This is a genomic window from Phycisphaerales bacterium (assembly GCA_035627955.1).
In the GTDB taxonomy this organism is placed as follows: Bacteria; Planctomycetota; Phycisphaerae; order Phycisphaerales; family UBA1924; genus JAEYTB01.
This window is the reverse complement of sequence record DASPKU010000023.1, coordinates 1-57671: the sequence shown is the minus strand read 5'-3', so window position 1 is coordinate 57671 and position 57671 is coordinate 1. Positions and strand designations below refer to the sequence as shown.

Here is a 57671-nt window from a genome sequence, read left to right as displayed (position 1 = left end):
TTGTCAAACGGCATGTCTCACCTCGGAAAACACACGGGGTCAGGTTTGGTCGGCCGGCGGCGTTGCCGGCCTCACGTCATGTGAGGGATCGGGCGATTGGGAGGGCTGATTCAGGCGTAGCGGAGAAAATTGCTGGAGCGGCGGGTTATCGGGAGTTGCCCCCCCGCCCGGGGCGTGCAACACCCGATCGGGCAGCGGTTTCGATCATTCCAGACCGGCTTGTTCCCTAACTTCACACGCACCCGCAACACCGGGCGGCTGGTCCGCGAACCAAGTTGACGCCCTTTGGCGGCCTCCGGTAGAGTGGCGGCCAACCGAGCAGGGTCCTGATCGGCATGGAGATGGCCTCCACGCCGCGGGGCTGTGCTTGCATCGCAGGTTTGAGGAGTCCCTCGTGACCAATCGCAGCGCTGTCGCTACCCCCTGGGGCCGGACCGTCGGCCGCCTGTCCACGATGTCCATCCTGGCCCTTCTCGCGGCCGTGGGCACGACCGCGGTGACCGGTGCGTACGCCCAGGCCGGGACGGGCGAGCCTCGCGAGGGCGCCGCCAGCCGCAAGCGCACCGACGCCGAGCTCGTCGACCTGATCATCCACTATGTGAAGGTGCGCAACTACGACATGGTCGCGAACACCGCGACCGAGCTGATGGAGCGCAACCCCGGCGATGCCGACATCGTGAAGATCGTCGAACGCGACGCGACCACTCGCCGTCAGTTCGAGGACGCGATGCAGGTCGCCCTGCGCAACTCCACCACCCAGCCTTTCGCGGCCAAGCTCACGCAGTCCTACGAGCGCGGCGTGATGGCCCGGGCGCGCAACTCGGATCAGATCGCCCGCAACATCCAGGAACTGGGCGGCAACCTCCAGCAGCAGATGTTCGCGCAGCGGCGCCTGGTCGAGGCCGGCGAGTATGCGATGCCGCAGCTGCTCGAGGCGTTCCTCAAGCCCAACAACGTCGCCGTGCAGCCCAAGATCCAGCAGGTCCTGCGGGCGATGGGCCGCCAGGCGATCATCCCGCTGTGCACCGCGCTGATGAAGGTCGGCCCGGTCGATCAGGAGCGGATTGCCGACCTGCTTGGCCTGCTCGAGTACCCCACCAGCCTCCCGTACCTGAGCGACGTCGCTAACTCCACCAGTTCCGAGGCTGTGCGGGCCGCGTGCCAGCGGGCGATGACCAACCTCTCCAACGGCAACCTGCCCGACACGGCGAGCCTCTACCGCCTGCTGGCCGAGGCGTACTACAACGAGAAGAGCGAGCTGACGAGCTTCCCGGGCGAGGAGCACCAGATCCTGTGGAGCTTCGACGCCCGCGCGGGCGGCCTGATCCCCACGGCGATCCGCACCCCCGTCTACCACGAGGCCATGTGCATGGGCTTGGCCGAGCGCGGCATGGCCCTGGAGTCCCAGGCCGGCGCCCCGCACCCCGAGACCATCGCCCTGTGGGTCTCCTCGAACTTCTCGCGTGAGATCGACACGCCCAAGGACTACCAGAACCCCGCGTATGGCGCTGACCGCCGCCCGGCCGGGTTCTTCGCGGTCGCCTCGGGTGCGGACGTCGCCCAGCGCGTGCTGGCCCGCGGGCTCGATACCCGCGACACGCCCCTCGCCCGGCGCGCCCTCGTCGCCGTGGAGCGCACGGCGGGTGGCAAGAACCTGTACTCCGGCAGCGGGCGCATGCCCCTGCTCGAGGCCCTGGGCTACCCGAACCGTCGCGTGCAGTACGAGGCGGCCCTTGCTCTCGCCACGGCCCAGCCACAGACCGCGTTCGCGGGCTCTGACCGCGTCGTGCCGGTGCTGGCCTCGGCCATCCGCGGCGCGACCTCCCAGTACGCGGTCGTCGTGACTGGCGACGCCGAGACCTACCAGGGCATGCGCCGCATGCTCACTGGGATGGGCTACACCGTGCTGCCCCAGGCGCGGACGCTGAGCGACATCGCCCAGCCCATCGCGGAGGCCCCCGCGGTAGACCTCGTGGTCTCCGTCGGACTCAACGCCGAGCAGGTGCCGGGCCTGATCGGCGAGGTGCGTGCGTCCAACAAGCTCGCGGCCACGCCCATCCTGGCCGTGACCAGCGCGGATGCGTACAGCGTCCTGCGTCACCGCTACGCGACCGACGCGTCGGTGGCCGTGCGGCCGATGGGCACGCGTGAGGAGCAGCTGAACGCGGCCCTGACGGACCTGATGAATGCCTCCACCGGCGGCCCGGTCTCTGAGGAAGAGGCCCGCCAGTACGCCCAGCGCTCGCTGACGGCCCTGCGCGACCTGTCGCTCTCGAACAACCAGGTGCTGAACGTCGCCGACGCCGCGGCCCCGCTGATCACGGCTCTGTCGGATCAGAACTCGCCCGACCGCATGGCGATCGCCGACGTGCTGTCGCGCATCGGCCAGGACCGTGCGCAGCGCGCGGTGATGGACGCGGCCATGGGCGCGAGCGGCGCCGACCGCGTGCGTCTGCTGGGCATGGTGGCCGACTCCGCCAAGCGCTACGGCAACATGCTGGAGATCCGCAGCGTCGCCCAGATCGTGGAGCTCGCCACCAAGGGCTCCAACGACGAGGCCACGGCCGCGGCGGCCCTGATGGGCGCTCTCAACCTGCCCAACAACGAGCTAGTGGGGCTGATCGCTCAGAAGAAGTAAGCCCGACGGTCATCTGAATGCATCCGGCACCCCCGCCCTCTCGCGGGGGTGCTGTGTTTTTGGACGTGCCCCGCTGCCAATAACCCCGTCAAGGCGATGGGTCTAAGCGGTCTGCGCCGTCCGATCCCGCGCAGACCCTCGCTCGCCCGCGCCCCGCACAGCCGCAGCGTCATTCCGCACGAGGGGAACGCCGATCACACTGTTGTCCTCATCGGCATGGGGTGTGCCTGTGCACCGGTGGGGACGACGGCGGGTTGTGCGCCCGCCGCAGTGTGGTGTGTTCCGGGAGAGGACGTCCCTCCCGGAGTGTGTGTCCCGTTTCGGAAGGAGTATCTGCATGCGGAATCGAATCAAGAAGGCCTTCACGCTGGTCGAAATCCTGATCGTGGTGGTGATCCTGGGCATTCTGGCGGCGATCGTCGTCCCCCAGTTCACGAACGCGACGCAGGACGCCCAGCAGGGCAACCTCCGGGCTCAGCTGAAGAGCCTGCAGAACCAGATCGAGCTCTACAAGGCTCGTACCAACTCGTACCCCACGCTCGCTCAGCTCAACGCCAACCCGACCGACCCTGATGACGGGACGAGCGGCTGGGGCATTCTGATCGACGGCGACTACATCAAGAAGGCTCCGAAGAATCCCGCCGCTCCCAGCGCGGTTCAGCACGTCGTCGCCGCTGCCGCTGGCGCTGGCGCCGGCTGGCACTACAACGAGGCCGACGGCACCCTCGGCGCCACCTTCTACGACGAGGCGACCGACACCATCACCCCCAACGCTCCCTGAGTGTGGGCTGATGTGATCTGACTTCATCGGGCCGGGGCTGAAACACGCCCCTGCCCGGTTTCCCGAAACCCCCGGGGACTCTGCAATGCTCCATCAACTCTCGCACAACGTACGCCGCGCCTTCACGCTCGTTGAAATCCTCATCGTGGTGGTGATCCTGGGCATCCTGGCCGCGATCGTGGTGCCGCAGTTCTCGACCGCGACGGAGGATTCGCAGCGGACCGCCGTGGCCGACCAGGTGCGGAAGGTGCGGCAGGCGCTGGCCGTGTATTACGTGCGGAACGGCAACGTGTACCCCAACATCGTGGCGGGCGACGGCACCTGGGGCGAGCTCATCGCGCCGGGAAGCCCGTACATGCGCCAAGCGCCCGCCAACATGTGGGTCGGTGGCGTGAACGCTAAGACGATCGTCATCCGCAACACGCCCGACGCCGCTTTTCAGACCACCCACGGCTGGGTCTGGGACCCCGTCACCGGCACGCTGTGGGCCGGCGGCTGCAACGCCCTCGACGAGCCCCTGCCCAGGCCCTGATAACCGCGAACCCGCACGCACTTTCGGCAAGAACCCTCATCGGCCCCTTCACACCCGCCGATGCTGAAGACCAAAGGAGCGGACCGATGAGCACCACCAACACCAATACGACCGCCGCCGAGCGCAACCAGCGGCGCACGACCAACGCCCTGCTCGCGGCCATCGCGTGCATTCTGGGCTACAACGCCCTCAACCAGGCCGGCGTCAGCACGGTCAGCACGGCGTACGCCCAGCAGGGCGGCGACGAGGGCATGGTCAGCGCTGCCGAGCAGCGCAAGGTCATGATCAGCGAGCTCCGCAACCTCAGTAGCCGCATGGAGCGTCTCGAGAGCACCCTCGCCCGCGGCGTCAACGTGAAGGTCACCGACATGCCGCCCGTGCGCATGGCCGATCCCTCGCAGATGCAGCCCAAGGAATCGCCCCGCAAGGCGTCGAAGTGAGCGTGGTGGAGGAGGACCGCACCATGCGAGCACGTACCCGCCGGGCAGGACGCCTTGGTTACACCCTCATCGAGGTGCTGGTGGTGGTGACGGTGCTGGGCATCGCCGCGGCCATGGTGGTGCCGTCGATCTCCTCTGCAAGCGTGCTGCGTGTCCAGGGCGCCATCCGCACGCTGGTGTCCGACATCGCGATCGCCCAGTCCGACGCTATCGCCTACCAGAAGGGGCGGGCGATCGTGTTCTTCAACGACCCTGACAACCCGCGGTACGTAGTGTGTGAGGTGAACGGCCCGACGCTGGACCTGACCGTGGACACCCTGCGTGAGCAGCGGGTGGGGGGCGAGCAGTTCGGCTTCGCTTCCTTCGACAACATCAATCTGCCCAACAACATGCTGGTGGTCGACGAGCTGGGCGGCCCTGTCATGGCCCCCGGCGACCCGACCCCCGCCCCGGCCGGTTCTATCGACATCGTCGACCCGCAGCAGCGTTTCCGTGTCAATATTGAGGCGTACACGGGCAAGGTCACCGTGACCAGCCTCCCTCGGTAGGAGATCCCGCCATGGCGTGTGGAATGAACGTGTGCGGAAAGTCCGTCAAGTCCTTCGCTTGGGCGCTCCTGCTCGGCGGGTCGGTCGCGCTCCTCATCTGGGCAAAGCTGCGGATGGTGACCACGGTCCCCCGCACGGCTTACGCCGAGCCCGAGACCGTGCAGCAGCCCGTGCAGGTCAGCCCCGATGGGGTCACTCCCAATCCGGCCGGCCCTGTTGAGGGCGGCCGGTCAGGGGAGGATTCCGCAAAGCCGGCCCAGTAAGTGGCAGCGGCGCGGTAACATGGGCCCGTGCGCCGGGCCCGTCCACAACCTCAGCAGCCGCAGATCACCTCGGACCTCAGCCAGGAGTTCGAGGCTCATACGCAGTATCTGCTGCGCACGCGGTTCATCTGGTTCTCGGGCACGATGACCGTGTTCGGCGGCCTGGTGGTGCTGGTGCTGGTCATCTCGGGTGTGATCGGGCTGTTCTCGGGCCCGGATCTGAGTGCGCCGCTGGCCGCGATCGCTGGCCAGCTGAGCCCCACGCTTCGCTCGGTGCTGTCCTGGTTGTTTGCCGTGACGCTCCTGGTGACCTACGCGTCGTGCCTTGTCGGCGCGAAACGCAACGCCTTCCCGCCGCACCGAATGCTGCTGACCAGCTACCTCCTGGTAATGGCCGACGGCCTGCTGCAGGTGAGCATGGACTGGGCGGGCGCCCGCGGCACGGCCGGGCTGTTCGCGGTCATGATCACGCACATCATCGCCTGCTCGTTCCTGCCCTGGACCGCGACGCAGGCGCTCCGACCGATCGTGCCGGTGCTGATCCTGAACGCGGCGCTCGCGGCCGCGCTGTCCGAGGATGGGCTGAGCTGGCTGGCTGTGAAGGCGCCGTTCTCGCTGCTGATCGCGGTGCCGGGGGTGCTTATCTGCGTCATCCGGCACTCGCGCCGGACCGAGGAGTTCAAGCTCGCGTTCTTCCAGAGAAGGTACGGCGAGGTTCGGCGTGAGCTGTTCGACGCCCGCCGCATCCACGAGGCGCTCTTCCCGGCGCCCATCAAGGACGGGCCCGTGCAGTTCTCGTACGTGTACGAGCCCATGCACCAGATCGGCGGGGACTACTTGTACACCTCCTGCGCGGCACCCGGCAAGCCGCTGAGCATCGTGCTCATGGACGTGACGGGCCACGGCATCCCCGCGGCCCTCACCGTCAACCGCCTGCACGGGGAACTCCAGCGTCTCTTTGCCGAGAACCCGGGCATCGGCCCCGGCGAGGTGCTGGCATCGCTTAACCGCTACGTGTACCTCACCCTCGCCAACCACGCGGTGTTTGTGACGGCCCTGTGCCTGCGGGCCGACCCGGAGGCCGACACGCTCGAGTACGCCAGCGGTGGCCACCCATCCGCTTACCTGCGCGGCGTCAACGGTACCGTGCACGACCTGCCCTCCACCAGCCTGCTGCTGGGGGTGAGCCCCGACGCGGAGTTCGCGCCCGACCCTGTGACCCTGCCCTTCCACCCCGGCGACACGCTGATCGCCTACACGGACGGAGCGATCGAGGCCCGCGACCAGCACGGGCGCATGTTCAGCATGACGGGCATGCAGCGGGTGATCGCCGGCATGCCGCGCCTTCGGGTGGGCGAGTGGCCGCAGTCGCTGATCCATGCCGTGGAGCAGCACCGCAGCGGCCCGCCGGCAGACGACACGCTGGTGATCGAGATTTCGCGCCCGGTCGCGCCCGCCCCGCCCACTCCAGAGGTCACCGTGCCCGCTAAGACTTCACGCCCTCAACCCGTGTAGGGTCGGTGTACTTGCTCAGGGCCTTCTCGAGGTCCACGCCCGTGATGTTGGCCAGTGTGGTGACCCAAGCGATCACGTCGGCGAACTCTTCCTCGAGGTTCTTCCGCTGCTCAGGGGTGGGGGACTTGCCGGGCGCGTTGTCCTGCAGCGAGGTCGCGAGTTCGCCGACCTCTTCGATCAGCCACATGAACGTGCCGGGCACGCCGCGGGCGGAGTCGGTCTTGTAGTAGCGGTCGCGGATGAGCTGCTGGAAGGCGGAGACGGTGAGCATGGTGGGAGGATACAAGCGCCTATGGCTCGCCGGCGGCCCTGATCGTATCATTTGGTTATGCAAGGGCCAGAGCAACTGGAATCATTTCGCAAGATGGACCCTTCAGAACGCTGGCGACTCGTCGAGAAGCTCATGGACTTCGCGTGGGACCAGTTGAAGCGATTGCCGCCTGAAGAACTCGAGCGTCGGCTGGCGATCGACCTCAAGCGTCACGATGACTCCGATGCGGAAATGCTCCGGCGTTTGCGGAGGGCGTCTTGACGGACCTCCCGGTTCAGCAGGTTCTTCTCGAAGGCGTTGCCGTCCTTGAACAACTCCGGATTCCGTACGCCATCATGGGCGGGTTCGCATCGAGGTATTGGGGACTGCCCCGCCCGACCTACGACGCTGATATCGCAGTTGCAGTTGATGCCTCAATGTATCAGGCGATGCTTGATGCGTTCGAGGCGGCTGGCTTCGACGTGCCCTCCGAGCACCGGACCGGGTTCCTGGACAACCTGCAGGGACTCCAGAAAGCGAAACTCGGTCGTTTCGCAGAGGGTCATGTCTGGCGCACAGACTTGTTCGTGGCAGGCGAGGGCGACCTCCTTGAGAGCGCCGTTCGTCGTGCGGTCGATGCGAAGATCGATTCCGTCGTGGTGAAGATGATGACCGCCGAGGACATCGTTCTGCTCAAACTGCTGGCAGGCCGTCGCAAGGACCTGGCAGACATCGACGACATCCTGCTGGTGTGCGGCGAACTCGACCGCGGCTACCTCACCCATTGGGCGGCCCGGTTAGGGGTGGCCGAGTCACTGTCCGAGTTCCTGCCCTGATCCCCTCCCAAACCCCAACAAAGGGGTGGGAAGACCCCCGCAACCCACTTGCCCGCCCGGACCATCGCGCTACACTTCCCTCCCGCGCTCCGGACAGGGCGCGGTCTGCTTTGACTTCCCGAGCGAGAGTTTTCCCCCTATGCCGACGATCAACCAGCTGGTCCGCAAGCCCCGCCGCCCCGTTGAGACCAAGTCCAAGGTCAAGGACCTTGCCGAGTCCCCGCAGAAGCGCGGCGTGTGCCTGATCGTCCGCACCACCACCCCCAAGAAGCCTAACTCAGCGCTCCGCAAGATCGCCCGTGTGCGCCTCTCCAACGGCAAGGAAGTGACCGCCTACATCGGTGGCGAGGGTCACAACCTCCAGGAGCACTCGATCGTTCTGGTGCGTGGCGGGCGTGTGCGCGACCTTCCCGGCGTGCGGTACCACATCGTCCGCGGCGCCCTCGACTGCCTCGGCGTCGAAGGCCGCAAGCAGGGCCGGTCCAAGTACGGCGCCAAGAAGGGCAAGTAACTCATCGAATCACAACCAGTGGGCTCGGGATGGTCCCGGGCCCGGCAGTAATCCCGGTAGGTCGGCCCGACCGCCGGGGTGAACAGTGCAGGGACCTTGAACAGGTCCCCCAGCCAAAGGAGTTTCAGGTATGGGCGGCAAGTCTTTCACCGCGGCCGAGAAGCAGCTTCGTCCCGATCCCCGCTACGGCGATCGGACGCTGGCCCGGTTCATTAACTGCATCATGTACGACGGCAAGAAGGCCGTGGCGCAGCGGTGCATCTATGACGCCATGGACATCATCCAGGCAAAGCTCGCGAAGGAGACCGTCCCCGAGGCCCCCAAGGAGGCCATGGAGGTCTTCCAGCGGGCGATCGAGAACGTGAAGCCGTTCGTCGAGGTCCGCAGCAAGCGAATTGGCGGCGCCAACTACCAGGTGCCCATGCAGGTCAACCGCAAGCGCCAGCAGAGCCTCGCGTTCCGCTGGATCATCGAGGCGACCCGCTCCGAGAAGGGCCGCCCCTACGCCCAGCGCCTCGCCGATGAGCTCTACGCCGCGGCCAAGGGTGAGGGCAAGGCGATGCAGACCCGCGATCAGACCCACCGCATGGCCGAGGCCAACCGCGCCTTCGCCCACTTCGCCTGAGTCTGACCGACAGCAGTCAAACCGCAGGGCTCGGCAGCGATGCCGGGCCCTGTTTCTTTTCCTGGGTACCCCGCCGCTCCGCCGCGGCTTCTCTGTTGCGCGTGCCGCTACGCTGGCAGCGTGAGTTCACCGGGCCCAGTCAACCGCTACCACCGCCAGCAACTGCTTCCGCAAGTCGGCGATGTCGGCCAGGAACGCCTCGCGCGGGCACGCGTGCTCGTCGTCGGTGTCGGCGCGCTCGGATGCACAAGCGCCGACCTCCTCGCACGTGCCGGTGTCGGCACACTCCACCTGCTCGACCGCGACCTCGTGGAGTTCACGAACCTCCAGCGGCAGACGCTGTTCGACGAAGCCGACGCGGCATCCGCGACACCCAAGGCCGCGGCCGCGGCGGCGCGGCTCTCGCGCGTGAACTCGCAGATTGGGATCGTGCCTCTCGTGCGCGACCTGACGGCGACCATCGCCGAGCAGACGCTGGCCCAGGTCCAACCCGACATCCTCATCGACGGCACCGACAACTTCGAGACGCGCTACCTGCTCAATGATCTCTCGGTGAAGCACGCGATTCCATACGCCTACGCCGGCGTCGTGGGCACGGCCGGCATGTCCGCCCTCTTCACACCGCCGGGCCCGTGCCTGCGCTGCGTGTTCCCGGAGCCCGCGGCCCCGGGAGCAACACCGACGTGCGATATCGCGGGGGTGCTCGGCCCCGCAGTGGCGGTGGTGGCGGCGTTGCAGGCTGCGGCAGTGATCAGGCTTTTGATTTCGGGCAGCCCGCAGGAGTGGCGCACCACGCTGAACGACGTCGATGCCTGGACCGGCCGCTCGCGATCTCTCGATCTCAGCGAAGCCAAGCGGCCCGATTGCCCCTGCTGCGGTCGACGACAGTTCGAGGTCCTCTCGTCCACCATTTCCGATCACGCGTCGCTCTGCGGCCAGAACGCCGTGCAAGTCACCCCGCCGGCTCCAGCGAGCCTCGACCTTCCGGCGATCGCCTCACGCCTCGCCGCCCACGGCCAGACAACCTCGGGCCGCCTGCACGTTCGCTGCGTCCTCCCTGACGGCCTGGAGTTGACGGTCTTCCCCGATGCCCGCGCCATCATCCGCGGGACCACCCGTCCGGAGGTCGCGCGGTCGCTCTACAGCCGCCTCCTCGGCGGCTAATCACACCCGCAGACCGCGACGCGTTTCCCCCTACACTCACCCACGATGGACGGCCTCTTCGATCAACGCCGCTACCTGATCCCCTTCCGCTCGGGGCTGCTGCCGCAGATCTTCACCGACACGCTGGTGATCGGCGCGGGTGTCGCGGGGCTGCGGGCCGCGGTGTCGGCCTCCGCCCACGGCGAGGTCATCGTGCTCGCCAAGGGCGACCTCAAGTCGACCAATACCGCGTGGGCCCAGGGCGGCATCGCCGGGGTGATGGCCGAGGACGACAGCGTGCAGTCGCACGTTGACGACACGCTCGTCGCGGGCGCCGGCGTGTGCGAGCCGGGCGTTGTCAAGCTCGTCGCCGAGCGCGGCCCGGGGCTCATCGAAGAGCTTATCGGCTGGGGCATGCAGATCGACAGGGACCCCGCGGACGCCGCCCGTCCGGCGCTCGGGCGCGAGGGCGGGCACACCCACCACCGCATCGTCCACGCCCACGGCGATGCGACCGGCGCCGAGCTCCAGCGCGTGCTGCTGGAGAAGGTGCGGTCGATCTCCAACATCCGCGTGTTCCAGAAGTGCTTCGCGCTCGACCTGATCACCCCGCACACCGAGCCCGGCTCGCCGGTGATGGGCGCGATCACGCACCACCCCAAGTACGGACTGCAGATGATCTGGGCCAAGGCGACCATCATCGCCACCGGCGGCGCGGGCGTGCTCTACCGCGAGACCACCAATCCGGCCGTCGCTACCGCCGACGGCCTTGCCATGGCCTACAGAGCCGGCGCCACGCTGGCCGACATGGCCTATGTGCAGTTCCATCCGACGACGCTCTACCTCGCGGGCGCCAGCCGCGCCCTGATCACCGAGGCGATCCGCGGCGCGGGGGCGCACCTGCTGGACGCCGCGGGCCGCCGCTTCATGCGCGACGTGCACCCGCTCGCGGAACTCGCGCCGCGCGACATCGTCAGCCGCGCCATCGTGCGGCAGATCGCCAAGCAGGGCGGCGAGCACGTGCTGCTGGACTGCCGGCACATCGAGCACTTCGACCTCCGCTTCCCCGGCATCACCGCACTGCTCAAGAAGTTCGAGTTGGATCCTCGTCAGGACCTCATCCCGGTGCACCCCGCCGCCCACTACATGGTGGGGGGGATCCGCACCGACCGCGCCGCCCGTACGGATGTGCCGGGGCTGTACGCCGCGGGCGAGTGCACGTGCACGGGCCTGCACGGGGCCAACCGCCTGGCGAGCAACTCGCTGCTCGAGGGGCTGGTGTTCGGCGAGATCGCCGGCCGCACGTGCGCGGAGATGAAGCAGGCCCCCAGCGGCGACGGCCGCCCCGCGGGCTGGGCGGGCTCGCCCGCCCGCTTCGCACCGGTGCCGATCATCAGCGACATACGTCCCAGCGACCGCAGCGAGCTGGACCTCGCCGACGTGCGCAGCTCGCTCCGCTCGGCCATGTGGCGCAACGCGGGCATCGAGCGCACCGACGCCAAGCTGTCGGGCGTGATCGAGATGATCGACTTCTGGGCCCGCTACACGCTGGACAAGATTTTCGACGAGCCGAGCGGGTGGGAAACGCAGAACCTTCTGCTGGTGGGGGCGCTGGTGGCCCGGTCCGCCGCGTGGCGGGAGGAGAGCCGCGGCTGCCACACCCGCACCGACTTCCCCGAGCCGCGCCCGGAGTTTGCGATACACGACTGCTGGCGGCGCGGGCGGGGCCAGGTGGAGACCGTCGAAGTCGCGGGAGTGCCGCAGGCAACGACATGACCGCGCACGCCGCCATCGCGCTCGTCATCATCTGCTCGTGCGTGCTCGGCGCGTGCGAGAAGCGCGTCGTCCGCTACAACCCCTTCCTCGGCGGCCTGCCCAACGCCGAGTCCGGCACGCCCGTGGTCCGCGGCGACATGAACTACCAGGACCCCACCGCCATCCCCGAGGACAAGCTCGTCGTTGAGGACCCGGTCACCAAGAAGAAGACGCTCACCACCCGCAGCGGCCGACACCTCATGGTGCACATCTACAACGCCCTCAAGGACAACGACAAGAAGACCTTCGTCGACCAGATCCTCGCCAGCGAGACCAAGGCCGAGTGCGCTGCCCGCGGCGTCGACCCCGGCGAGACCTTCGACGAGCTCGTCCGTCGGCGCGACGACGTGCTCGCCCTCTTCAACGCCATGCCCAACGCGGAGCTCACCCCGGGCGCGATCTCGCGCAAGCTGGGCCCCAAGACCCAGCGCGTCGAAGTACAGGGCCTGGGCGCGAAGGACCTCACGTGGACCGGCTTCGACATGGTGATGGAGAAGGGCAACTGGAAGCTGCGCTGGTTCTACGGGCCCGACGAGTGATCAGCGTCACCTCAGCGGCGCCCGGTAGCAGACCAGCGTCGTCCCCTCGATGTGCCGCAGCGGCAGCTCCTTCGCGAGCTTGTTCAGCGTCCTGAACACGCCAGGCGCCCGGTTCGGCCCGCGGTAGTCGTGCCAGAAGATCAACCCGCCGGGCTTCACCATCCGCAGCGCCTTGCGGCTGTCGCTCTCGACGTACGAAGCCGCGTGCGAGCCGTCGACGAAAATCATGTCGCACTGCCCCGCGTACTCGCTCTCGTCGAAGGCCTTGCTGTCGCCGAAGAGCTGCGTGATCCGTCCCTCCACCGGGGTGCCCGAGTAGAAGAACTCGGTGAACGCCGACTCCTCCAGCGCTGCCCGGCGGTCGCGCCCCGAGTCGCCGGCCGCGTTGGCGTACGCGGGCGCCTGCTCGGGAGCGAGGGTCAGCGTCACCACCCTCGCATCCGCCGGCGCGTTGCGGGCCAGCAGGTACGTCGTCTTGCCGGTGCAGGTGCCGAACTCGAAGATCAGCTTCGACTTGCTGGCAATCGCGCACAGCACCCACGTCTCGCGGTCGCTGATGCCGCCGAGCACGTTGATCGCCGGCAGGAAGATCGTCTCGGACTCGATCTTCGGTCCCAGCTCGCCCGGCGCGAGCACCTCATCGACCTCGCCCGCGCTCACCTTCTTGATGGGCCAGGGCAGGAACAGCCCACGCCCCTCGTACTTCGCGCGGTACTGCCGCAGCCGGTACACCGCGGCCGCGAAGCCAAGCACGCACAACCCTGCGATCACGTACTCCATCGGCGGCAGCCTAGCGGCTCAGGGACGGGCCGGCGCGGGCCTCCGCTCGCCCGCTCCTGCGAGCGTCACCTCGACTGTCTGCTCCTTGCCCTCGCGACGGAACGTGATCTTGACGACCTGTCCCGGCTCGGCCTTGGTCATGCGCTCCTGAAGGTCCTCGACGCGCCCGAGGGTGTGGTCGTCCCACTTGAGCAGTACGTCGCCCTCCCTGATCCCCGCCTTCGCGGCGGGCGACTCTGGGTCAGTGATACCCGCGACCTCGACGCCCTCGCCCTCGACGCCGTAGTTGCCGGGCATGATGCCCATGCGTACGCGACGCGAGGACCGCGGCTGCGGCGCGGGCGCATCGCCCGCATCAGCGGCAGGAGCCTCGGGTTTTTCGTCTGCGCGTGCCCGCTGGTTCGCCGGATTCCGCGGGTCGTCACGGTTGGGCTCATCCCGCGGCACCACGCGGGGCGGCGACTCTGCCTCGTCATTCTCATCGGCATCGCGACCGCTGCTGAACGGCAGCGGCTCGGTCCGCTGGGCCGCGTCTAGGGCGATGCGGTAGACGAGGTCCGCCACCTGCGCGGCCCCTTCGAAGTTCAGCGTGTCCACCGTGTCCGCGGGCGTGTGGTACTCGCGGTGCAGCCCGGTGAAAAAGAACAGATTGGGGATCTTCTTGACGTGAAAGCTGGCATGGTCGGAGTTGGGCGCTCCGATGCGCGACTGCTTGGTGGCCATGCCGCTGCTCTCAAGGTACGGCTGGATCCAGTCCTCCAGCCCCACGCCAGAGCCCACCCCGCCGATCTCCAGCGGCGGCTTCTTGCGCAGCCGCCCGATCATGTCCATGTTGAGCATCAGGTAGTGCTTCTCAACGGGTGCGATCAGGTGGCGCGTGTAGTACGCGCTGCCCACCAGCCCCGACTCCTCAGCGCTGAAGGCCATGAACAGCACGGAGCGGGCCTCGGCGTTGTCCGGCAGGTTGCGGTACGCCTCCACCAGTTTCTTCGCCACGAGCAGATTGCCCGACGTGCCACTGGCGTTGTCGTCGGCCCCCGCGTGGATCCGCCCGCGCGAGTTGTCCAGGGAACCGAAGTACCCGTAGCCCACGTGGTCGTAGTGCGAGCCGATCACGATGTACTCATCCGCCAGCCGCCCCTTGCCGGGCAGGATCGCCCCCACGTTGTCGGTGGTGATGATCGGCTTCTCGACCTTGGCCTTGATGCTCAGCTTCACGTTATCGCGGAAGGGGACGACTCCGCCCTGCTTGTCCGCCAGCCGCCGCAGCTCCATCAGCGAGCGGCCCTTGGGGTCCGCCTTCTTGACGAACGCCTCCGCGGCGGCCCGCGACATCATGATCACGGGCACCTTCTGCTGCTGCGCCCCGCTGAACTGGATGCCCTCCAGCTTGTCGGCGCGGTCGTCGGCGACGCCCGGCGGGTTGACCAGCACGATGGCCGCGGCGTTGTGGTAGATCGCCTCGCGGAACTTGGGCTCCAGGCGCGTCGCCCGCGTCCACGGCTGGTCCTCATCCTCCGACCACCGGCTCTTGCCCTGCTCGTCCATGGGCTCAAACCGCAGGATCATGGCGATCTTGCCGGTGAGGTCGGTCTTCGGCGGGTACGAGTAGTACTCCTTCTCCTCGTCGTCGAGCGAGTACCCGCAGAACACCACGGCCCCCGTCACCTCGCCGCTGCCGGAGTGGCCGATGACGTTGAAGTCCTCACCGCCGATCAGCTCGGTGCGGTTGCGACGAACCTGGTACGACGCGGCCTGCTCAACGAGCTTGTAGCGGAACTCCGGCCGCTGCGACGCTGGGGCCTTGAACTCCTGGCGGTAGCTCGTGAAGGGCCTCAACGTGACCTCGCCGTCCTTGCCCTTCACCTCGGTCGGGAACGCCGGGCCCAAACCCAGCCGCTCGTAGTTCCACTGGATGTAGTCCGCGGCGATGCGGTTGCCCTTGGTGTCCGGCGCACGCCCCTCCAGGAACGGGTTCGAGAGCGTGGTCACGTGCTGACGCCAGACCTTCGCGTCATCCGCAAGCACCTCAGCGGGGGAAGGCTCCACATTGCCCGAGCCGGTCCCCGAGCCGCCCCGCGGCATCGCCGGCAGGCCGGCGCCAACCCCCGCGAGCGAAACCACCGCCGCGAGCACCACCACCGACGAACGCCATGGCCGCATACGTGCCGCTCCTGATCACACCCCGTGTGTGCCCGAAGGATAGCGGAAAGCGTGCCCCTGGAAGCCGAGTCTGAGTCGTCCTCGGCGAAGGCTCGGATCGAGTCACCGCAAGTCGTCACCCCGCCCGAAATCGCAAAAACCCAACCCGGCGAACCTACAGTCGGAACCCATGCAAACCACCCTCACCAGCGCCCCGGTCAAGGTTGATATTCACCCCGAGAGCCGCCCTCAGCCGGGCCTGCTGAGCGCCAGCGACACCTTTGCCCACCGCCACATCGGCCCCAGCGAGGCCGAGATTGCCGAGATGCTCGGCACGCTCGGCTACTCATCCCTTGACCAGTTCGCCGACGCGGTGGTCCCCGCCAATATCCGCCTCAAGAAGACCATGGAGCTCACCGGCCTCCACGCCGAGCCCCGCGGCGAGTTCGAGGTCCTGGCCGAGCTCAAGGCCATCGCGAGCCAGAACAAAATCGCCCGCTCGTTCATCGGCATGGGCTACTACGACACGATCACGCCGCCGGTGATCCTCCGCAACGTGATGGAGAACCCCGGCTGGTACACGCAGTACACGCCCTACCAGGCCGAGATCGCCCAGGGCCGCCTCGAGGCCCTGCTCAACTTCCAGACGATGGTAAGCGACCTGACCGGGCTTCCCCTGGCCGGGGCGTCGCTGCTGGACGAGGGCACCGCCGCGGCCGAGGCGATGTCGATGTGCCACGCGGTGCTCGAGGGTGAGCGCCCGCTGTTCTACATCGACCGCAGCTGCCACCCACAGACCATCGCCGTGTGCCGCACCCGCGCGAGCTCGCTGGGCATCGAGGTGCGCGACCTGCCGGAGAACGGCGCCGGCATCGACTGGGCGAAGACCAGCGGCGTGCTCGTACAGTACCCAGACACCAACGGCAACGTCGCCGACTTCGCTGACCTCTCCGACGCCGCCCACAAGGCCGGCGCGCTCGTCGTCGCCGCGTGCGACCTGCTCGCCTGCACCCTACTGACCCCGCCCGGCGAGTGGGGGGCGGACATCGCCGTCGGCTCCGCCCAGCGCTTCGGCGTGCCCATGGGCTTCGGCGGCCCGCACGCGGCGTTCATCGCCACCAAGCCCGAGTACGTCCGCAAAATGCCCGGCCGCATCATCGGCGTCAGCAAGGACGCGCAGGGCAACCCCGCCTACCGCATGGCCATCCAGACCCGCGAGCAGCACATCCGGCGCGAGAAGGCCACCAGCAATATCTGCACCGCGCAGGCCCTGCTGGCCAACATGGCCGGCCTCTACGCCTGCTACCACGGCCCCGAGGGGCTCCGCCGCATCGCCCAGCGCGTGCACGCCTACACCAGCGTGCTCGCACTCGGCCTGAAGCGTCTCGGCCACATCGTCCTTACCCCCACGTTCTTCGACACCATCCGCGTGAAGCCCTCGTCCTCGGCTTCGTCGGTCATCGCCGCGGCCCGCGCCAAGGACGCCAACCTCCGCGACTTCGGCGACGGCACCCTCGGCATCTCCCTCGACGAGACCACCACCCGCGCCGACATCGCCATGCTGTTCGAGGCTTTCACGCCGGGAGTAGCGGTGGGCAAGGGCGGCGCGTTCGACGTTGACAAGCTCCTGGTCGAGGCGGACCTCAACTTCCCCGCGAAGTTCACCCGCACCAGCAGCTACCTCACGCACCCGGTGTTCAACACGCACCACAGCGAGCACGAGATGCTCCGCTACATCTTCAAGCTCCAGGGGCGTGACCTCAGCCTGGCGCACAGCATGATCCCGCTGGGCTCGTGCACGATGAAGCTCAACGCCACCAGCGAGATGATCCCGGTGACGTGGCCCGAGTTCGGCCGCCTGCACCCCTTCGCCCCCGCTGACCAGACCAGGGGCTACCAGAAGCTCTTCAAGGACCTCGAGACCTGGCTCGCGGAGATCACCGCGTTCCACGCAGTCTCGCTCCAGCCCAACTCCGGCGCCCAGGGCGAGTACGCCGGCCTCATGGTCATCCGCGCCTATCAGCAGGCAAACGGCCAGGGCCACCGCAACGTCTGCCTCATCCCACAGTCCGCCCACGGCACCAACCCCGCGACGGCCGTGATCGCGGGCATGGAGGTCGTCGTCGTCGCGACCACCAAGTACGGCGACGTCGACATCGACGACCTCCGCAAGAAGGCCGGCGAGCACAAGGACAAGCTCGCCTGCCTCATGATCACCTACCCCTCGACCCACGGCGTGTTCGAAGAGGGCATCCGCGAGATCTGCAACATCGTCCACGAGCACGGCGGGCAGGTCTACATGGACGGCGCCAACATGAACGCCCAGGTCGGCCTCTGCGCCCCCGGCGACATCGGCGCAGACGTCTGCCACCTCAACCTCCACAAGATCTTCTGCATCCCCCACGGCGGCGGCGGCCCCGGCATGGGCCCCATCGGCGTCGCCAAGCACCTCGCCCCCTTCCTCCCCGGCCACCCCGTCGTGAAGCCCGGCACGGCCACCGAGAGCGCCATCGGCCCGATCTCCGCCGGCCCCTGGGGCAGCGCCAGCATCCTCACCATCTCCTGGGTCTACATCGCCCTCATGGGCGCGAGCGGCCTCCGCAAGGCCACGCAGGTGGCCATGCTCAGCGCCAACTACATGGCCAAAGTGCTCGAGCCCCACTACGGCATCGTCTACAACGGCAAGTCCGGGCGCGTCGCCCACGAGTTCATCCTCGAGTGCCGCCCCTTCGAGAAGACCACCGGCATCAAGGTCGACGATATCGCCAAGCGCCTCATGGATTACGGCTTCCACGCCCCGACCATGAGCTTCCCCGTCCCCGGCACGCTCATGATCGAGCCCACCGAAAGCGAGCCCAAGGCCGAGCTCGACCGCTTCTGCCAGGCCATGATCCAGATCCGCGAGGAGATCGCGGCCATCGAGCAGGGCAAAGCCGACAAGGCCGACAACCCGCTCAAGCACGCCCCGCACACCATCGCGATGGTCAGCAGCGACAACTGGACGCACAGGTACCCCCGCCAGCAGGCCGCGTTCCCCGCGAAGTGGCTGCACGACCACAAGTTCTGGCCCACGGTCGCCCGCATCGACAACCCCTACGGCGACCGCAACCTGGTCTGCGTCTGCCCGCCGCTGGACAGCTACCAGTAACCGGCGCGAGCACGGGTCTTGGGTGCCATGGCGACGTCTTCGTCGCTATGGAGTGACGCGGGCGCACCTGTAAGCCACGGAACAGCAGCGGCTTAGCGTGCGATGGCAGCCCCCCGCCGCCTTTTCCTCAATTCCCGCAAGCCCCTACCCCCTCGCCGTGGTAATTTGTTGCCGCCCCCGCACTCGCGGGGTTCTCCGCCCCATGCGCCTCAACAGGCTGACGTGCCCCGCCCGTTCCCGCATCTCTGGTTGTCACCTCCCCCGGAGTGCCCGCGATGTCCAGCCCCGCCCGCCGTGCGTTCACGCTGATTGAGCTGCTCGTGGTGATCGCGATCGTCGCGCTGCTGATCGCAGTGCTGCTGCCCGCGCTCGGCAAGGCCCGCGAGGCCGCACGCTCGGCGCTCGAGCTCTCGAGCATCAGTCAGCTCGCCAAGGTGAACGCGACCTACTCCAACGACTTCAAGGACACGATCATCCCCGGCCGCATCAGCAAGTACTGGATCTGGTGGCAGAACTGCGGCACGGACATGTTCCCCAACGACCCCTTCGACAACCGCTCGCGCATCTCACACGAGTCGATGCGCAACTGGACGTGGCGCCTCGCCGGCTACGCGAACCTCAGCGTCGACCAGGTGCTCGTCATCAACAAGCAGGACAACGCCGACTTCCGCGCCCGCGGCTACAACGGCCGCGCCCTCTACCAGCACAACCGCTACACCTACCCCGACACCTCCTTCGTCGGCGCGGTCGCGACCCACCCCTCCTTCGGCATGAACACCGTGTTCTTCGGCGGCGATTGCAACCACTCCGCCTTCAAGATGCACGGCATGACCCCCTGCGGGTGGGACGGCATCGTCGGTGACCGCAACCCCATGTCGCAGGGCGGCCAGTTCTACCGCACCAAGTCCACCGACGTCCGCTTCCCCTCCAACCTGCTGACCTTCGCCGCGTCGCGCGCCGCCGACGTCTCCGGCACCGGCTACTGGAGCAACGGCCGCAACCCCGCCGACGCGGGCACCACCACGCCCAACATCATCCGCGACGGCTTCTACAAGGTCCTTCCGCCCACCAATATCCCCGTCAGCGACCCCGACCACGGCTTCGGCTACTCCCTCGCCCCCGGCTGGCAGGGCGCCGCCAACCAGCCCTTCACGCCCCGCACCCCGCCCAGCCAGTACGGCTATCTCAACCCCCGCTACTTCAAGACGGTCGCCAACACACGCCTGGACGCCAGCGCCGGCCGCCTCAAGCTGGATGAGCTGCGCGACATGAAGTACTGGGACGACTTCGCCGCCGAGAACACGCACCCCACGACGCGCGTGTACACGTGGCGTCCGCGGTGACTCATCAGCTGAAAGCTCATCGTGCCACCGAGATGTCTTCATCTCGGTGGTAACCGTTCCACCCGGTGCACTGCGCACCGATTCCAGCTGCCAACCCCACTTTCCGCACCCCCTCACGCCGCTCCCACACGGGTGCCCCATGGTTCGCCCATGGACACCAACAACAATCGCAAGGATCGGATCGACAACAACCCTGCCAACCGTGACCCCATCAGCGGCGCCCCGGGTTCCCACCCGGTGGGCACCGGCCTGGGGGCCGCGGGCGGCGGCGCTGCCGGCGCGGCCATTGGCGCGGCAGCCGGCCCCATCGGCTCGGCCGTCGGCGCCGTGATCGGCGCTGTGGCCGGCGGCCTGGGCGGCAAGGCCGCGGGCGAGGCCGTGAACCCCACGGTCGAGGACGCCTACTGGGCGGAGAACTACAAGACCCGCCCCTACGCCCGCAACGCCGATTACACCACCTACCGCCCCGCGTACCGCTATGGCTGGGAGAACGCCTCGCGTTCGCAGGGCCGCCGCTTCGATGAGGTCGAGCCCACGCTCGCCCGCGACTGGGACCGGGTCAACGACCGCGGCTCCCTGACGTGGGACCGCGCGAAGGACGCCGTGCGGGACGCCTGGGACCGCGTCAGTGACGGTCCGCGTCGCCCATGAGTCACATCATGTGAGCACCGGCGACCCCGGCGACGCTCGCCTCATCATCCGACTCCGCGGAACAGGGGGTTCCTGCCCCCACTCCGCGGAGTCGTTGTGTTGACGCGGTACGTGCATCACAAGTAAGTCGTTGAGGCAGTAAGTCGTCGAGGTCGTAGATGACCTCGACGACATAGAAGTCCTATCCCTCACTCACGCTGCGTCCGCACGCACCGCCGTGTACACCCGCGTGCGGTACCGCATCCGCACGACCCCCTCCGCATCAGCGAACGCGGCGTGCGCTTCCCGCAGCTCGCGCACCAGCTTCTCGTGCGCCGGCCCCGCCTTGGGCGTGTACGACGCGCTCAGCGCTCGCCCGATCAGCCCGTCAAGGTCCATCGGCTGCTCGTACGCGAACGCCTGCACTTGCGCACCGCGAAACAGCGGCGACCCAAAGACAGCCTGCCCGCACTCACTGCGGTCCAGCGCCGCCGGGTGGTTCCCGCTGGCCTCCAGGATCGCCCGCCCGTACGCGCCCGTCAGCGGGTCGCTGTTGTCCCGGTCGTTCCACACCAGGCTTAGCACGCCCCTCTCCTTGAGCACGCGGTGGAACTCGGCCAGCGCCTTCGACTCATCGAACCAGTGGAACGCCTGCGCACACAGCACCAGATCGACGCTCTGCGCATCCAGGCCCGTGCGCTCCGCGGATCCATCGATCCACGACACCCGCGCGTGCGGCTCGGCCGAGTCCCGCATCCCCGCGTTGGGCTCAACCGCCATCACCCGCACGCCGCGCTCCGTCAGCAGGCGCGACGAGATCCCCGTTCCCGCGCCGACATCGGCCGCGATGATCTCGCGACCGCCGCCGCCCGCACCACGAACAAGCTCCACCGCCCGCACGACCGCATCGATGGCCGCCGCGGGATAGCTCGGCCGGTACCGCGCGTACTCCCGCCCGCGATCAGAGAACCGTCCGGTGGGGTTGAGCTCGTGCAGCGCCAATCAATCGTCCTCGAACCGCTCGGTGGCCCGCCGCTTGGCCGCGAGCAGCCCTGTTTCGGGCTCCTTCATCGGTTTCGACGGGGGTTGTGAAGTCGCCCCGCCCGCGCCTGTCTCTACTGCTCCGCCAGGAGCTTGCGCCGAAAGCCCCGCCAGCCGCTGCGCCCGCCGCCGGTCCCGCGCCGCCACCGCCAGGTCCCGCGCATCCTGCTCCGACAGCGCGATCGCCGGCGTCGCGCCTGCAGCGCCATCCACACCCACGCGCGACTTCAGCGCCGACACCGTCCGCTCCGCCGCGTGAGCCCGCTCCCGCTCCGCCGCGGCCTCCGCCGACAGCTCCGGCCGGAACCGCCGGCTCAGCCACCGATCCCACGCCACCCGGCGCGTCGCCACGTCCAACAGGAACACGCCGATGCACCAGATCAGCAGCGTCCGCCAGATCGGCGTCACCGCCTCGCGCGGGCGCGTCTGGGCACGGTCGAACAGCTCCGCCCGCTCCGCCGCCGCGAGCTCGATGACGCGCCCGCCGCTCGTCGAGGCGATCGCCGCGAGCAGCGCATCGTTGGACTCCCGCGCCCGGAACTCGCTGCCCTCCTGCACGGTCGACCCCACGATCACCGGCGCCAGCCGCCGCTCCGAGTTGCCCTCGCGGGCGACCGGCTTGATGAGCGCCACATAGCTCCCCGTCTCCGCCGCGGGCACATCCGCCTCGTATGTCCCCGGGCCGGTCTGCACCAGCCGCACCTGGCGCGAAGCGCCCGACGGCGCGTACACCGTCGCGGGCACATCCAGCCGCTCCATCGGCCGGCCCGACTCGTCATTGGCCTCCAGCCGCAGCCGCAGCATCTCGCCATCGGTCCGCGTGGTCGCCTGGAAGTTCCGCGAGCCCTGCGGGCGCGACGTCTGCCGCACCACCTGCGCCCACATCTTCTCGTACCCATCCCACGGCAGCCACGGCTGCGCCCACTTCCACGTGTCAGACGTGAACGCGACTACCTGCCCCAGCCCCACCTGCCAGTGCGCCAGCACCGGCTCGTTCGTCGGTGTCATGATGGCGTTGACGATCGTCGGCTCGGGGCGCGGCTGCGTGAGCGTCAGGCCGTTCAGCGGCGGCGGATCGTCCAGCCCCGCCACCATGGGCGAGCCCGTCGGCAGGATCACCGGCTCGAACGGCGTCTCCCGGATCAGCGGCGTCCGCACCAGCCGCACGGCCTTTAGGAAAATTCGCGGCAGTTGGCTCGCGCTGATCGCGTGGTAGAACACGCCCTCGCCGTGGTCCGCCATCGTCTGCAGCGTGCGGATGTCCGCGTCATCGCCCACCGCGATCGTGGAGACCTTGATCCCCTCGGCCTTCATCTGCTCCGCGAGCGAGATGGCGACCTCATTCCCGCGCGACTTGCCGTCGGTAAGCGCCACCACGTGCTTGACCTTCGCCTGCGAGTTCCGCAGCTGCGCCCGCGCCAGCTCCAGCCCCGGGACCATGTTCGTGCCCCCGCCAGGGGAGATGTCCTCCACGGCCTCGGTCAGCGCCGTCGTGTTGGTGTTCCGCTGCAGCGGCCACAGCAGCTCGGCGTTGGTGTTGAAGGTGATCACGCCCACCAGGTCGCGCCGGTCCAGCGTGCGGATCGCCATCGCCGCCGACTCGTTGGCGATCTGCTGCTGCGACTTGGTCGTCCCCAGCACAGGCTCCCGCATCGACCCCGAGTTGTCCAGCACGAACACGATCGCGATCTCGGGCGTGACCAGCTTGTCGGGGATGTCCAGCGCCACCGGCAGGATCGGCTCGATGGGCGAGCCCTTCCACCCGCCCGCGCCGAACGACGCCGGCCCGCCAATCATGACCAGCCCCCCGCCCAGGTCGCGCACGTACGCCACCAGCGTCTCCTGCGCCTGCACCGGCACCGCCTCCGCCGGCACGTTCTGCAGCAGCACCACGTCGTACGCCTGCAACGACAGCAGGTCCTGCGGCAACGCCTCGGGGCCGCTGACCACCACCTCCAGCCCGCTGTTGCGCAGCGAGGCAGCGAGCGTCGCGCCCGTGCTGTCGCCCCCGGTGGCCGCGCTCCCGTCCACCAGCAGCACCGCGCCCTTGCCCGGCGTGATCGTGAACGCCTCGGCCCGGTTGTTCTCGGTGGTCGTGTCCCCCGCGAGGGCCGTGCCGCCGTTGCCGGTGGCCACCACGTCCGGCTCGTACACCGCACGGAAGCGGTGCACACGCCCCGAATCCAGCAGCACCTGCACGACTTCGACGTTCAGCCCCGGCCGCAGCTCGATCCGCCGCCCGTTGCCCGGCGACTCGCCGTTGAGGTCAACCGCGCTTCCCTCGCGGAGCAACTGCAGCGTGCCCCGCGACGCCGTGGTGGCATTGAGCACCACGCGCACATTCACCATAGCACCCGCCGCGGCGGTGGGGGGGGCGTCCACCGACTCCACCGTGACCTCGTGCTCCAGCTTGTACCGCAGCGGCACCACGTCGATCGGCACCGACGCGCCCAGCGCCGCGAGCGCCGGCGCCGATACCTCAGCGGCCGCCGCGAGCGCATCGCCCGTCGTCTGGTTGCCGTCGGAAATCAGCAGCAGCCGCCCCGACGCGTCCGGGGGGATCAGCGCCCGCCCAAGCCTGATCGCGTCCGCGATGTTCGTGCCCTCGGCGAGGTGCACATCGAGCTCGGGGTCCAGGTCCTTGCCCGTCGTCGGCACCGCCACCGCCGCGGCCCGCCCGTCGAACGCCACCACCCCTACAAGATCATCTGGCCCGCGCCCCTCCGCCGCCCTCTGCAGGAACTCCCGCGCCGCCGCGACAGCCGTGAGCCGTCGCCCCGGCGCACTCTCCATCTCCACGTCACCGGCGTACCGCCGCACCGAGCCCGAAACGTCGACCAGCGCCACCACCGCAAGCCGGTCGGTCTTCCGCACCCACGCCATGCCCGCGAGCATCGCAGCTATGAGCGAGTACAGCACCAGCCGCGCGATGATCGCCGACACACGCCGCGCCGGGCTCATCGACGAGAACCACAGCAACCCCAACGCGGCCGCGGGGATGAGGGCCAGGAGCAGCCAGAACCACACGGGTTGCTCGAAGCGGAGGTTCATCGGCGGCTGGGCACGTCCTGTGCGTCGGGCAGCGGCTGCGGCGTTGAGTTGGCGGGCTGGCCGCCCGTCGAAGGAGTGGGGGTGGTCCGCTCCACGTAACGCCGGAACACGCGCCGCACGAGGTCGCTGTGCTGGTTGGAGATGTTCTGCTGCTCGATCCCGCGCTCCACGCCCGCGGCCGCCTCGCGGAAACCCTCCGACAGCGTCTCGCTGGACGTGCCTGTGCGCCGCGCGTTGTCGCGGCTGAAGTAGTCGGCGATCACGCGCCCGCCGCCCTCAGCCTCCTGGCGCGGCCGCACGTCCACCGGCGTTACCGGCGTGGGCGAGCGCTGCATCGTCACCGGCGGGTTGCGACGCGCCCCGTCGCCGGCCTGAGTGCCGCCGCCCGGCGAGCCGTTGCGGGCGCCGTTAGCTGCGTGCCGGTCGGAGCCGCGGCCGATGCCCTGCGGCGTACCTGTGGGTGCGTCACCTTCATTCGATCGATCGGATGAGCCGGGCTGATCCTGCGAGGCCGGCTGATCCTGGGATCCGGGCTGACCCTGAGAGCCGGGCTGTTCCTGCGAGCCGCTCGACCCGGGGGCGTTCGGCTGGCGCGATGCCTGCCGCTGCTGATCGCTCTCACTGTTCAGTTGCTCCGGACGCTGGCTCTCAGGCCCCTGCGCATCCCGACGCGGCGTATCGCCGCCGCGCTCACCATTCTGCGCCTGCTGCTTCGCCAGCTCATCCGCCAGCTTCCGCAGCTCCTCCCGCTCCTTGGGCGACGCCTTCTGCAGCAGCTCCTGCGCCCGCCGGTTCAGCCGCTCGGCCTGCTCCCGCGTCATCTCCGGCGCCCGCTTGTCCGCGCCCATGTTCTTGAGCTGCTCCGCCACCTTCCGCATCTGCTCGGCCGACGGCAGCCGGTCCGGCAGCGGCGCGTTCTCGCCGCCCTCGCCCTGCGCCGAACTCTGCTCGCCCGCCTGCTGTTGCCGCCCCGGCCCGGGCTGGTGCTCGCCTTGTTCTCGCGATTGCCCCTGCTGCTCCTCGGCCCCAGCACCAGGCTGCTGCGATTGCCGCTCTGTCTGCTGTGTTGTCCGAGGCTCCGAAGCCGTCGATCGCTGCGTCGAGGACGATGACTGCGGCTCGCCTGATGTGGATCGCTGCTGCTGCTTTGTTGTCTGCTGCTGTTGAGACGATGCAGGCTGCTTCGAACTTTGCGGTGCCTGCTGAGTTGAGGTCCCTTGCTCAGCAGCTTGCTGCTGCTGCGAAGAGGGTTGTTGCTGCTGCGCGCCGCTGCCTTCCATGCTTCGCTGAGACTGACGCGCAGCGTTGCTCCCAGTCTGTGGTTCACCGGGTTGCCGCGATCCACTTTCTGCCGGTGACTGCTGCGCCCCCGCAGCCTTGTCCGGCGCCGTCACCTCGCGCTGCACCCCGCCTTGCGGCTGCGACCCCGGAAGCGACCCCGGCTTCTCCTCCGAACCCTGCTGCTGGCTGTTCGACTGATTCTCCTGCCGCGCCCCAGTTTCACGCCCGCTACCGGGCTCACGCTGCTGGCTCGCACCCGCGGAACCTGGCTCGCTCTGCCGCTGTTGTTGACTGCCCTGGTGCTGTGACCCTGACTGCTGTTGCGACCCAGTCTGCTGCTGCGATCCCGACTGTTGCTGTGACCCAGTCTGCTGCGGCGATCCAGTCTGCTGCTGTGACCCAGTCTGCTGCTGTGATCCCGTCTGCTGCGGCGATCCCGACTGTTGCTGTGACCCAGTCTGCTGCTGTAACTCAGTTTGCTGCGGCGATCCAGTCTGCTGCTGTGACCCGGTCTGCTGCTGTGATCCAGACTGCTGCTGTGACTCGGCCTGCTGCTTCGACCCTGGCTGCTGCTGCGATCCAGTCTGCTGCGGCGATCCAGTCTGCTGCTGTGACCCAGTTTGCTGCGGCGATCCATTCTGCTGCTGTGACCCGGTCTGCTGCTGTGATCCAGACTGCTGCTGTGAACCGGGCTGCTGCTGCGATCCAGACTGCTGCTGTGACTCGGCCTGCTGCTTCGACCCTGGCTGCTGCTGCGATCCGGTCTGCTGTTGTGATCCGGTCTGCTGCTGCGACCCGGTCTGCTGCTGCGAGCCAAACTGCCGCTCACTGCCCTGCTGCTGCTGGGACCCCGACGGCTGCTGCGACCCAGGCTGCTGCTGCGACCCTGGCTGCCGCTCACCGCCCTGCTGCTGCTGCTGCTGAGATTCCGACTGCTGCTGCGACCCAGTCTGCTGCTGCTGTGGCGCAGATGGCCGCTGCTGATTCGAACCGTTCTGCTGGCGCGATGCCGCAGCCTGCTCCTGAGACTGCGGTTGCTGCTGTGTTCCCGGCGTCGACTGCTGCTGCGCTCCAGATGGATTCTGCGGCTGAGGGCCCTCCGGCGTCCGCTGCTGACTCCCCGGGGGCTGCTGCTGTTCCCCACCCCTGGACTGCTGCCGCTCCCCCGCCTGCGGCTGCTGCTCCCCACCGCTGTGCTGCTGCTCAGGCGATGACGCGGCCTGCTCGCTACCGTAAGCCTCACTCTCCCGCAATGCCCTCGCCGCGTCCCGCAACGACCGGCTCAACTCCCGCGTCGGCGACTGCCGCGAGCTCTCGCTCGGAAACTCCGGCGGCTCCTGCGCCGAACTATCCGGCCCCCGCTCCCTTGAACTCTCCGCACCCGCAGGAGCCCGCTCGTCCAAAGGCCCCTCACCGCGCGACCGCTCACCACCTTCCCGCTCTCCACCGGCGTTCGGACTCCCCTGAGACTCGCGCACGTCGCTCCGAGAAGTATCCAAACCACCCGCGGGTTCGCGCTCAGCCGTCGGAGCACCTCCGCTCGCCCGCTCACCCGCGCTTGCAGGGCCAGGGTTCTCCGCGCGACTTCCTGCACCAGCGTCCGACCCCGCCTCTGCACCAGCCTCCGACCGCTCCGCACTCCCACCTTCAACGCCACTCCCCGCCCCCTCCGCCCCCGCACCCTCCTCCAGCGCATCCGCCATGGCCGCGAGGTCTTCCGCCACCTGCGCCCGCTCCTCCGGCGACAGATCCTGGAACTGGTCGCTCAGCCGCAGCGCCTCCCCCGCGGCCCCCTCCATATCCCCCGCCGACAACCGCCGCGCCAGCGGCGACGTCGCCGCGTCCTGCGGCACCCGCTTCTGCAGCTTCGACAGCTGCTCCATTACCCGGTCCTGCCGCTCCTGCTGCTCGCGCGACTTCTGCGCCAGCGCCTGTGCCGCCCGCTCCAGGCTCCGCGCCGCACGCGAACGCGCCTCCGGCTCATCCAGCCCGCCGCCCGCGAGCTCCTGCTCAAGCGACGCCAGCTCCGCCAGTTCCCGCGCCGCCTGCGGGTCCTGTGCCGCGGCCTCGCGCGTCTCCTCCACCAGCTTCGCGACCTCCTGCACGGTCTCCGGCCGCACGGGCTCCCGTGCCACGGTCGCCGACCCCTCGAACAGCCCCATGTCCGGCACGAACAGCCCCGCGGCCACCGCCAGCCCGGCCGCGAGCGTCGCCCCCGCCCACGTCCACGGCACCTTCACCGCCACAGCCTTGGCCGGGTCCACCGAGCGCGCGACCTGCTCGGCCTCTTCCAACGCCATCGCTGTGAATACCGGATCGTTATGCGCCTGGCGCCCCGCGCCGTGCTCAAGCCCACCCTCCAGCTCAAGCGCCGAGCTCAACCGATCCCTCAGTCCAAACCGCTGGTCCAGCTCCTGCGCCCCACGCCTTGCCGACCACGGCCGCACCAGCCCCAGCGCCACACCCGTTAGCAGCCCCGCGCCCGCAGGCACCGCAAGCGCTGTCTCCCAGGGCATCGGCGAGCCCGCCGCCTTCACCAGCGCCGCGCCGACCAGCCCCGCCACCGATCCGGCGAAGAACCCCCACCCGCCGCGCCTCAGCACGCGGGCAAGCGTCGCACGCCGGGCCGCGGCCCGAGAAACCCTGAGCGTCGCCAGCGGTGTCATGCTCACGCCCAATGGTACGGTTTGGCACCGCGCCGGGTTGGGCCCCGCCGCACGATCCCGCCTCAAACCCGTCGCAATCGCCTCGAAGCACGCCCCGAGTTACGAAGCCGTGACCGGCGTCTCATACCGGTACTGCGGCTCCCAGTCCGCCACGCCGCCCTTGAGCATGTCGAACAGCGGCCACAGGGCGCAATAGTCATCCCCCGGTCCAAAGCGATCGTGCCCCGTTCGAACGATCTGGCCGCTGGGCAGCCGGTGGAACACGCTCACGCCCGGCCCCGGATCGCCGTCGCTGTCCATGTACCCCATGTCCTTCGCGAACGAAGACCCCTGCGTGCTCAGCATGCGGAACGGCCAGCCGCGCGAGGCCGCGAACTCCGCCTGCACCTGCGGCGAGTCCGGGCTGCTGAGCACGAACGGTGCACGGCTGCTCAGGTGCCCGTACAGGCCCGCGAGCCCATCGGCCCACAGCGTGCACCAGCGGCAGCTCCGCCCCATGTTGTGCACGACAAACAGGTCGGGCCGCTCGTCGAACAGCTCCGAAAGCCGCACCGGCCCGTGCAGCGTCTCAAACGTGTAGTCGCTCACCGGCTCGTGCGGGATCGCGTGGATGATCTCCACTCGCCGCTTCTTGAGCGCCTGGATCTCACGGTCAATAGCAAGCAGGTCTTCGCGGGTGGGCATGGCGGATCTCCTCGCCGCCGATGCTACCACGATCACGCGCGCTTGAGCGTCGATTCCTGCGCCGCGTACCGCGCCACCACCCGCCGGCACGCCTCCAGCACGTTCAGCCGATGCCGCGCCACCACCGTCGGCACCCACCGTGCCGCCTGCTCGTTGGCCTCACCGCCGGCTGCGGGCAGGTACGGCTCGATGTCCAGCAGCATGAACGACAGGGCCGCGAAGTCGCCGCTGAAGTCGCCCTTGTCGAACTCGCCCAGCTCGCGCAGCTGCTGGTGCAGCTCGGGCAGCCCCTCGAGCAGCCCGATATCCCCGCTGATCATCCGGGACGCCAAGCGTGCCGCCCCCGTCGCCGTCTCGGAGTAGTTCAGCGCAAGCTCCCACCCGCTGTTCTCTGGCGCCACCATGTGAACCAGCGTGCCCGACACGGCCCAGTGATTCAATGAAAATCCGGCAAGTCACCGGGCCCGCCGCTCGGCGATCGCGAGAGGAACTCACCGGCTTGCCAGCAACTCCCGCGGCCGCGCCCGCGACAGCGCAAAAACCGCCGGCGCCGCCGCCCCCAGCGTCACCACGAACACCGCGCACCACCCGGCCACAACCGGCAGCAGTGGGGGTCTCGTACTCAGCTCAAGTCCGAACAGCAGCTTGTCCAGGTGCTGCGCGCTCGCCACCGCCTGCGTTCCCAAGGCCGTGCCCAGCAGCCCCGCCGCCAGCGCGATCAGCACCGCCTCGCCCAGCACCAGCCGCACCAGCAGCCCCCGCGACCCGCCCACCGCCCGCAGCACGCCGAACTCGAACCGGCGCGTCTGTATCCCCGCCACGATGATGTTCGCCACCCCGAACGACGCGATGACCATCGCGAACACCGCGATCCCCGAACTGATCAGCAGCGTCCCCTTGATCACCTTGAGGATGTCCGCCTTGATCTTCCGCCCGCTGCCCGCATCCAGGATCCCCGCGTCCATGAGCTGACTTCGGATCGTGCTGATCGCCTCCTCGTCGCTCACATCCTTCGACAGCCCGATCTGCAGCATGCTGATGGCGTCGCTCCCCAGCTTTTCCTTCAGGTCCTTGCGCGAGCCGAACACCGCGTGGATCGCCTGCTCGGTGAAGTTGTCACCGATCGAGAAGAAGTTGCTCACGATCTCCAGCCCCGGGCTGGTGACGACGCCGACGACCTCCATCGGGTGCTCGCGCCCGTCCGCCCCCTTCATCGTGAACGTGTCGCCCGCCCCGATCCCCTGCGCCACCTTGAACTCGCGGGCGACGATGACCGCCCCGCCCTCGCGCAGCCGCTGCATCGCCCGCTGCTGCCCCGCCTCATCCGTCGGCTCGACCCAGTTCAGCCTGGTCAGCCTGAAGAACGGCTCGGGGTCGAACGCGATGAACGTCGTCTTGTACGTCTGCAGCGCCTTCACGCCGAACGCCTGCGTCTCCACGTTGTGCAGCGTGATCGGCACCGTCCCCGTCACAAACGGCAGCGCCTCCACCTTCGCGCGGCTCTCCTCCGTCAGGTTCAGCCCCACCGCGAACGCATCGGGGAACTCCAGCTTCCCCAGCCAGTCGTTCAGGATCGCGTGCCCCTGGGTCCAGATCGCCACCATCAGCGCCAGCCCGCTCATCATCGCGCCCGCGGTGAACCCGTACCGGTACGGCGTCGCCCGCACCGTCCGCCCCAGCAGGTGCCGGTGCAGCCCCATCACCCGCCGCAACACCGGCTCCACTGCCCGATTCAACAGCACCAGCACCGGCACGCTCAGCAGGAAGTACCCGATGAACATCAGCGGCAGCCCCGCCGTGGCGTAGCTCCAGAACGCGAACTGGCTGTCGTCCCCGCCGAACATCAGCGTCAGCTGCACCGCCAGCGCCCCGATGCCGCACGCCGCCAGCACCACGACCGCCCCCGCCGGCACGGGCCGGGCCCGCACGCCTAATCCCTCCAGCGGCGACACCCGCGATGCCTTCCACGCCGGGAACGCCGCCCCCGCCAGCCCTGCCACAACCGCCCCTGCGCCGGCCACCCCCAGCCCCAGCACCGACACGTGCAGCCCGTTGGGCACGTGCTCGCGCCCCAGATGAATCAGCAGCGCCGCGATCGCCAGCCCCAGCGGCACCCCGACCACCGCACCCGCCGCCCCCACCAGCCCGCCCGCCATCAGCTGCGCCCACGCCAGCTGCCCCCGCGTCGCTCCGATGCACCGCATCACCGACAGCTCCCGCTGCCGCTCCGTCACCCCCGTGGACATCCCCGTCATGATGATGAACGCCGCGGCCAGGAACGACATCACCGTCGCCACCACGAACCCGAGGTCCTGCGACCGCACGTTGTTCTCAAGCCCGCTCGTGATCCGCTCCGTCGTCTGCACGATCACGCCCTTGCCGAACTCCTCCCTGTGCGCCGCGGCCAAAGCCTCCGCGTCAACCCCCTTCGCGAGCACCAGGTCCACCTGCCCGACGCGGCTCCTGTCACCCGTCAGCCCCTGCAGCGTCTCCAGCGTTACAAACGCCCGCCACCGCGGCCCAAACGGCGGCTCCGCCACGATCCCCACCACCTTGAACGTCTCGTTCTTCCTGAACAGCCGCACGAACTCGACCGTGTCCCCGACCTTCAGTCGATGCTCTTCATTCAGCTTGGCCGCCTCCGCCGCATCCTCGACGCTCGCGGGCCCCGGGCCGCCGGCGCCCGCCGCGCCGCCCGCCCGGTTGCTCTCCTTGTTCAGGTGCGCCACCAGCGGCCGGTCCAGGGCCACCTCCCCCGGCGCGCTGGGCAGCCGCCCCTCCACCATCCGCACATCCCGCACCCGCGTCTCGAGCGCCGGGTCGATCCCGTGCAGGATCGCGGTGCCCACCGCCGTCACCCGCTCGCGCACAAACCCCGTGGGCGACTCGCTCCACTGGTGCCGCTGGAAGCGCCAGCTCGAGCTCTCCTGCATCGATGGGACAGCGATCTCCACGCCCTCCCACCCGCGCACCCGCTCGAGCACGGACGCGGGCATCGTCTCGCCCGCGCCCACCGGCTTCACGCGGATATCGCTGCGCCCCACCGTCTCGTTGAGCCGGCTCTCCACCGCCGCCGTGAGCGACGCCATCGCGCACGACACCACCGCGATCAGCGCCGCCGAGAGCGCCACCGCGCCCACCAGCAGCAGCGAGCGGTTACGCCGGGCGAGCAGACTGTTGGTAGCGAGACGCCACGCCGGCCGCATCCAGCCCCTCCGTCAGGATCTCCGACACCACCCGTCCATCGTGCAGGATGAAGATCTTCTCGCAGTGCACCGCCGCCGCCGGCTCGTGCGTCACCATCAGCACCAGCATCCCCCGCTCCCGCGCCAGCTCCCCCAGCAGCCCCCACAGCCGCTCGCTCGTCGCCGAGTCCAGGTTCCCCGTGGGCTCATCCGCGAACAGCACGCCCGGCGAGAACAGCAGCGCCCGCGCGATCGCCACCCGCTGCTGCTCGCCACCCGACAGGGCATCGGGCCGGTGCCCGGAACGCGAGCCGAGCCCCAGCCGCTCCAGCAGCTCCCCGCTCCGCGAGCGCAGCTCCGCCTCCGGCCGCCCCGCCAGCATGCCCGGCAGTTCCACGTTCTCCCGTGCTGTCAGCGTCGGGATCAGGTTGAACTGCTGGAACACGATGCCGATCTGCTCGCGCCGGAACGCCGTGGCCTCGCGCTCGCTGAGCGCGTGCAGCGCCCTCCCTGCCACGTGCACCTCGCCCTTGTCCGGCCGGTCCAAGGCCGCGAGCAGGTGCAGCAGCGTGGACTTCCCGCTGCCCGAGTGCCCCATGATCGCATAAAACCCCGGTCGATCGATCGTCAGGTCAACGCCCCGCAGCGCCCACACCTCGCGACCCGCCAGCCGGTACGCCTTGTGCACCCCCGCGCAGCGGATCGACGCGCCGCCCGTCACGTCCCCAGCGCCCCCCGCCCGATCCATCGCACCACTCACGGGTGCTGCGCGTCGTAGGTCTTGGAGTCCATGAGCTTGGATAGGCCACCCTTGTCCGTCACCCTCACCTTGACCAACCAGCCCTGCCCATACGGGTCGGTGTTCAGCAGTTGCGGCTTGTCAGCCAGCGCCGCGTTGACCTCGGCGATCTCACCCGCGACAGCGCAATAGATGTCGCTGGTCGTCTTGACCGACTCCACCTCACCAATCACATCCCCCGCCTTGAACTTCGTCCCTGCCTTCTTCATCTCCACGTACGTCACGTCGGTCAGCTGATCCACGGCAAACTGGGTCAGTCCCAGGGTCAGCGTGTCGCCCTCGAGCTTGTGCCACTCGTGGGAGGATGAATACTGGCGGTCGGCGGGCGTTGGCATGAAGATTGTCCTCATTCGGCCGGTGCTCCCGGCCTTGGGCGTTCATGGTAGCCAGCGGGGTGGCCCCGTCATGCTCCCTGCACCCGTTCTACGCCCCGCCGCCCGCTATCCACGCACCCCTTCCGGACCCACCAGTTCATTGACGCCCCCCCGGCACCCGGCTAGTCTGCCCCGCCTCTTAGCCGCGGGCGTCGCGCCTCCCGCAGGGGTCACTCCGGTCGTACCGGGGCGGCAACGGGATCCCGACGCCACAGCGAGTGCCCATCGACGATGCTTCTCACCCTCTCAGCGAGCTGTCTCCGTTCCATGCTCACGGCGAGCCGCGGCAAAAAGCCCAAGCTCGACCTCCTCGACCTCCCCTCCTACGCGCGCGAGACCCTCGGTCTCGCCGGTATCAATCTCTCTACCGATCTGCTCGCCGGCGCCGACCGCTCCCGCCTGGAGGCCGTGCGCGAGCGTGCCGATCGCTCCAGCTGCGCCTGCCTGCTCCTGGTTGAGGCCGACCTCCAGCCCTTCGGCGCCGCCAACGAAAAGTCCTCGTCGGGCGCCGGCGAACGCATGCTCCGCGTCGTGGAAGCCGCCCACATCCTCGGCTGCTCCGCCGCGGCCGTCCGCATCGAGGCCAACGATGACGACGCCACCTTCATGAAGGTCGCCACCCGCCTCAAGCCCATCATGGAGCGGGCCGAGAAACTCGACATCAACCTGCTCATCTCGCCCACCAAGGGCCTCACCGGCCGCCCCGAGCGCGTCACCGAGCTCCTCAAGAAGGTCGGCGGCTTCCGCATCGGCACCTACCCCGACTTTCAGACCGCCTCCGAGTCCAAGGACCCGGCCGCCTACATGCAGCGGCTCACCCCCTACGCCACCGCCGTTTCGGCTTCCACCGCCAAGTTCGTCACCAGCGCCGGCGCCGAGCCGGGTGATGAAGACCTGGACACCCCCGTCAAGCACCAGCCCTACGACCTCAAACCCCTTGTAGACGCGGTGGTCTCCGTCGGTTACGACGGCCCCCTCGCGCTGGACTACCGGGGCGGGGGCGATGTTACAATGGGGCTGATCCGCTCCCGCGACGCCATCATGGCGACCTTCGGCGAGCCGGAAGACCTGGAAGACGACGAGCTGGACATCGAGGAGTGAGCCTGACGGTTTAAGGTGTTGCAACTAGCGGAACGGGGCCGGTCATGAGGACGCAAACCCTCAGAGGCGTGGAGACGGACGAGAGCCCGGTCGTGCTCATCAGAGAGCTGCCCGCCCCGTCCAAAGACAACGTGTTCCGGCTCGATCAGCCCATCATCATCACCATCGACGGACCCGCCGGCACGGGCAAGTCCTCCGTCGCCCGTGCCCTCGCCAGGCGCCTGGGCCTGGACTTCCTCGACACCGGCGCCATGTACCGCGCCGCCGCGGCCATCTCGCTCGACCAGGGCGTGCCCATGACCGAACCTGACCGCCTGGTCGAGCTCGTCAAGCAGGCCGACCTGCACTTCGACTGGTCCAAGGACCCGCCCCACATCCTCGCCTGGGGCCGCTCCATCAACGACCGCATCCGCCATGCCGACGTCACGGCCATCGTCTCGCCCGTCGCCGGCATCGGCGCCCTCCGCCAGCACATGGTGGCCAAGCAGCGCATCATCGCCCGCCAGCACCCGCGCCTGGTCTCCGAAGGGCGCGACCAGGGATCGGTTGTCTTCCCCGACGCTCACGTCAAGTTCTACCTCGACGCCTCCGCCCAGGTCCGCGCCGCCCGCCGTGCCCAGCAGCTCCACGCCTCCGGTGTCGCCGCCGACGAGCAGCAGCTCCTCCGCGACATCATCGAGCGCGACCGCAGCGACATGAGCCGCACCGACGGCCCCCTCGTCCGCCCCGACGGCGCCATCGTGGTCGACACCTCCGGGCTCCAGTTCGGCGAGGTCGTCGCCGAGCTCGAGACCATCGTGCGTAAAAAGGCCGAGGAGCCCTGACGCCCGCCACCCGCGCCGCCACGGCCCCGACCACCACGATGTTCCTCAAAGACCGACAGCCCGGGTCGCCGCTCCACAAGGTCCTCTTCTACGAGTTCGTCCTGCGGACCGTCCGCCTCGCCTTCAAGATCCTCTTCCGGGCCAAGGGCTACGACTCGCTCAACGTCCCCGCGACCGGCCCTGTGCTGCTCGCCTCCAACCACGAGTCCTTCCTCGACCCGCCCACCATCGCGGTGCTGCTCTACCACCGCCACCTTGAGTTCATCGCCCGCGCCAGCCTCTTCAAGGGCTTCTTCGGGCACGTTATCAAAAACCTCAACGCCATCCCCCTCAAGGACGAGAGCGGCGACGCAGGCGCCATCAAGGAAGCCCTCCGCCGCCTCGAGGTCGGGCGCGCCGTCCTCATCTTCCCCGAGGGCTCCCGCACCCCCGACGGCCACATGCACGAGTTCAAACGGGGCGTCGCCCTCCTCGTCAAGAAGGGCAAGTGCCCCGTGGTCCCCGTCGCCATCGCCGGCGCCTACGAGCGCTGGCCCATCCACCGCAAGAAGCCCACCTTGACCGGCCCCCGAGTCCGCGTCCTCTACGGCCAGCCCATCCCCTACGACGACCTCATGAAAAACGGCGCGGACGCCGCCCTTGAGCGTGTCCGCGCCGAGGTTGTCAAACTCAGGGATCAGCTGAAGTCGCAGACCCATTGATCCAGCCTCTGCTCTGCAACTGCGTGCTCTGTGTTTAGACCAGCCCGTACTGCGGCGCCACGCCCCGCATTTCCGCCTCCAGCTTCCGCAGCGCCTCCACCCGCTTCTCCGTGGGCGGGTGGCTCGCGAACAGGTTCAGGATGCTCGACCCGCCCGTCAGCGGCTCCACGATGAACATGCTGTTCTGCGCCGGGTTGGGGTTCTGCAGCGGGATCCGCTGGCTGTACGCGTCCAGCTTCAGCAGCGCCCCCATCAGGCCCCGCGGCGTGCCCGCGATCACCGCGCCGTCATGGTCCGCCACGAACTCGCGGCTGCGGCTGATCATCGACTTGATCACCGCCGCGCCCAGCGCCGCCACGATGAACGTCACGAACATCACGATCGGGTTGGTCTCGCGGTCGCGCCCGCCGCCAAAGAGCATGCCCCACTGTGCGATGTACGCCAGCACGCCCGCGATCGTCGCCGCGATCGCGCTGGTCAGCGTGTCGCGGTTCTTCACGTGCGCCAGCTCGTGCGCCATCACACCCCGCAGCTCCTCAAGCGACAGGATTTCCAGAGCCCCCTCCGTCACCGCCACCGCCGCCTTCTTGGGCGACCGCCCGGTCGCGAACGCGTTCGGGGCCTGGTGCGGGCACACGTACACCCGCGGCATCGGCATGCCCGCGTTCTGCCGCAGCTCGTCCACCATCCTGTACAGCTCGCCATGGATCCCGCCCTCGTCCGGGCCGACCTCCTGGCCCTGCATCGCCATGATGGCGATCTTGTCCGAGAAGAACCACGCGATGATGTTCGCCAGCCCGCCGAAGGCCAGCGCAAAGATCATCCCGTTCTGGCCGTACATACTCCCGACCGCCAGGAACAGGCCCATCAACCCACCCATGAGCAACGCCGTCTTGACGTTGTTCGCAAAGCGTGCCATCGATCCAGTCTCCTTCTATCCCCCTTTGGGGGCGTTTGTCCGCACAGAGTACACCCGGGGGGCCCCATGAGTTCGACCATCCGGCCCGGGTGGGTTCAGCCCATAGCACCTGCAACGCTTATGCCGGACCCAACCCGCCGTTTTTCTGCCCTTTGCCTGTATTGGGTGGTGGAAAAGCTGCCATCGTGGCACTCTCCAGGCACCCGAAGCCACCCGGGTAATGCTCGGGCGAGGGACCTTCTGGTAAGGTGCGTGAGGTGAAGATCGGTGGCGGCCCTCAGGGGCCAGGGGTGTGGTGACCCTCGCCGGTCTCTGGAGGTGGATGTGAAGACTGGCGACACGGCACTCGCTCTGCCGCGCGAACAAGACCCCGCGGCCGCCCACGCGCAGAACCACGCGCCCGCCACCCTCCCCGCCCGCCGCTGGGCCACCGCCGGCGCGCTCACCGGAATTGTCGCCCTCACCGTCTGGTCCGCCATCATCACCAAGCAGGCCCGCCACCCCATGCCCCTGCTCGCCATCGAGCCCGTGGCCGTGGGCGAGCCCGTACTACACGGCGACCGCCTCGCCGGCGTCTCCGAAGTCGACATGGAGGAGGCCGAGCAGACCTTCCTCGATCAGGTCGAGGAGGACGCCCAGGAGTTCGTCGGCCCCCAGCCCATCCCTACCTTCGCCACGCTCACACCAGAGCTCCAGAAGCTCTGCGCCGACCCCGCCGTGCGATGGTTCAACGGCCGCCCCGTCAAGCCCGCCAAGACCATCACCATGAAGGTGACCGGCTACTCGCCCGACGCCCGCTCCTGCGGTGACTCGGCCGATGGCTACACCGCCACCATGCACTCGGTGGAGACCAACAACTTCCGCCTCGTCGCCGCCGACCCCAAGCTCCTGCCTTACGGCTCGATGCTGACCATCCCCGGCTACGCCAGCAACGAGATCGTCCCCGTGCTCGACTGCGGCGGCGCCATCAAGGGCCGCCGCCTCGACCTGCTCTTCCCTACCCACGAGCAGGCCCGCAAGTGGGGCGTCAAGAAGGTCAAGGTCATCGTCTGGCAGTACGTCGACGGCAAGCCCGCCGACAACCCGCGGAAGCTGCGGTGAGCCACCCGCCGGCCCCTGCCACCGGCGAACGACCCCCCATCTACCGCCACGGCGAGCCGGTCCACGTCGATTCGAGCGGCTACTTCATGACCCCTTCGGGCGCGGCCTACGGCACGCTCCCCGGTCGCATGAAACTACATCGTGCGCCCGACGGCGTGCTTGAGATCACCTCCGAACCCTCAAGCCGATTCGCCAAATTCCTCACCACAGTCCTGCTCGCCGCCGCACTCTGTGCATTTCCAGCAGTCCTCGCGCTGCTGGTTCGATCCGATGTCCTCCAGTTGATCCTCTTCGCTTTCGCCACGCTCATCGCCGCTGTTGTCCTGGTCCTGGGCTTCTTCGGCGTCCTCTCCCCACGCGCCCCTCTGCACGCCTACAACCCGCTGGCCCGTTGGGATCCGAAAGATCAGACCCTCAGCTTCGACGCCGGACGCGTTCGTATCGGGATGGAGGAGGTCCGCACAGTGGCATTCGAACACAGGTGGGTGCGCCACTACCACAACAGCTCGGCGACGGTCGCCTCTGTCAACGCGCTATGGATCACGGTGGACGAAGGCGAGTACGCGACCCTCCCGCTCCCCGCACTCTCCGGGAGCAACCAACGGATCATCCGAGAGCTAATGAACCAGCTGCCCATTGCGACCCGAAGCCGAGACTGAGCCGCTCTGGGCGAAGTCTCGGATCGGCGGTGACTCACCGCGCGGACCACCCGCCCCTACCCTCCCCCCGTGCTCCCCTCCACCAAGTCCGAGCGCCCCCGCACACTCGACGAGCTCCTCGGCCCCGAGCTCGCCGGACGCCTCGACCGCCTCGACGTCCTCTCCCGCAAGATGCTCGCGGGCAAACTCCCCGGCGAGCGCCGCTCCAAGCGCCGCGGCCGCTCCGTCGAGTTTGACGACTTCCGCAACTACGTCCCCGGCGACGACCTCCGCCACATCGACTGGAACATCCTCGCACGCCTGGACAAGTTCTTCATCAAGCTCTTCCGCGAGGAAGAAGACCTCGCCCTGCACCTCATCCTCGACGCCTCCGCGTCGATGGACACCGGCAACCCCAACAAGCTTGTCTACGCCCACCAGCTCGCAATGGCCCTGGGCTACGTCGGCCTCGTCAACCAGAACCGCGTGAGCATGGCCACCTTCGGCGGCCCCGACCCCGATTCGCCCACCGGCGCCACGCGCACCCGCCTGCACCAGCTCGCCCCTCTACGCGGCCGCACCGGCGTGCAACGCCTGGCCAACTTCCTCCTCGACAACCTCGCCGCGACCACACGCCGCTCCCTGGGCAGCGGCCCCGACCCAGACGCTCTCTTCGCCGAGGCCATGCGTACCGCCGCGCTCGGGCGTGCCGGCCGCGGCGTCATGATTGTCATCTCCGACTTCCTGCACCCGGGAAGCAGCAGCGCCGGCCTGCAATACCTCGGGGCGGCGACCATGGATGGCGCGTTCGACACCTACGCCCTCCAGGTTCTCGCCCCAGCCGAGATCGACCCCGCCAAGGATCAGGACCGCGGTCTCGTCGGCGACCTCCGCCTCACCGACATCGAGACCGGCGGCGCCGCCGAGGTCACCGTCACCCCCGCCTCCGTCGCCCGCTACAAGCAGGCCCTCCAGAAGCACAACCAGGCCCTCCGCAACGACTGCCTCTCCCGCGGCATCGCCTACTTCCTGGTCCCAACCGACACACCAGTTGATCAACTGATCCTCGGCTCGCTGCGAAAAGGCGGCCTCCTGCGCTAGCTGCGTTGGGCCTTTGGGTACCCCGCCGCTCCGCTGCGGTCTTCGCGCGACTGATGGTCGCGACGACCTGGGTGCGCACCAATTTCCTGGATCAAACAACCGCCGCGGAGCGGCGGGGTACCCAGTCAGCCCACCACATCCCCAAAGCACGACAACCCGCTCGCCCCCGTGATCTTCACGCGCACCATCTCACCAACCAGCGACTCCGCCGCGCGCCCCTGCGGCACATCGAACAGCACGATCAGGTCCCCATCCGTCCGCCCCCGCAGCTGCGGCGCCCCCGCCTCCACCACCTCTTCAGCAGGAGAAACCGAGCAGCACGAGTCATCACCCTCATCCGCAGACAGCCCACGAATGGTCAGCGACACAGTGCCATGAGAGTGGTGGGGGGCCTGAGCCCGCGCCCGCTTCTTCCTTTCGCGCGGCGACAGCCCCTCGACAAACACTTCGAGCGTCTCCCCGACCTGCTCGCGGCTGATCTCCTCGCTGATGGCCCCCTGCAGCGCCAGCAGCCGCCCGTTCCGCTCGCGCTTAACGCTCTCGGGCACGTCGTCGGGGTACTTGTCGATCGCCACCGTCCCCGGGCGCGCCGAGTACTTGAAGATGAACGAGTTCTTGTACCGCGCCCGCTTCACCAGCGCGACCGTGCCCTCGAAGTCCTCATCGGTCTCCGTGGGGAACCCGATGATGAAGTCGCCGCTGATCATCAGCGGGCGGTTGATCTCCGGCTGGTGCAAATAGCTCCGCGCCCGGTCCAGGAACTCGACGTACTCCGAAACCGTGTACCCGCGGTTCATCAGCTTGAGGATGCGGTCGCTCCCGCTCTGCCCCGGCACGTGGAGGTAGCGGCAGATCCGCGGGTGGTCGCGCATCACCTCCAGCACGTCGTTGCCGAAGTCGCGCGGGTAGCTCGTCACGAACCGCAGCCGCCGGATCGCCGGCACCTCGTCGTGAATGCGCGCGAGGAGGTCGGCGAAGGTCGTCGTGTTCGCCCCCGCGAACGGATCGCGCGAGTGCCCGCCCGCGTACGTCCGCCCCTTCTGCGGCTGGGTCAGCCCGTTCACCGTCACCGCCGCCCCGTGCTCGAACCGGTAGTGGTTCACCGTCTGCCCCAGCAGCGTGACCTCGATCACACCCGCGTCCGCCAGCCGCTTGCACTCATCGATGATGTGCTGCGGCGGCCGGTGCACCTCCGCACCGCGCGTGAACGGCACCACGCAGTACGTGCAGAACTTGTTGCACCCGCGCGTGATCCGCACATAGGCGGACCGCTTCGCCGCGTCATGCTCATCCACCGCCGAGATCGACCGCGACAGGTCCAGCAGTTCCAGCGAATCCCCCGCCGCGGCCAATGTCGCCGAGCGCCTCGATGCACTTCCCTGAAGCGCCACCTGCCGCGCCGAAACCAGCGGCTCGCGCCCGGTCTTCTCTTCTCCCACATCCGACGTCCGACATCCGACATCCGACATCAAAGACTCACGCGTCCGCACCGCGTTGTCCAGCAGCCCCGGCAGCTTGTCCAGCTCCCCCGGCCCGCACAGGATGTCGACCACCGGCATCCGCTTCACCAGCGCCTCGCCGTCGCGCTCCGCCAGGCACCCCAGCACGCCCACGACCAGCGCCGGCTCCTCACGCTTGCGGACCGCCAGCTCCCCCAGCCGCGACCACACCTTCTGCTCCGCGTGCTCCCGCACCGAGCACGTGTTGTACAGCACGACGTCGGCCGCGTCCGCCTCCGGAACAAACCGGTACCCCAACGCCCGCAGCTGCCCGGAGACCAGCTCCGAATCCAGCTCGTTCATCTGGCAGCCAAACGTCTCGATGTACACATTCCGCGGCATGGGCCGCAATCGTAGGTGCTTGCACCCTTAGGAAATGCTACCTACCCGCCTTCGATTCCAGCCTCTGGAGAAGGTTCTCGGTCACCTTCCGCCACTCAGCGCCGTCCTCGTCATCGCCCCAGAGTTCTGCAAGAGACGACCCGTCGAGCACCAGCCGAACCGCGTCGCGCGCACTCTCCAGCAATCCGGGGGGCAAGAGTACCTTGGCGGTCCTGATCCACCGGACTAGATCCTCGGTATAGGCGTCGGGCGCCGCAAGCTGGTACCCAGGTGCTCCGGCCAGCGCCGCCACCACCTCCGATGCGCCCAGTACCTCCTCGAGCTCGGCGCCCCGCTCGAGCGCGGCCGCGCTCGATAACTCGCCGTTGCTCGCGGCGCTGGCGAGGGTAGCGCGGAGCCTTGTCATTTTGTCCTGCTTGCGCGAGAGCCACCGGCGCTTGTCCGGCAGCTCAACAAACGCGGCCGCCCAGTCACAGGCCACGTCGTTCTCAAACGCGTGATGTCCCCAGGCTCCCATCGATGCCCCCAACGCTCAGGACCGGGCCCTCTCGACCAACCGGAGCGAGGGCTGGACCGCGCCTCGAAGCTCACGCCCATCTACATCGGTCGCCAGGAGTGTACCCGCGGACCAGAACCCACTCCGCACCTGCGCCAGGCACACGCACGCCGACCCGAGCATGGGGCTGATCGTCGAACTCGTGACCGCCCCCACGGCCTCCTCCCCACGCACTCCATCCACCACCGGGTACAGCAGCGCCCCCTCCACAGGCTGGAAGGGAAAGTCATCCGGCGTCTGCATCAGATTAAACCGCACGCCCACCAGCGTCTGCTTCCCAGCCCCCCGCGCGTGCATCCGCGCCACCACCTCCTGCCCCAGGTAGCAGCCTTTCTTGAAACTCACGCGGTCGTCGATGACGCCCGTCTCGACGGGCAGCGAACTGGGCCCGAAGTCGATGTTGAACCACGCCGTGCCCGCCTCGATCCGCGCGATGTTGTACGCGTGCCACCCCGCCGGCCGCAGCCGCACGCGCTCACTCAGCGCGCCGGTGCTCCCGCCGCGCAGCGCCGCCGCCCCGTGCTGCGCGTCATGCCCAAGCTCGATCAGCCGCTGGTACACCGCCGCTGCGCTCTCAACCGGCGCCGCAATCTCGTACCCACTCTCCCCCGCCGAATCCTCCCGCCACGCTACGCACTCCGCGCCCGCGATCGTCACGACCGCCGCCCCATCAACCCCCGGCAGCGCACCCCCGCACGCCGCCTCCATCAACTCGCCCCCACGCGGCCCGTGCACCGCGAGCCGGTGCACCCGCTCCGTCACGTCCGCGATCGTCACATCCTCCGTGATCACGAACGCCCCCAGCGACTGCGCCGCCGCCCCCGCAACGTGCACATCCATTTCCAGCAGCACCCGCCCCGGCACGCTCACCACGCGGATATCCGCGTCCACCCGCCCCTTGCGGTTGAGCCAGAAGCTCCGCCGCACCGACGCCTCGCCGATTCCCTTCAGCTCCTGCGTCAACATCCGGTTCAGGAAGTCCACACGGTCCGCCCCGGTCACCTCCAGCACGCCGCGGTGGGGCCAATCGAACACCGCCGCGTGCTTGCGGATGGCCGCGTACTCCAGCTCCAACTCGCCGAACGTCCCCACCACCTGCACCGGCTGCGCCGACTCACCGCCCCCATAGGGCAGAAAGACCGCCCCGGCCTGCTGCTGCACACTTGAAAGCGGGCTCACTCGCGCCATGCGCCGATGGTAGACCCGGCTTCCCCCACCACATCACCCCGCTCTCATCCGTCTCTTCCACACCGTGATGGACGATGGATCATGCTCGACTGGCTCCCGGTCAACAAGACGTTCCTGTACTGGACCACGATCGGCTCGGTCATCCTCGCCGTCGCGTCGGTGTTCATCGTCCCCTGGATCATCATCAAGCTACCCGCCGACTACTTCAACTCCGACGAGAAGCGCCGCGGCCCGCTCGCCCGCCTCTTCGACTCCAACAACAGCAACCGCGCCGGCCGGATCACCTACAAGATCATCAAGAACGTCGTCGCCGGCCTCATCATCCTCGCCGGCCTCGCCATGCTCCTGCTCCCCGGCCAGGGCCTGCTGGTCCTTGTCTTCGGCCTCCTCCTCGCCGACGTCCCCGGCAAGCAGCGCCTCATCAACTGGCTCGTCTGCCGCAAGAAGGTCCTGGGCTTCCTCAACTGGATCCGCCGCAAGGGCAAGAAGCCCCCCTTCACCATCACCGCCTGCGACGATCGCACGCCCGCACCCGCACGCAAGGCCGCCTGACCATGCACACCCCGCGCCTCCTGCTCCCGCTCCTCGCCGCCGCGCTCGCGCTCGGCGGCTGCCACACCGACCCCATCGCGGTCATCGAGGGCCGCGCACCCGCCACGACAAACACATCCACCGCCCTCAACGCCGGCCCCTTCCGCACCCTCCCGATCGGACTCTGCGAGGACTACCCCGAAGAGACCCGCACTCTCGATCAGGCACGCGAAGACCTCGACCTCCTCGCGTCCCTGGGCGTCACCAACCTCCGCATCTCCCTCGGCTGGGACGGCATCGAGCCGCGCCAGGGCGAGTACGACTGGGCGTTCTGGGACGCCTTCGTCCGCATGGCCGACCAGCGCGCCATCGAGCTCCACCCCTATCTCTGCTACACCCCCGACTGGGCCGCGGCCTCTGGCAATGCTCCCGCATACACCCGGCCGCCGCGCGATCCCGCCGACTTTGCCGCCTTCGCCCGCGCCGCCGCGTCCCGCTACGCCCGATCCATCGACACCTGGGAGCTCTGGAACGAGCCCGACAACCCCGCCTACTGGACCGGCTCCCCCGCGCAATACGCCGACCTCATCACCACCGCCGCCCGCGCCATCCGCGACGCCGACCCCACCTCCCGCGTTGTCCTCGGCGGCATCGCCTGGGACGTCGGCTACATCGAGAAGACGCTCCAGCAGCCCGGCGTCGCTCAGACCGTCGACATCGTCAACCTCCACGCATACTTCGAAACCTGGACCGCCGACCCCGCCGAAACCCTCTCCACCTACCTCGCCCGCGCCGCCGACATCACGGCCGCGCACGCCGAGGCCGAGCCCCTCTGGCTCGCCGAGGTCGGCTACAGCACCCTCCGCGAGGGCCCGCGCGTCTCCGACCATTACCGCGCCCGCCACCCCTTCGAACACACGCTCGAGCACCACGCCGACAACCTCCTCAAGACCGTCGCCATGGCCGCGGCCCGCCCCGAGGTCCGCCTCCTCGCCTGGTACGAGCTCCGCGACCTGCCCCGCTCCGAAGAGGTCATCGGCGACAACAACAACCGCCACCTGGGCCTCTTCACCATCGACGGTCGCGCCAAGCCCGCGCTCGACGCCTTCCAGTTCGCCCGCGCCCTCTTCTCCACTCAGCCCTTCCGCCCCGACCCCGGCACGATCAGCATCACCACTGCAAGCCACAGCACCGCCCAGGCCCGCTGCTTCGAGCGACCCGACGGCTCCGCCTTCGCCGTGCTCTGGGTCCCCACCCGCCATCATGGCGACCTCAGCCCCGCTTCCGCCCAGCCCCCTGCCGAGACCATCACCCTCTCCCGCGACCGCCTCCGCGCCGTCCGCGTCTACGACGCCGAGGGCCGCCAGCTCCCCGCCCCGCGCCGCTCCGGCCCGAGCGTCAGCCTCGCGATCGACCACGGCGACACCCTCGTTGTCGAGCTCCAATAGAAAACGGCCCGGGCACAAGGCCCGGGCCGTCGAAACTGCTCTCAAACTCGCGGCCTCAGCAGCCGGTCAGGCCCGAAGGATTACTTCTTCGCCTTCTCGCCCGCCGCCTCCGCCAGCACCGCGTCCATCATGTTCTTGGGCATCTGGCGGTACTCGAGGAACTCCATCGTCGAGCTCGCACGACCCTGCGACATGCCGCGCAGCGACGTCGTGTACCCGAACATCTCGCTCAGCGGCACCTCGCACGTGACCAGCTTGACCACGCCGCGGTCCTCGGTGTCAATGATCATGCCGCGACGGCTGTTCATGTCGGCCGTGACGTTGCCCAGGTAATCGTTCGGCACCGTCACCACCACCTTCATGATCGGCTCCAGCAGCGCCGGGCCGCACTTCTCCGTCGCTTCCATCACCGCCAGGCGGGCCGCCTGCTCGAAGGCCACCTGCGACGAGTCGACCGCGTGGTACGAGCCGTCGACGATCGTCACCTTGACGTTGATCATCGGGTACCCGAACTTCACGCCCGTCGTGCACGTCTGACGCGCCCCGTCCATCGCGGGCTTGATGAACTCCTTGGGAATCGCGCCGCCGACGATCGCGCTCGTCACCGCGACATTGTCCTCGAAGTCCAGCTCGTCCGCCTTGGCCTGCTCCGCCGTGTACGGCTCCATGTTGATGATCACGTCGCCGAACTGACCGCGGCCACCGGTCTGCTTCTTGAACAGACCGCGCACGTACTCGGCCTTCTTGGTGATCGTCTCGCGGTAAGACACGCGGGGCTTGCCCACCGCCACGTTGATCTTCATGTCGCGCACGAGCTTGGTCCGGATGATGTCCAGGTGGAGCTCGCCCATGCCCGAGATGATGGTCTGGCCCGTCTCTTCATCAAAGTTGGACCGGAAGCTTGGGTCCTCGCGACGGATCACACCCAGCGCCTCCGAGAGACGCCGCTTGTCATCGCTGGTCTTCGGCTCGATCGACATGCTGATCACCGGCTCGGGGAAGAACATCCGCTCCAGCATGATCGGCTGGTCGGCGTCGCACAGGGTGTCGCCCGTGTAGCTGTCCTTGATGCCCACCACCGCCACGATGTTGCCCGCGGTAACCTCTTCCAGCGGGATGCGGTTGTTCGCGTGCATCTCGAAGATGCGGCTGGCGTTCTCCTTCTTCCCGTTGCCGGGGTTCAGGAGGCGCGTTCCCTTGGTCAGCGTGCCGCTGTACACGCGGATGTACGTCAGGTCGCCGTGCTGATCGCTCACGACCTTGAACACCAGCGCCGAGAACGGCGCCTTCTCGTCGTGCGGACGAGACATCTTGATCTCCTTGTCGCGCGGGTCCGTGCCCTCGACCGGAGGCTTCTCGTTGGGGCTGGGGAGGTAGTCGATGACCGCGTCCAGCAGCATCTGCACGCCGATGTTCCGCAGCGCCGCCCCGCACAGCACCGGGTAGCACTGCCGGCTGATCGTGCCCTTGCGGATCGCCCGCTGCAGCTCCTCGATCGTCGGCTCCTGCCCCTCCAGGTACTTGCCCATCAGCTCGTCGTCAAGCTCCGCGGCCTTCTCGATCATGATGTGCCGCCACTTGTCCGCGTACTCCTTGAGGTCCGCGGGGATGTCCTTCTCAACCACCGTCTCGCCCTTGTCGCCCTCGAAGTAGAAGGCCCGCATGGTGAGCAGGTTGATGATGCCCTTGAACTCGTGCCCGTTCCCGATCGGGCACTGCACGGGCAGGCCGTTCGCGCCTAGGCGCGTCTTGATCGTCTCGTAGCTGAAGTCAAAGCTCGCGCCGATCTTGTCCATCTTGTTGATGAAGCACATGCGCGGCACCTTGTACCGGTCCGCCTGCCGCCACACCGTCTCGGACTGCGCCTCCACGCCTTCCTTGCCGTCGAACACCGCCGTCGCGCCGTCCAGCACGCGCAGCGACCGCTCCACCTCGATGGTGAAGTCCACGTGCCCGGGGGTATCGATCAGGTTGATCTTGTAGTCAACCCCGTGCCGCGTCCACGGGCAGGTCGTCGCCGCCGACTGGATGGTGATGCCGCGCTCCTGCTCGTCCTGCAGGAAGTCCATCGTCGCGGTGCCCTCGTGCACCTCGCCGATCTTGTAGTTCTTGCCCGTGTAGTACAGGATGCGCTCGGACACGGTCGTCTTGCCGGCGTCGATGTGTGCACAGATGCCGATGTTGCGGATTTTCGACAGGTCTGCCATGGCTCGTACTGCTTTCGTTGCTGCTGGACCCGCCGGTCCCTTTCGCGGGGCCGCGGGCCAATGGGAGGGGTTGCGTTCTTGACTACCGCCGGGGCTGACACGCCCTCGCCGGTCACACTCGTTGTTCAAAAAGGACGGACGCGCCGCGCCGACCCGCAGGCCGGCGCCTCATCAGAACGTGGGTTCGATCTCTTCGTCCTCGTCCATAGGGCGACCGCGTCCAGACCCCCTTACTCGCAAACTGCCGCAGGGACCGGGCTTGCTGCAAGCCCGCGTCCACGCAACCAACGCCAGCCCCGGGGGAGCGGAATAGTAACGGTCAGGGGGTCCGAATCAAGGTTGTCCCCCACCCGGCGTAGGGGGCTTGGACGGGCTCCCCGGCACGTCTCTTCCGGGCCCCCACTTGATACCTGGATGCCTCCTGCCCCGATGCCTTTCTTCCACCCGCCTTCTGCCGTCCTACGGCCCCCGCCCGGCCAACCCCCTCATCTCCTCCAACTCCTCAGCCCCCAGCTGCCGCACCGGGTCCAGCCGCAGGTACTCGTTCACCCGCAACGCCTCCGACGCCCACTTCGCGGCCTCAGCATCCCGCCCGAGAGCCCGACTCAGCCGCGCCGCCTCCACCCGGTACATCGGCTCACCCGGCGATAGCGCCGCCGCCGCATTGAACGCATCCAACGCCGCCCGCGCATCGGCCGGGTCCTTCGACTTCTCGTACACCGTCCGCCGCATCGTCCCCACCCATGCCCACCCGTTGGCCCTGTAACCCGTCGCGTCCATGTGCGACAGGAACACCGCCTCCGCCGCCCGCGCATCGGTCCGATCCACGGTGGGCCCGCCCAGCGCACGGATCATCAGCAGCCGGCTCAGCGCCCGCGCCGTCTGGAAGTCACGCGGCCCTTCCTCCTGCGCCTTCACCAGCGACTTCACCGCCCCCTCGAGCGCACTCCACCGCACCACCTGTACCCCGTCCACCACCCCCGACGGCGTGCCAGGCACCGCCTGCCCGAGCGCCAGCGACAGGTCCCGCGCCAGCCGCTCGACCGAATCGCCCCGCGCTGGCGACCCCTGCTGCAACGCTGCGAGCCGCTCGCTGAAACCCGGCACCGGCAGGACCACTTCCGTCGCCGCGCGGATATGCCGCTCCCACCGCACCAGCGGCACCAGCGCCACCGCCGGCACCACCGCCGCCATCACCATGGTCGCGGTGCCCATCCGCCCGCGCAACGTCCCGCTGCTCCCGAGCCGCGCCCGCTCCCGCTCCAGCGTCCAGCCCGCGCCCACCGCGATCAGCAGCAGCACCCACATCCCCGCCCCCGGCGTGATCCCCGTCATTTCGATCTGGCAGTGCGTCACCGCCGCGATCACTGCAGCAATCACTGGGATGCGTGCTGCCCCGCGTGCCATGGCAACGTCTTCGTCGCTATGTCTTCCCTCTTCCGCTCCCTTGAGCGCAGCACATACCACCCCCCCAACCACCATCGCCCCCACCAGACTCACCACCCGCAGCACCGTCCCATCCACCGACGCGATCCGCTGTTCGATCAACGCCCCAGCCGCCGTCACCACCCCAAACACCACCAGCAGCACCCGCACATCATCACGAACACTCCGCTCCTCAGTTCCGCCACTTTGCCACTCCGCCACTTTGCCACTTTGCCACTTCCCCCCGCGGTTCAGCTGCCACACCACCCACCCAACCCACGCCCACCCGCCCACACCCAGCGTCGCGATCAGGTCCACGTACCACGAGTGCGGGCTCGACACCTCCTCGGGCGACAGCGCCGGCTTCAGCCGCACGTACGCGTCCTTGAACCCGTCCGGCCCCACTCCCAGCAGCGGCGACTCCGTGATCACCCGCGCCGCTCCTTCGAGATAGAACCACCGGAAGTAGATCGACAACTCCGACCACCGCTCGCCCACCACCCCCCGCACCGCCACCGCCACTAGAGCTATCAACGGCAGCACCGCTGCCGCAATCCCCAGAGCCCGCGCAGACGGCCGCCACCGCACCCGCGACAAGGCCCAGCCCACGGCCAACAAGCCCATTCCCATCAGCGCCGCCGCGAAACCACCCTTCGAATGACTCAGCCACACGCCCCCGCCAAACACCACCGCGCCCACCAGCAACGCGGCAACCACTCCCCGCCCCATCAGACCTATCCGACCTCGCAGACCTAGCAGACCTATTGCCCCCAGCCCCACACACACAGTCATCCCCGCCGCCATCACCGTCGCGTACACGTTCGACAGCCCGAACCACCCCGTCGGATCCGCCTGGCTGATCCGCCGCTCGTACGCCAGCGCCATCGGCGAGCCCTCGCTCCACCCGTGCGCCTCCAGCACCTGCGCCTTGTTCCGCAGGAAGTCCTGGTACACCGCCGCGTGCTCGAAGTACACCTGGTGCGCGCCCTTCAGCGCCACCATCACCCCCACGCCCAGCAGCACCGCCAGCACCAGCCGCCGCACCGCCGCGTCGCGGCACGCCTGCACGCTCGCCACCGCGGCGCCGAACCCCGCCAGCCACTGGCACCCCTGCACCATGTTCATCAGCGTTGAGTTCCCCCGAAGGCTGTACCACGCCACCACCCACCCGCCCACGATGTACAGCACCAGCTCCCACGCCCGCGGCCTCCACCCCCGCCGCGCACACCCCATCAGCACCGCCGCGCTCGCCAGCAGCGTGATTAGGTCCAGCCCCACCGACATCGCCGGCGTGATCCCGGTGATTGGCGACTCCATTACCAGCGGATCCCCGCTCCACCCCGGGAACAAGTCCGGCGCCCCCGTGCAGCGAATCCCCAGCACGACGAGGATCACGAAAACCCCGACGTGCCATCGAGATGTCTTCAAGGAGCCCCGAGCGTCAGCGAGCGGGTCCCCCTTCCCACGAGATGGTCCCACCGCGGCGCCGTTCACCCAACCCCCTTCGGCGTCGCCGCGAACTCAATCAGCGCGATCACGAGAAGCACCAGCAGCGTCTGCACCCCCGCGAACAACGCGTGCACCGCCGACATCTCTCCCAGGAACACCGCGTTGGACCCCGTTACCGCCGCGAGCGCGCAGATCGCCGTCACCGCCGCGCGCTTCGACAATCCCCGCCGCACAATCCGGTGCGACAGGTGGTTGAGGTCGCCTACGAACGGGCTCCGCCCCTGCGACAGCCGGATCGCCGTCACACTCACGAAGTCGTACAGCGGCACCGCAAGCACGATCAGCGGCATGAACACCGCGTGCCACTGCGTCCCTTCCGGATTGAACTCGTTGTAGTACGTCGTCCGCGCCGTGAGGAACGCGAGCGTGAACCCCAGCAACAGCGACCCCCCGTCGCCCATGAAGATCGTCGCCGGCCTCCGCAGCGGGAAGTTGAACACGAGGAACCCCAGCACCGACCCGATCAGCAGCGCCAGGCACGCACCCACGAACCACTGCCCCTGCATGAGCGTGGCCGCGAGAAAGCACGACGCCGCCACCACGCCCACGCCGCCCGCCAGCCCATCCATGTTGTCCATGAAGTTCATGGCGTTGGTGACCACCAGGAACCACAGCGCCGTCACCACGATCGACAGCCAGGGGCTGCCCACATGCGCATCCAGCAGCGTGAGCAGGCGCGTGTCCGACAGCGCCGGCACCGCGACCGCCGGCACCGCCATGATCAGCAGCTTCACCCACGGCCCCATCGGCCGCCGGTCATCCACCAGCCCCAGCACGTGCAGCAGCGTCAGCGACCCCAGCAGCAGCAGCCCCAGGCGCGTCTGGTTCTGGATGCCCCCGATGTGCTCCCGAACCGCCCCGGGCAGCCACGCGTAATCCGCCCCGCCCTTGTCGGCGCTGTGCCCCTCCAGCAGGTTCGCGAAGACCAGCCCCGCCGCGATCGGCAGCACCAGCCCCAGGAACACCGCGACCCCGCCCGTGTTCGGCACGCGCCGCCGCTGCTCCTTCACCTGCCCCGGCACCGGCTCCGTGTCGTGCGCGTTCAGCCGGTTGCTCACCGCCCGCACGACCCACGTCGCCGGCAACGACACCGCGAACCCCACCCCGATCAGCATCAGCACGTACGAAGCCATGGGCCGCGAGTCTACCGATTCCGTCCCGCCCTATCTGACCTGTTGGACTGATCCGACCGAACCGACCGCTTCGCGCCTTCGGGGCCTCCACCACACCACCGTCAACAACAGAAACAAACCGTGCACCGCCAGGAACATCCACACCAGCCGCAGCGGCCACGGCCCCAGGATGTCCACCGCCGTCGGCGTGTCCGGCTTGCTGTCCCCCACGAACCCGTAGTTGAACTCCATGATCACGTCTAGAGGGATCACCACCGCACCATACAGGCACATCACCAGCGTGATCATCCCGAAGTCCCAGCCCCGCGGCCTGAACCGCTGCACCACCACCACGTACACCGCCGACGCCAGGATCACGATGTGCGTGATCCAGAACACGTAGTACCGCAGGTTCTCCGGTCCCTGTCTCAGGATCGGTGTCACGAACGCGTTGGTCGTCAGCGCGAACGCCCAGTAATAGAGGATCAGCGTCGGCACCCGCCGCCCGGTCCACAGCGCCACCACCGACACCATCCCCGCCAGATCGCAGATCTCCAGCGGCAGGCTCGTCTCCCAGCTGAAGCCGCGGTGCCACACGTAGTAGTACAGGCTCAGCACCTGCACGACGATCACGAACCACGTCCACCCCTCGTGCAGCGTGCGCCCTTTGGGCGTGCCCCGCCACCGAGCCCCCAGCCACGACAGCCCGACCGTCACCACCGCCGTGACCGCCAGCGCGATCCAGTGGTCGCGCGTGTACGGCCAGAATGTCCGCTGTTCCGAAGCGTCCGCCACCGCGAGCAGGGCTGGCAACACATCGCCCATAGATCAGCCCGGTGCCGCCGGATTCGCCGGTGAGTGCGTCGCCTCGTGCCGCAGCTGGCCGCACGCCGCCGCGATATCCCGCCCGCGGCTCGCCCGGATGTGCGCATTCACGTTCCGCGCCCGCAGCACCTCCTGGAACCGCCGCACGTCCTCGGTCTGCGGCCGCTCGAACGGCATGCCCTTCACCTCGTTGTACCGGATCAGGTTCACGTTCGCCCGCAGCGTCCGGGCCACCTGCGACAACTGCTCGGCATGCTCCGGCCGGTCATTCACTCCCCGCAGCAGCGTGTACTCCAGCGTGATCTCCCGCCCGGTCTTCTCGAACCACCGCTGGCACGCCGCCAGCAGGTCCTTGATCGTCGTGTACTCCGCCCACGGGATCAGTTGCCGCCGCAGCTCGTCGTTGGGCGCATGCAGCGAAAGCGCCAGCGTCACCGGCAGGTCCAGCTGCTCGCTCAGCTTGTCGATGGCCTTGGGCAGGCCCACCGTTGAGATCGTGATCTTGCGGGCCGAGATCCCCAGCCCCCACAGGCTCGTCATCGTCCGCACCGCCGGTACCACCGCCGGCAGGTTGCTCAGCGGCTCGCCCATCCCCATGAACACGACGTTCGTGATCCGCCGCACGCCGGGCAGTCGCCCCAGCCGCCACACCTGCTCGACGATCCGCCCCGCCGACAGCGACGCGTCCAGCCCGCCCAGCCCCGACGCACAGAACTTGCATCCCACCGGGCACCCCACCTGCGAACTGATGCACGCCGTGAACCGCTGCGAGCTCTCGCCTTTGGGTACCCCGTCTCTCCGAGCCGGGCCTGCTCTGCCTGTTCTCTTCGCCACCGAACAATGATGCGACTCCGCTTCCTCGTCCGTGTCCACCATCTCCATCCCGTCCTCATCCGCCGCGTCATCGACCCGTGAACTCCCAGCACGGAGTGTCGGGGTACCCAGCGACGGGATCATCACGCACTCGGTCTGCCGGCTCGGATCGCCCAGGTTCTTCTGCGCCGGCAGCACCGGCAGCGGGATCGGCTTGTCGAACTGGGGGTTGTCCGCGGCCGTGGGGCTCCGCGGCCCGGCGTCGCTCCACTCCACCAGCAGCTTCTGCGTCCCGTCCGTCGCCCGCTGGTGCAGCAGCACCTCGCCTGAAAGGAATGTCATCTCGCGGGCAAGGGTGTCGCGATCGAGCTTGGACAGGTTGGACATCATGGCCGGGTCGGCCACGCCCTTCTGGTAAACCCATTCCAGAATCTGCTTTGCGCGGAAGGGCAGCATCTTCCGCTCGGCGCACCACGCGGCCAGCGACTCGGGGGTTTGCTCGAAGATGTGATGGCGAGGGTGTTTCAACGTGGCATCGTATGGTGGCCGTGCTGGACCGGAGTTCGTTCGCGCGGTGCTAGGCTTTTCGAAACGGGAGAAGTTGGTCCATGCCCACGTACGCCCAGGTTCGCCAGCGGCTCGAGAACATCCAGCAGGATCACCTGCTCCGGTTCTATAACGAGCTCTCCAGCCACGAGCAGGACGCCCTGCTCACCCAGATCGACCAGCTCGACCTTGAGTCGGTCCCGGCACTCGTGCAGGCGTACGTCAAGAGCAAACCCGCGTTCAGCCTGTCGGCCGACGTCGGCCCCGCGCCCTACTTCCCTAATGACCCGAACTCGCCGACGCGCCGCTGGGACAAGGCCGCGGCCCAGAAGGCCGGCGAGGCCCTCATCCGCGCCGGGAAGGTGGCCGCGTTCACCGTCGCCGGCGGCCAGGGCTCGCGCCTGGGCTTCGACGGCCCCAAGGGCTGCTACCCCGCGGGCGCGGTGACCGGCAAGCCGCTGTTCCAGATCTTCGCCGAGAACCTGCTGGGCGTGCAGGACCGCTACGGGGCGCCGGTGCCCTGGTACATCATGACCAGCCCGCTCAACCACCAGTCCACGGTCAGCTTTTTCGAGCAGAATCGCTTCTTCGGCCTCGACCGTCGCAATGTGATGTTCTTTCCGCAGGGCGTGCTGCCCAGCTTTGACATGAGTTCCGGCAAAATCCTGCTCGCGAGCAAGGGCGAGGTCGCCACGAACCCCGACGGGCACGGCGGCTCCATCCGCGCCCTGCACGTCAGCGGCGCCCTCGCCGACATGCGCAAGCGCGGCGTTGAGCAGATCAGCTACTTCCAGGTCGACAACCCGATCGTGCGGGCGATCGACCCCGTGTTCCTCGGCCTGCACGCGGGCGCGGGCGGCGGCGGGCTCGAGTCCTCCGGCGAAATGTCCAGCAAGATGGTCCGCAAGACCGGCCCCGGCGAGAAGGTTGGCGTGTTCTGCTCCGTCAACGGCAAGACCGAGGTCATCGAGTACTCCGACCTGCCGCAGACCCTCCAGGAGCAGACCCTGCCCGACGGCACGCTCCGCTTCATCGCCGGCTCGATCGCCATCCACGTGATGAGCGTGGAGTTCGTGCAGCGGCTCGCGACCGACCCGCAGTTCGCGCTTCCGTACCACCGCGCGGAGAAGAAGATCCCGCACGTGAACGACAAGGGCGAGCCGGTCGCCCCAACCGGCAACAACGGCGTGAAGCTCGAGCGGTTCGTGTTCGACGCTCTGCCGCTGTGCCGCTCGTCGATTGTCTACGAGACCGACCGGATCGAGGAGTTCGCGCCCATCAAGAACGCCACCGGCGTTGACAGCGTGGAGAGCAGCCGCGAGATCCAGACGCGCCGCGCGGCCCGTTGGCTGACGGCCGCGGGCGTAAAGGTGCCGACCAAGGCCGATGGGACGGTGGACGCGCTGCTCGAGGTTTCGGCCCGCACGGCCACCTCGGCCGAAGAATTGGACGCGTACAAGGCGAAGCTGCCACGGGCGATTGAGCCGGGGGCGCGGATGGCGCTGTGAGGTTGTCAAAGAACGGTCACGCGAGGTCGTAGGGCTGCACGTCGCCGCTCTTCTGCACCACCTTGCCCTGCGGCTTGCTGGGGCGGGTGCCTTCGAGAACCGCGTCGTGGGTATCAATCGGCTTGGCCTTCTGGGCCTCGATGCGGTCGAGGATGATCTGCGAGCGGCGGGCCTCGGTGGCGAGCTTGGCGCGCCGGCTGGAGGCCGACCACCGCGCCAGGTTCGCGAAGGTGAGCAGCCCCCAGCCGAAGGTGCCGATGGCGATGAGCAGCATGAGGGCGCCGAGGCAGCCGACGAACATCAGGACGAGCCCACCGCCCTCGTACCCGATCGGGCCGCGGAGCAGCACGAGCGAGCCCATGATGAAGCCGCCGATGCCCAGCGAGTACGGGACGAGACGTAGGCGGTCGGCAAGCGTGGTGTCGGTCGCCCAGTCGGCCAGGCGCGACAGGTAGACCGCGAGGAAACCGAGCCCCGCGAACGCGGCGACCCACAGGATCGCCCCGCACCAAAGCGCGATCTCGGTGGCCGCGTGCGGGGCGGTGCCGTTGAGATGAAACTCGCTGATCTGATCGGCCCCCCACACGAACATCGGCGTCGCGCCGATCCACAGCAGCTGCGTGGCGCGGCTGACCCATCGGACGACCAGCCACTCGCCGTGCATGTGGCTGCCCGCGTTCTCCGTTGACGCGGGCGTCGGTCGCGGCGAGGTAGTGATCCACACGCCCAGCGCAAAGCCCAGCGCCGCCATGCTCGCGCCGCCGCCGGGCCACAGGGTCAGGCCGTTCTCCCATGGAGCTTCGACCAGCGTCCAGATCAGCCCCAGCAGGATGAACGGCGCGCACAGGGCCATGAGCAGCGCGCCGAACCCAAGCGCCTGGAGGTAGCCGAAGCCCGCGTCGGTGATGACCCAGCCCGCGAGCGGGTCGGTGATGCCGGAGGTGATGCGCGAGCCGCACTCGGGGCACTTGTCGCCGAGTTTCAGGCCGCGGAGGTTGTAGCCGCAGGTCGGGCAGGCGCGGTCCTCGGCGACCTCACGCTTGAGCTTCAGCTTGGGGTCGTCGTGGATCATGGATCACCGGCGCTGCTGCGAGCGAAGCTGAAAGGCTCTACCGCGGAGTTGGCGGAGTAGGCGGAGTTGCGCGGAGTTGAGGATCATGGATCAGACTCCGCGTCACTCCGCTCACTCCGCGCTCCTCCGCGGTGGTCCTCAGTGCGACATGGTCACGCGACGACGACGCCCTTCGCCGCCTCCACGGCGTTCTGAAAAATGCGCAGGCCGGGGGTTGCGCCTTTGCGGGTGCTGGCGTCCAGGCGGGTCCAGTAGGGGTGGCGGGTCCAGTCGAGGTAGCGCTCGGGGTGGGGCATGAGGCCGAAGACGCGGCCCGTTGTGTCGCAGATGCCGGCGACGGCACCCTCGCTGCCGTTGTAGTTGTCGGTGTAGCGGAGCACGACCTGGCCGTTCTGCTCGAGTTGCTTGAGGACGGCGGGCTCGGCGGTGACGAAGCGGCCCTCGCCGTGGGCGACGGGGAGCTGGTTGATGGTGGCGACGTGCGCGGGCGTTGTGTCCTCGGGGAAGTCGGTGAGGCCGCGGGTCCAGACGCACACGGAGCGCGGGTTGAACTCCACGCCGACCCAGCGGTCGCAGAAGCGGGCGTCCTGATTGTCGGTCAGAGAGACGCGCTGGGGCGGGGGCGTTTCGCCACTCTGTTCGCCCGATTGCGGCCCCGGCAGCAGCCCGCACTGCACCATCACCTGGAACCCGTTGCACGCGCCGATGATGAGGCAGCCATCGTCCACGGCGCGCTTAAGGGCGGGGTACAGCCGCTCGCGCACCTTCATGGCGAAGATGCGCCCGCTGGCGATGTCGTCGCCGTAGCTGAAGCCGCCGGGGAAACCGATGAGGTCGGCCCCGGCGAGCAGGCGCGGGTTCTCGATGAGCCGGTCGAGGTGGACCAGCTGGGCGTCCGCCCCGGCGAGCTCGAAGGCGCGGACCATCTCGCCGTCGCAGTTGGTGCCGGCGGCGCGGAGGACGAGGGCGGTGGGTTTACCTGGCATGTGGGGAGTTTAGGAGAGGGGGTGGGGGGGTGAGTGGGCGAGGAGGTGGCCGCAGGGCTGCGGGTAGTCGGGTTGGAAGAAGGCAACGAGGCACTTGGCTTCGAGGCATGAGGCGAAGTGGGCTTGTGGTTGGCGATGCGGAGGAGGATGCGGGCGGCG

The 57671-nt window shown here is 68.6% G+C and carries 49 protein-coding genes (1 of these 49 running past the window's edge); 26 read left to right on the top strand and 23 right to left on the bottom strand.

Translation table 11 applies throughout. The features are described 5' to 3' along the window. A protein-coding gene (locus tag VD997_18095) for a response regulator (protein ID HYE63908.1) crosses the window boundary here: on the bottom strand, window positions 1-14 show its 5' portion. Its footprint begins 565 nt before the window's first position; the window shows 14 of its 579 coding nt (coding positions 1-14); it begins with the start codon at window positions 12-14; its stop codon lies beyond the left edge, outside the window. 380 nt (window positions 15-394) lie between these two features. On the opposite strand from VD997_18095, the gene VD997_18090 reads away from it, so the two are divergent. From VD997_18090 to VD997_18060, 7 genes are all read left to right on the top strand, one after another. Beyond that, complete coding sequence (locus VD997_18090) at window positions 395-2638, top strand: hypothetical protein (GenBank protein ID HYE63907.1); 2244 nt, start codon at window positions 395-397, stop codon at window positions 2636-2638. A gap of 337 nt (window positions 2639-2975) precedes the next feature. Then, window positions 2976-3419 carry a prepilin-type N-terminal cleavage/methylation domain-containing protein gene (locus tag VD997_18085; GenBank protein HYE63906.1) on the top strand — a complete coding sequence of 148 codons (444 nt, stop codon included), beginning with the start codon at window positions 2976-2978 and terminating at the stop codon, window positions 3417-3419. A gap of 85 nt (window positions 3420-3504) precedes the next feature. After that, a complete protein-coding gene (locus VD997_18080) occupies window positions 3505-3951 on the top strand; it encodes a type II secretion system protein (protein ID HYE63905.1) in 447 nt (148 codons plus the stop codon). Window positions 3952-4037: 86 nt separating this feature from the next. Beyond that, window positions 4038-4391: a hypothetical protein gene (locus VD997_18075; GenBank protein HYE63904.1), complete on the top strand. Its 354-nt coding sequence runs from the start codon at window positions 4038-4040 to the stop codon at window positions 4389-4391. Window positions 4392-4414: 23 nt separating this feature from the next. Continuing rightward, the gene (locus VD997_18070; protein ID HYE63903.1) at window positions 4415-4939 is read left to right on the top strand and encodes a type II secretion system protein; all 525 of its coding nucleotides are present in this window, start codon (window positions 4415-4417) and stop codon (window positions 4937-4939) included. A gap of 11 nt (window positions 4940-4950) precedes the next feature. Then, window positions 4951-5202, top strand: coding sequence for a hypothetical protein (locus tag VD997_18065; protein ID HYE63902.1), 252 nt, complete (start codon window positions 4951-4953; stop codon window positions 5200-5202). 27 nt (window positions 5203-5229) lie between these two features. Then, on the top strand, window positions 5230-6717 hold the full coding sequence (locus tag VD997_18060) for a PP2C family protein-serine/threonine phosphatase (GenBank protein ID HYE63901.1): 1488 nt from the start codon (window positions 5230-5232) through the stop codon (window positions 6715-6717). Here the strand turns inward: VD997_18060 and VD997_18055 are convergent. Then, the gene (locus tag VD997_18055; GenBank protein HYE63900.1) at window positions 6689-6988 is read right to left on the bottom strand and encodes a MazG nucleotide pyrophosphohydrolase domain-containing protein; all 300 of its coding nucleotides are present in this window, start codon (window positions 6986-6988) and stop codon (window positions 6689-6691) included. The two genes, VD997_18060 and VD997_18055, sit on opposite strands and share 29 nt — an antisense overlap. Window positions 6989-7081: 93 nt before the next feature. Here VD997_18055 and VD997_18050 point away from each other — a divergent pair, with 93 nt between their 5' ends. The 7 genes from VD997_18050 (at window position 7082) to VD997_18020 (ending at window position 12436) form a co-directional block, all read left to right on the top strand. Continuing rightward, window positions 7082-7249 (top strand): hypothetical protein, encoded by a 168-nt coding sequence (locus tag VD997_18050; protein HYE63899.1) that lies wholly within the window; start codon window positions 7082-7084, stop codon window positions 7247-7249. Beyond that, window positions 7246-7803: a hypothetical protein gene (locus VD997_18045; GenBank protein ID HYE63898.1), complete on the top strand. Its 558-nt coding sequence runs from the start codon at window positions 7246-7248 to the stop codon at window positions 7801-7803. Before VD997_18050 ends, VD997_18045 begins: the two co-directional genes overlap by 4 nt. A 139-nt stretch (window positions 7804-7942) precedes the next feature. Then, the gene (gene rpsL / locus VD997_18040; GenBank protein ID HYE63897.1) at window positions 7943-8314 is read left to right on the top strand and encodes a 30S ribosomal protein S12; all 372 of its coding nucleotides are present in this window, start codon (window positions 7943-7945) and stop codon (window positions 8312-8314) included. Window positions 8315-8444: 130 nt separating this feature from the next. After that, window positions 8445-8939, top strand: coding sequence for a 30S ribosomal protein S7 (gene rpsG, locus VD997_18035; GenBank protein ID HYE63896.1), 495 nt, complete (start codon window positions 8445-8447; stop codon window positions 8937-8939). 120 nt (window positions 8940-9059) lie between these two features. Beyond that, window positions 9060-10103 carry a ThiF family adenylyltransferase gene (locus VD997_18030; protein ID HYE63895.1) on the top strand — a complete coding sequence of 348 codons (1044 nt, stop codon included), beginning with the start codon at window positions 9060-9062 and terminating at the stop codon, window positions 10101-10103. Between the two features lie 45 nt (window positions 10104-10148). Next, window positions 10149-11858, top strand: coding sequence for an L-aspartate oxidase (gene nadB, locus VD997_18025; GenBank protein HYE63894.1), 1710 nt, complete (start codon window positions 10149-10151; stop codon window positions 11856-11858). After that, the gene (locus VD997_18020) at window positions 11855-12436 is read left to right on the top strand and encodes a hypothetical protein (protein HYE63893.1); all 582 of its coding nucleotides are present in this window, start codon (window positions 11855-11857) and stop codon (window positions 12434-12436) included. Before nadB ends, VD997_18020 begins: the two co-directional genes overlap by 4 nt. A 6-nt stretch (window positions 12437-12442) precedes the next feature. On the opposite strand, the gene VD997_18015 is transcribed toward VD997_18020, so the two are convergent. After that, on the bottom strand, window positions 12443-13216 hold the full coding sequence (locus tag VD997_18015; protein ID HYE63892.1) for a class I SAM-dependent methyltransferase: 774 nt from the start codon (window positions 13214-13216) through the stop codon (window positions 12443-12445). A gap of 18 nt (window positions 13217-13234) precedes the next feature. Further along, on the bottom strand, window positions 13235-15379 hold the full coding sequence (locus VD997_18010; protein HYE63891.1) for a M28 family peptidase: 2145 nt from the start codon (window positions 15377-15379) through the stop codon (window positions 13235-13237). A gap of 169 nt (window positions 15380-15548) precedes the next feature. Between VD997_18010 and gcvP the strand changes: the two genes are divergently transcribed. The 3 genes from gcvP (at window position 15549) to VD997_17995 (ending at window position 20500) form a co-directional block, all read left to right on the top strand. After that, complete coding sequence (gcvP, locus tag VD997_18005) at window positions 15549-18506, top strand: aminomethyl-transferring glycine dehydrogenase (protein ID HYE63890.1); 2958 nt, start codon at window positions 15549-15551, stop codon at window positions 18504-18506. Between the two features lie 275 nt (window positions 18507-18781). Continuing rightward, the gene (locus tag VD997_18000) at window positions 18782-19849 is read left to right on the top strand and encodes a type II secretion system protein (GenBank protein HYE63889.1); all 1068 of its coding nucleotides are present in this window, start codon (window positions 18782-18784) and stop codon (window positions 19847-19849) included. A gap of 150 nt (window positions 19850-19999) precedes the next feature. After that, window positions 20000-20500 carry a hypothetical protein gene (locus tag VD997_17995; GenBank protein HYE63888.1) on the top strand — a complete coding sequence of 167 codons (501 nt, stop codon included), beginning with the start codon at window positions 20000-20002 and terminating at the stop codon, window positions 20498-20500. A 192-nt stretch (window positions 20501-20692) separates the two neighbouring features. On the opposite strand, the gene VD997_17990 is transcribed toward VD997_17995, so the two are convergent. The 8 genes from VD997_17990 to gcvH all read right to left on the bottom strand — a co-directional run bounded on the left by VD997_17990 (window position 20693) and on the right by gcvH (window position 33521). After that, on the bottom strand, window positions 20693-21481 hold the full coding sequence (locus VD997_17990; protein ID HYE63887.1) for a class I SAM-dependent methyltransferase: 789 nt from the start codon (window positions 21479-21481) through the stop codon (window positions 20693-20695). Then, window positions 21482-24571, bottom strand: a complete 3090-nt coding sequence (locus VD997_17985) for a VWA domain-containing protein (protein ID HYE63886.1) — start codon at window positions 24569-24571, stop codon at window positions 21482-21484. Beyond that, window positions 24568-28524 carry a hypothetical protein gene (locus VD997_17980; GenBank protein ID HYE63885.1) on the bottom strand — a complete coding sequence of 1319 codons (3957 nt, stop codon included), beginning with the start codon at window positions 28522-28524 and terminating at the stop codon, window positions 24568-24570. Before VD997_17980 ends, VD997_17985 begins: the two co-directional genes overlap by 4 nt. Window positions 28525-28617: 93 nt before the next feature. Then, entirely contained in the window at window positions 28618-29202 is a 585-nt protein-coding gene (locus tag VD997_17975) for a DUF899 family protein (protein HYE63884.1), read from the bottom strand. Window positions 29203-29234: 32 nt separating this feature from the next. Next, window positions 29235-29606, bottom strand: a complete 372-nt coding sequence (locus tag VD997_17970; protein ID HYE63883.1) for a hypothetical protein — start codon at window positions 29604-29606, stop codon at window positions 29235-29237. Between the two features lie 87 nt (window positions 29607-29693). Continuing rightward, window positions 29694-32408 (bottom strand): ABC transporter permease, encoded by a 2715-nt coding sequence (locus tag VD997_17965; GenBank protein HYE63882.1) that lies wholly within the window; start codon window positions 32406-32408, stop codon window positions 29694-29696. Continuing rightward, entirely contained in the window at window positions 32359-33135 is a 777-nt protein-coding gene (locus VD997_17960) for an ABC transporter ATP-binding protein (GenBank protein ID HYE63881.1), read from the bottom strand. The genes VD997_17965 and VD997_17960 overlap by 50 nt, the downstream gene beginning before the upstream one ends. A gap of 8 nt (window positions 33136-33143) precedes the next feature. Next, complete coding sequence (gene gcvH, locus VD997_17955) at window positions 33144-33521, bottom strand: glycine cleavage system protein GcvH (protein ID HYE63880.1); 378 nt, start codon at window positions 33519-33521, stop codon at window positions 33144-33146. A 306-nt stretch (window positions 33522-33827) separates the two neighbouring features. Between gcvH and VD997_17950 the strand changes: the two genes are divergently transcribed. The 3 genes from VD997_17950 to VD997_17940 are packed head-to-tail and all read left to right on the top strand — an operon-like array spanning window position 33828 to window position 36186. Then, window positions 33828-34661 carry a TIM barrel protein gene (locus VD997_17950; GenBank protein HYE63879.1) on the top strand — a complete coding sequence of 278 codons (834 nt, stop codon included), beginning with the start codon at window positions 33828-33830 and terminating at the stop codon, window positions 34659-34661. A gap of 44 nt (window positions 34662-34705) precedes the next feature. After that, entirely contained in the window at window positions 34706-35485 is a 780-nt protein-coding gene (cmk, locus tag VD997_17945) for a (d)CMP kinase (GenBank protein ID HYE63878.1), read from the top strand. Window positions 35486-35523: 38 nt separating this feature from the next. Beyond that, complete coding sequence (locus tag VD997_17940) at window positions 35524-36186, top strand: lysophospholipid acyltransferase family protein (protein HYE63877.1); 663 nt, start codon at window positions 35524-35526, stop codon at window positions 36184-36186. 34 nt (window positions 36187-36220) lie between these two features. On the opposite strand, the gene VD997_17935 is transcribed toward VD997_17940, so the two are convergent. Then, on the bottom strand, window positions 36221-37105 hold the full coding sequence (locus VD997_17935) for a M48 family metalloprotease (GenBank protein ID HYE63876.1): 885 nt from the start codon (window positions 37103-37105) through the stop codon (window positions 36221-36223). 324 nt (window positions 37106-37429) lie between these two features. Here VD997_17935 and VD997_17930 point away from each other — a divergent pair, with 324 nt between their 5' ends. The 3 genes from VD997_17930 to VD997_17920 all read left to right on the top strand — a co-directional run bounded on the left by VD997_17930 (window position 37430) and on the right by VD997_17920 (window position 39945). Further along, on the top strand, window positions 37430-38206 hold the full coding sequence (locus VD997_17930) for a 3D domain-containing protein (GenBank protein HYE63875.1): 777 nt from the start codon (window positions 37430-37432) through the stop codon (window positions 38204-38206). Further along, on the top strand, window positions 38203-38865 hold the full coding sequence (locus tag VD997_17925; GenBank protein ID HYE63874.1) for a hypothetical protein: 663 nt from the start codon (window positions 38203-38205) through the stop codon (window positions 38863-38865). Before VD997_17930 ends, VD997_17925 begins: the two co-directional genes overlap by 4 nt. Window positions 38866-38934: 69 nt before the next feature. Continuing rightward, complete coding sequence (locus tag VD997_17920; GenBank protein HYE63873.1) at window positions 38935-39945, top strand: DUF58 domain-containing protein; 1011 nt, start codon at window positions 38935-38937, stop codon at window positions 39943-39945. Window positions 39946-40070: 125 nt separating this feature from the next. Here the strand turns inward: VD997_17920 and VD997_17915 are convergent, their stop codons facing one another. Genes VD997_17915 through VD997_17905 form a run of 3 tightly spaced genes read right to left on the bottom strand, consistent with a single transcriptional unit; the run spans window position 40071 to window position 43530 of the window. Next, window positions 40071-41786, bottom strand: a complete 1716-nt coding sequence (locus VD997_17915) for a MiaB/RimO family radical SAM methylthiotransferase (protein ID HYE63872.1) — start codon at window positions 41784-41786, stop codon at window positions 40071-40073. Window positions 41787-41823: 37 nt separating this feature from the next. Continuing rightward, entirely contained in the window at window positions 41824-42303 is a 480-nt protein-coding gene (locus VD997_17910; GenBank protein HYE63871.1) for a DUF4259 domain-containing protein, read from the bottom strand. Between the two features lie 15 nt (window positions 42304-42318). Continuing rightward, a complete protein-coding gene (locus VD997_17905; GenBank protein ID HYE63870.1) occupies window positions 42319-43530 on the bottom strand; it encodes a hypothetical protein in 1212 nt (403 codons plus the stop codon). A gap of 81 nt (window positions 43531-43611) precedes the next feature. On the opposite strand from VD997_17905, the gene VD997_17900 reads away from it, so the two are divergent. Continuing rightward, complete coding sequence (locus VD997_17900; GenBank protein ID HYE63869.1) at window positions 43612-44082, top strand: hypothetical protein; 471 nt, start codon at window positions 43612-43614, stop codon at window positions 44080-44082. A 2-nt stretch (window positions 44083-44084) separates the two neighbouring features. Beyond that, window positions 44085-45509, top strand: coding sequence for a cellulase family glycosylhydrolase (locus tag VD997_17895; GenBank protein ID HYE63868.1), 1425 nt, complete (start codon window positions 44085-44087; stop codon window positions 45507-45509). 80 nt (window positions 45510-45589) lie between these two features. Here VD997_17895 and fusA read toward each other — a convergent pair whose 3' ends face one another. From fusA to rlmN, 5 genes are all read right to left on the bottom strand, one after another. Next, a complete protein-coding gene (gene fusA / locus VD997_17890; protein HYE63867.1) occupies window positions 45590-47716 on the bottom strand; it encodes an elongation factor G in 2127 nt (708 codons plus the stop codon). Between the two features lie 459 nt (window positions 47717-48175). Beyond that, window positions 48176-50569 (bottom strand): O-antigen ligase family protein, encoded by a 2394-nt coding sequence (locus VD997_17885; protein HYE63866.1) that lies wholly within the window; start codon window positions 50567-50569, stop codon window positions 48176-48178. A 62-nt stretch (window positions 50570-50631) separates the two neighbouring features. Further along, entirely contained in the window at window positions 50632-51783 is a 1152-nt protein-coding gene (locus VD997_17880; GenBank protein ID HYE63865.1) for an MraY family glycosyltransferase, read from the bottom strand. 30 nt (window positions 51784-51813) lie between these two features. Beyond that, window positions 51814-52575: a TIGR02206 family membrane protein gene (locus VD997_17875; GenBank protein ID HYE63864.1), complete on the bottom strand. Its 762-nt coding sequence runs from the start codon at window positions 52573-52575 to the stop codon at window positions 51814-51816. Between the two features lie 15 nt (window positions 52576-52590). Next, window positions 52591-53928: a 23S rRNA (adenine(2503)-C(2))-methyltransferase RlmN gene (rlmN, locus tag VD997_17870; GenBank protein ID HYE63863.1), complete on the bottom strand. Its 1338-nt coding sequence runs from the start codon at window positions 53926-53928 to the stop codon at window positions 52591-52593. Between the two features lie 80 nt (window positions 53929-54008). On the opposite strand from rlmN, the gene VD997_17865 reads away from it, so the two are divergent. Further along, complete coding sequence (locus VD997_17865; protein ID HYE63862.1) at window positions 54009-55454, top strand: UDPGP type 1 family protein; 1446 nt, start codon at window positions 54009-54011, stop codon at window positions 55452-55454. Between the two features lie 16 nt (window positions 55455-55470). On the opposite strand, the gene VD997_17860 is transcribed toward VD997_17865, so the two are convergent. Together VD997_17860 and VD997_17855 are read right to left on the bottom strand one after the other, a co-directional pair. Next, window positions 55471-56526 (bottom strand): hypothetical protein, encoded by a 1056-nt coding sequence (locus tag VD997_17860; GenBank protein HYE63861.1) that lies wholly within the window; start codon window positions 56524-56526, stop codon window positions 55471-55473. A 152-nt stretch (window positions 56527-56678) separates the two neighbouring features. Next, window positions 56679-57512, bottom strand: coding sequence for a phosphoribosylformylglycinamidine synthase subunit PurQ (locus VD997_17855; protein HYE63860.1), 834 nt, complete (start codon window positions 57510-57512; stop codon window positions 56679-56681). Window positions 57513-57671 lie beyond the last annotated feature (159 nt).

Excerpts from the sequence above, each read along its gene's own strand:
- VD997_18085 (HYE63906.1), top strand. The coding sequence starts at position 2,976 with ATGCGGAATCGAATCAAGAAGGCCTTCACGCTGGTCGAAATCCTGATC.
- VD997_18080 (HYE63905.1), top strand. The coding sequence starts at position 3,505 with ATGCTCCATCAACTCTCGCACAACGTACGCCGCGCCTTCACGCTCGTT.
- VD997_18075 (HYE63904.1), top strand. The coding sequence starts at position 4,038 with ATGAGCACCACCAACACCAATACGACCGCCGCCGAGCGCAACCAGCGG.
- VD997_18070 (HYE63903.1), top strand. The coding sequence starts at position 4,415 with ATGCGAGCACGTACCCGCCGGGCAGGACGCCTTGGTTACACCCTCATC.
- VD997_18065 (HYE63902.1), top strand. The coding sequence starts at position 4,951 with ATGGCGTGTGGAATGAACGTGTGCGGAAAGTCCGTCAAGTCCTTCGCT.
- VD997_18055 (HYE63900.1), bottom strand. The coding sequence starts at position 6,988 with ATGCTCACCGTCTCCGCCTTCCAGCAGCTCATCCGCGACCGCTACTAC.
- VD997_18050 (HYE63899.1), top strand. The coding sequence starts at position 7,082 with ATGGACCCTTCAGAACGCTGGCGACTCGTCGAGAAGCTCATGGACTTC.
- rpsL (HYE63897.1), top strand. The coding sequence starts at position 7,943 with ATGCCGACGATCAACCAGCTGGTCCGCAAGCCCCGCCGCCCCGTTGAG.
- rpsG (HYE63896.1), top strand. The coding sequence starts at position 8,445 with ATGGGCGGCAAGTCTTTCACCGCGGCCGAGAAGCAGCTTCGTCCCGAT.
- nadB (HYE63894.1), top strand. The coding sequence starts at position 10,149 with ATGGACGGCCTCTTCGATCAACGCCGCTACCTGATCCCCTTCCGCTCG.
- VD997_18020 (HYE63893.1), top strand. The coding sequence starts at position 11,855 with ATGACCGCGCACGCCGCCATCGCGCTCGTCATCATCTGCTCGTGCGTG.
- VD997_18015 (HYE63892.1), bottom strand. The coding sequence starts at position 13,216 with ATGGAGTACGTGATCGCAGGGTTGTGCGTGCTTGGCTTCGCGGCCGCG.
- VD997_18010 (HYE63891.1), bottom strand. The coding sequence starts at position 15,379 with ATGCGGCCATGGCGTTCGTCGGTGGTGGTGCTCGCGGCGGTGGTTTCG.
- gcvP (HYE63890.1), top strand. The coding sequence starts at position 15,549 with ATGCAAACCACCCTCACCAGCGCCCCGGTCAAGGTTGATATTCACCCC.
- VD997_18000 (HYE63889.1), top strand. The coding sequence starts at position 18,782 with ATGTCCAGCCCCGCCCGCCGTGCGTTCACGCTGATTGAGCTGCTCGTG.
- VD997_17995 (HYE63888.1), top strand. The coding sequence starts at position 20,000 with ATGGACACCAACAACAATCGCAAGGATCGGATCGACAACAACCCTGCC.
- VD997_17985 (HYE63886.1), bottom strand. The coding sequence starts at position 24,571 with ATGAACCTCCGCTTCGAGCAACCCGTGTGGTTCTGGCTGCTCCTGGCC.
- VD997_17975 (HYE63884.1), bottom strand. The coding sequence starts at position 29,202 with ATGCCCACCCGCGAAGACCTGCTTGCTATTGACCGTGAGATCCAGGCG.
- VD997_17970 (HYE63883.1), bottom strand. The coding sequence starts at position 29,606 with ATGGTGGCGCCAGAGAACAGCGGGTGGGAGCTTGCGCTGAACTACTCC.
- VD997_17965 (HYE63882.1), bottom strand. The coding sequence starts at position 32,408 with ATGCGGCCGGCGTGGCGTCTCGCTACCAACAGTCTGCTCGCCCGGCGT.
- VD997_17960 (HYE63881.1), bottom strand. The coding sequence starts at position 33,135 with ATGGATCGGGCGGGGGGCGCTGGGGACGTGACGGGCGGCGCGTCGATC.
- gcvH (HYE63880.1), bottom strand. The coding sequence starts at position 33,521 with ATGCCAACGCCCGCCGACCGCCAGTATTCATCCTCCCACGAGTGGCAC.
- VD997_17950 (HYE63879.1), top strand. The coding sequence starts at position 33,828 with ATGCTCACGGCGAGCCGCGGCAAAAAGCCCAAGCTCGACCTCCTCGAC.
- cmk (HYE63878.1), top strand. The coding sequence starts at position 34,706 with ATGAGGACGCAAACCCTCAGAGGCGTGGAGACGGACGAGAGCCCGGTC.
- VD997_17940 (HYE63877.1), top strand. The coding sequence starts at position 35,524 with ATGTTCCTCAAAGACCGACAGCCCGGGTCGCCGCTCCACAAGGTCCTC.
- VD997_17935 (HYE63876.1), bottom strand. The coding sequence starts at position 37,105 with ATGGCACGCTTTGCGAACAACGTCAAGACGGCGTTGCTCATGGGTGGG.
- VD997_17915 (HYE63872.1), bottom strand. The coding sequence starts at position 41,786 with ATGCCGCGGAATGTGTACATCGAGACGTTTGGCTGCCAGATGAACGAG.
- VD997_17910 (HYE63871.1), bottom strand. The coding sequence starts at position 42,303 with ATGGGAGCCTGGGGACATCACGCGTTTGAGAACGACGTGGCCTGTGAC.
- VD997_17905 (HYE63870.1), bottom strand. The coding sequence starts at position 43,530 with ATGGCGCGAGTGAGCCCGCTTTCAAGTGTGCAGCAGCAGGCCGGGGCG.
- VD997_17900 (HYE63869.1), top strand. The coding sequence starts at position 43,612 with ATGCTCGACTGGCTCCCGGTCAACAAGACGTTCCTGTACTGGACCACG.
- VD997_17895 (HYE63868.1), top strand. The coding sequence starts at position 44,085 with ATGCACACCCCGCGCCTCCTGCTCCCGCTCCTCGCCGCCGCGCTCGCG.
- fusA (HYE63867.1), bottom strand. The coding sequence starts at position 47,716 with ATGGCAGACCTGTCGAAAATCCGCAACATCGGCATCTGTGCACACATC.
- VD997_17880 (HYE63865.1), bottom strand. The coding sequence starts at position 51,783 with ATGGCTTCGTACGTGCTGATGCTGATCGGGGTGGGGTTCGCGGTGTCG.
- VD997_17865 (HYE63862.1), top strand. The coding sequence starts at position 54,009 with ATGCCCACGTACGCCCAGGTTCGCCAGCGGCTCGAGAACATCCAGCAG.
- VD997_17860 (HYE63861.1), bottom strand. The coding sequence starts at position 56,526 with ATGATCCACGACGACCCCAAGCTGAAGCTCAAGCGTGAGGTCGCCGAG.
- VD997_17855 (HYE63860.1), bottom strand. The coding sequence starts at position 57,512 with ATGCCAGGTAAACCCACCGCCCTCGTCCTCCGCGCCGCCGGCACCAAC.